Annotated in this window: 39 protein-coding genes, 1 tRNA gene and 3 rRNA genes (2 of these 43 running past the window's edge); 39 read left to right on the plus strand and 4 right to left on the minus strand. The window is 29.9% G+C overall.

What is annotated here, in order from left to right; genetic code table 11:
- From FRIFI_RS02075 to ybaK, 8 genes are all read left to right on the plus strand, one after another.
- A protein-coding gene (locus tag FRIFI_RS02075) for an amidohydrolase (protein WP_092923180.1) crosses the window boundary here: on the plus strand, positions 1-778 show its 3' end. It extends 875 nt beyond the left edge of the window; 778 of the gene's 1653 nt are visible here — the last part of the coding sequence; its start codon lies off the left edge, out of view; its stop codon occupies positions 776-778.
- 367 nt (positions 779-1145) lie between these two features.
- Positions 1146-3119 (plus strand): YgiQ family radical SAM protein, encoded by a 1974-nt coding sequence (locus tag FRIFI_RS02080; RefSeq protein WP_166504867.1) that lies wholly within the window; start codon positions 1146-1148, stop codon positions 3117-3119.
- Positions 3120-3334: 215 nt separating this feature from the next.
- Positions 3335-3721 (plus strand): hypothetical protein, encoded by a 387-nt coding sequence (locus FRIFI_RS02085; RefSeq protein ID WP_166504868.1) that lies wholly within the window; start codon positions 3335-3337, stop codon positions 3719-3721.
- A 292-nt stretch (positions 3722-4013) separates the two neighbouring features.
- On the plus strand, positions 4014-4571 hold the full coding sequence (locus FRIFI_RS02090; protein WP_092923189.1) for an ECF-type riboflavin transporter substrate-binding protein: 558 nt from the start codon (positions 4014-4016) through the stop codon (positions 4569-4571).
- Positions 4572-4590: 19 nt separating this feature from the next.
- On the plus strand, positions 4591-6297 hold the full coding sequence (locus tag FRIFI_RS02095; protein WP_092923192.1) for an ABC transporter ATP-binding protein: 1707 nt from the start codon (positions 4591-4593) through the stop codon (positions 6295-6297).
- Positions 6294-7124, plus strand: a complete 831-nt coding sequence (locus FRIFI_RS02100) for an energy-coupling factor transporter transmembrane component T family protein (protein ID WP_092923195.1) — start codon at positions 6294-6296, stop codon at positions 7122-7124. Before FRIFI_RS02095 ends, FRIFI_RS02100 begins: the two co-directional genes overlap by 4 nt.
- A 169-nt stretch (positions 7125-7293) precedes the next feature.
- Complete coding sequence (locus tag FRIFI_RS02105; RefSeq protein ID WP_092923198.1) at positions 7294-9084, plus strand: aminopeptidase P family protein; 1791 nt, start codon at positions 7294-7296, stop codon at positions 9082-9084.
- A gap of 3 nt (positions 9085-9087) precedes the next feature.
- Positions 9088-9567, plus strand: coding sequence for a Cys-tRNA(Pro) deacylase (gene ybaK, locus FRIFI_RS02110; RefSeq protein ID WP_092923201.1), 480 nt, complete (start codon positions 9088-9090; stop codon positions 9565-9567).
- A 74-nt stretch (positions 9568-9641) separates the two neighbouring features.
- Here the strand turns inward: ybaK and FRIFI_RS02115 are convergent, their stop codons facing one another.
- Positions 9642-9854 carry a DUF378 domain-containing protein gene (locus FRIFI_RS02115; protein WP_092923204.1) on the minus strand — a complete coding sequence of 71 codons (213 nt, stop codon included), beginning with the start codon at positions 9852-9854 and terminating at the stop codon, positions 9642-9644.
- Between the two features lie 172 nt (positions 9855-10026).
- Between FRIFI_RS02115 and FRIFI_RS02120 the strand changes: the two genes are divergently transcribed.
- From FRIFI_RS02120 to FRIFI_RS02130, 3 genes are read left to right on the plus strand one after another with little or no spacing between them, the layout of a single operon-like run.
- Positions 10027-10866 carry a fumarate hydratase gene (locus FRIFI_RS02120; RefSeq protein WP_166504869.1) on the plus strand — a complete coding sequence of 280 codons (840 nt, stop codon included), beginning with the start codon at positions 10027-10029 and terminating at the stop codon, positions 10864-10866.
- A gap of 9 nt (positions 10867-10875) precedes the next feature.
- Positions 10876-11424 (plus strand): Fe-S-containing hydro-lyase, encoded by a 549-nt coding sequence (locus FRIFI_RS02125; protein WP_166504870.1) that lies wholly within the window; start codon positions 10876-10878, stop codon positions 11422-11424.
- 16 nt (positions 11425-11440) lie between these two features.
- Entirely contained in the window at positions 11441-12619 is a 1179-nt protein-coding gene (locus FRIFI_RS02130; protein WP_092923210.1) for an NAD(P)-dependent malic enzyme, read from the plus strand.
- A gap of 45 nt (positions 12620-12664) precedes the next feature.
- Here the strand turns inward: FRIFI_RS02130 and FRIFI_RS02135 are convergent, their stop codons facing one another.
- Entirely contained in the window at positions 12665-13507 is an 843-nt protein-coding gene (locus FRIFI_RS02135; RefSeq protein ID WP_092923214.1) for a CvfB family protein, read from the minus strand.
- A gap of 338 nt (positions 13508-13845) precedes the next feature.
- Between FRIFI_RS02135 and FRIFI_RS15210 the strand changes: the two genes are divergently transcribed.
- From FRIFI_RS15210 to FRIFI_RS02255, 23 genes are all read left to right on the plus strand, one after another.
- The gene (locus FRIFI_RS15210) at positions 13846-14580 is read left to right on the plus strand and encodes a GntR family transcriptional regulator (protein ID WP_092923217.1); all 735 of its coding nucleotides are present in this window, start codon (positions 13846-13848) and stop codon (positions 14578-14580) included.
- Positions 14581-14591: 11 nt separating this feature from the next.
- Positions 14592-15722, plus strand: coding sequence for an N-acetylglucosamine-6-phosphate deacetylase (nagA, locus tag FRIFI_RS02145; RefSeq protein WP_092923220.1), 1131 nt, complete (start codon positions 14592-14594; stop codon positions 15720-15722).
- A gap of 18 nt (positions 15723-15740) precedes the next feature.
- Entirely contained in the window at positions 15741-16490 is a 750-nt protein-coding gene (gene nagB, locus FRIFI_RS02150) for a glucosamine-6-phosphate deaminase (protein ID WP_166504871.1), read from the plus strand.
- 340 nt (positions 16491-16830) lie between these two features.
- The gene (locus tag FRIFI_RS02155) at positions 16831-19665 is read left to right on the plus strand and encodes an immunoglobulin-like domain-containing protein (RefSeq protein WP_166504872.1); all 2835 of its coding nucleotides are present in this window, start codon (positions 16831-16833) and stop codon (positions 19663-19665) included.
- Between the two features lie 375 nt (positions 19666-20040).
- On the plus strand, positions 20041-20580 hold the full coding sequence (locus tag FRIFI_RS02160) for a helix-turn-helix domain-containing protein (RefSeq protein ID WP_092923256.1): 540 nt from the start codon (positions 20041-20043) through the stop codon (positions 20578-20580).
- Between the two features lie 17 nt (positions 20581-20597).
- Complete coding sequence (gene potA, locus FRIFI_RS02165; protein ID WP_166504873.1) at positions 20598-21641, plus strand: spermidine/putrescine ABC transporter ATP-binding protein; 1044 nt, start codon at positions 20598-20600, stop codon at positions 21639-21641.
- A 2-nt stretch (positions 21642-21643) separates the two neighbouring features.
- Positions 21644-22483, plus strand: a complete 840-nt coding sequence (locus FRIFI_RS02170) for an ABC transporter permease (protein ID WP_166504874.1) — start codon at positions 21644-21646, stop codon at positions 22481-22483.
- Between the two features lie 104 nt (positions 22484-22587).
- Positions 22588-23265 carry an ABC transporter permease gene (locus tag FRIFI_RS02175; RefSeq protein ID WP_092923305.1) on the plus strand — a complete coding sequence of 226 codons (678 nt, stop codon included), beginning with the start codon at positions 22588-22590 and terminating at the stop codon, positions 23263-23265.
- Positions 23262-24317 (plus strand): ABC transporter substrate-binding protein, encoded by a 1056-nt coding sequence (locus FRIFI_RS02180; RefSeq protein WP_176579628.1) that lies wholly within the window; start codon positions 23262-23264, stop codon positions 24315-24317. Before FRIFI_RS02175 ends, FRIFI_RS02180 begins: the two co-directional genes overlap by 4 nt.
- A gap of 609 nt (positions 24318-24926) precedes the next feature.
- Positions 24927-26429: ribosomal RNA gene (locus FRIFI_RS02190) — 16S ribosomal RNA — on the plus strand.
- Between the two features lie 204 nt (positions 26430-26633).
- Positions 26634-29536: ribosomal RNA gene (locus tag FRIFI_RS02195) — 23S ribosomal RNA — on the plus strand.
- A 58-nt stretch (positions 29537-29594) separates the two neighbouring features.
- Positions 29595-29668: transfer RNA gene (locus FRIFI_RS02200), tRNA-Gly, on the plus strand.
- An 11-nt stretch (positions 29669-29679) separates the two neighbouring features.
- Positions 29680-29796 (plus strand): 5S ribosomal RNA (rrf, locus tag FRIFI_RS02205).
- The 16S, 23S and 5S rRNA genes sit together here with 1 tRNA gene alongside, the layout of an rRNA operon.
- Positions 29797-29877: 81 nt before the next feature.
- Complete coding sequence (locus FRIFI_RS02210) at positions 29878-30333, plus strand: hypothetical protein (RefSeq protein WP_166504876.1); 456 nt, start codon at positions 29878-29880, stop codon at positions 30331-30333.
- Between the two features lie 160 nt (positions 30334-30493).
- Positions 30494-32386, plus strand: coding sequence for a hypothetical protein (locus FRIFI_RS02215; protein WP_092927382.1), 1893 nt, complete (start codon positions 30494-30496; stop codon positions 32384-32386).
- A complete protein-coding gene (locus FRIFI_RS02220; RefSeq protein ID WP_092927380.1) occupies positions 32379-34601 on the plus strand; it encodes an ATP-dependent helicase in 2223 nt (740 codons plus the stop codon). The genes FRIFI_RS02215 and FRIFI_RS02220 overlap by 8 nt, the downstream gene beginning before the upstream one ends.
- Positions 34594-35373, plus strand: a complete 780-nt coding sequence (locus tag FRIFI_RS02225) for a PD-(D/E)XK nuclease family protein (protein ID WP_092927378.1) — start codon at positions 34594-34596, stop codon at positions 35371-35373. Before FRIFI_RS02220 ends, FRIFI_RS02225 begins: the two co-directional genes overlap by 8 nt.
- Positions 35363-38815: a helicase-exonuclease AddAB subunit AddB gene (gene addB, locus FRIFI_RS02230; RefSeq protein ID WP_166504877.1), complete on the plus strand. Its 3453-nt coding sequence runs from the start codon at positions 35363-35365 to the stop codon at positions 38813-38815. The genes FRIFI_RS02225 and addB overlap by 11 nt, the downstream gene beginning before the upstream one ends.
- Positions 38815-42570 carry a helicase-exonuclease AddAB subunit AddA gene (addA, locus tag FRIFI_RS02235; RefSeq protein WP_166504878.1) on the plus strand — a complete coding sequence of 1252 codons (3756 nt, stop codon included), beginning with the start codon at positions 38815-38817 and terminating at the stop codon, positions 42568-42570. Before addB ends, addA begins: the two co-directional genes overlap by 1 nt.
- 152 nt (positions 42571-42722) lie before the next feature.
- A complete protein-coding gene (alr, locus tag FRIFI_RS02240; RefSeq protein ID WP_166504879.1) occupies positions 42723-43853 on the plus strand; it encodes an alanine racemase in 1131 nt (376 codons plus the stop codon).
- A gap of 11 nt (positions 43854-43864) precedes the next feature.
- On the plus strand, positions 43865-44794 hold the full coding sequence (locus FRIFI_RS02245) for a S66 peptidase family protein (protein ID WP_166504880.1): 930 nt from the start codon (positions 43865-43867) through the stop codon (positions 44792-44794).
- A gap of 112 nt (positions 44795-44906) precedes the next feature.
- Positions 44907-46121 carry a metallophosphoesterase family protein gene (locus FRIFI_RS02250; protein ID WP_166504881.1) on the plus strand — a complete coding sequence of 405 codons (1215 nt, stop codon included), beginning with the start codon at positions 44907-44909 and terminating at the stop codon, positions 46119-46121.
- Positions 46087-49635, plus strand: a complete 3549-nt coding sequence (locus FRIFI_RS02255) for an AAA family ATPase (protein ID WP_242977264.1) — start codon at positions 46087-46089, stop codon at positions 49633-49635. The genes FRIFI_RS02250 and FRIFI_RS02255 overlap by 35 nt, the downstream gene beginning before the upstream one ends.
- Positions 49636-49969: 334 nt before the next feature.
- Here the strand turns inward: FRIFI_RS02255 and FRIFI_RS02260 are convergent, their stop codons facing one another.
- On the minus strand, positions 49970-50185 hold the full coding sequence (locus FRIFI_RS02260; RefSeq protein WP_166504882.1) for a hypothetical protein: 216 nt from the start codon (positions 50183-50185) through the stop codon (positions 49970-49972).
- A 195-nt stretch (positions 50186-50380) separates the two neighbouring features.
- Between FRIFI_RS02260 and FRIFI_RS02265 the strand changes: the two genes are divergently transcribed.
- The 5 genes from FRIFI_RS02265 to FRIFI_RS02285 all read left to right on the plus strand — a co-directional run bounded on the left by FRIFI_RS02265 (position 50381) and on the right by FRIFI_RS02285 (position 57068).
- Complete coding sequence (locus FRIFI_RS02265; protein ID WP_166504883.1) at positions 50381-51634, plus strand: HlyC/CorC family transporter; 1254 nt, start codon at positions 50381-50383, stop codon at positions 51632-51634.
- A 111-nt stretch (positions 51635-51745) separates the two neighbouring features.
- Positions 51746-52798, plus strand: a complete 1053-nt coding sequence (gene ytvI / locus FRIFI_RS02270) for a sporulation integral membrane protein YtvI (RefSeq protein WP_092927360.1) — start codon at positions 51746-51748, stop codon at positions 52796-52798.
- A gap of 77 nt (positions 52799-52875) precedes the next feature.
- On the plus strand, positions 52876-54099 hold the full coding sequence (pepT, locus tag FRIFI_RS02275; protein WP_092927358.1) for a peptidase T: 1224 nt from the start codon (positions 52876-52878) through the stop codon (positions 54097-54099).
- 157 nt (positions 54100-54256) lie between these two features.
- Positions 54257-56806, plus strand: coding sequence for a hypothetical protein (locus FRIFI_RS02280; RefSeq protein WP_166504884.1), 2550 nt, complete (start codon positions 54257-54259; stop codon positions 56804-56806).
- A gap of 55 nt (positions 56807-56861) precedes the next feature.
- Positions 56862-57068 carry a hypothetical protein gene (locus tag FRIFI_RS02285; protein ID WP_141664393.1) on the plus strand — a complete coding sequence of 69 codons (207 nt, stop codon included), beginning with the start codon at positions 56862-56864 and terminating at the stop codon, positions 57066-57068.
- 48 nt (positions 57069-57116) lie between these two features.
- Here the strand turns inward: FRIFI_RS02285 and yfcE are convergent, their stop codons facing one another.
- Positions 57117-57671 carry the 3' portion of a phosphodiesterase gene (gene yfcE / locus FRIFI_RS02290; RefSeq protein WP_092927354.1) on the minus strand. Its footprint extends 6 nt past the window's final position, so 555 of the gene's 561 nt are visible here — the last part of the coding sequence; its start codon lies beyond the right edge, outside the window; its stop codon occupies positions 57117-57119.

Below are 57671 nucleotides of genomic sequence, written 5' to 3' on the forward strand. Positions count from 1 at the left end.
GTTAGATGGATCTCCACAAGGATTTACTGCTTGGTTAAGTAAGCCTTATCACGTTGTGCCAGAAGGTCAACCAGCTGATTACTGTGGATATGGAACTCAAACTGATGAAGTTGTAACTAATTACTTTGTTGATTGTATAAACTTAAATGTACAAGTTCATACTCATGTAAATGGTGATGAGGCTTGTGCTCAATTCTTAAGATGTTACAAAAAAGCTTTAGAAATAACAGGAAGTAAAGCAGATTTAAGACCTGTTATGGTTCACTGTCAAGCATTAAGAGAAGACCAATTAGATGATGTTAAAGAAATAGGTGCAATACCAACATTCTTCAATGATCATGTAAGATTCTGGGGAGATTTACACCATGATCAAGTATTTGGACCAGAAAGAGCTCAAAATATATCTCCAATAGGATGGGCGTTAGAGAAGGGTATAAAGTTTACGCTACACCAAGATCCACCAGTAAAAATGCCAAACCAAATAATAGCTATGCATACAGCTGTTAATAGAACTACAGAATCAGGAAGAGTATTAGGAGCGCATCAAAGAATATCAGTTATGGAAGCTATAAAAGCTGTAACTATAAATGGTGCATATCAATACTTCGAAGAAGATGTAAAAGGTAGTATAGAAGTTGGTAAATTAGCTGACTTAGTTATATTAGATAAAAACCCTCTTGAAGTTGATACTATGGAAATAGAAAACATAAAAGTATTAGAAACTATAAAAGAAGGTAAAACTATATTTGTTAAAGAAGCTGAATTACAAAACGCATAATATAAAAAATAGCGATGAGATATCTCATCGCTATTTTAAATTTTAAGCAAATTAAAAATTTTTTATAGCCTAAAAACTAATAAATAAACATTTTAACTAATACTTTTGTTTGATATTTATATTAAGTGGTTAATAATAATTAAGAGTATCTATTTTGTGTAGTAAAATATAAAATGAGACAGTAAGCATAAATATTTTCCAGGAAATTATATAAAATTACCATACTTATTTTAATTTTGATAAAAATAAACAAATAATGATTAAAAATAAAGTAAATTAATGATATAATTAAATCTTAAGACCTAAAGACAGAAAATGAATTTTTAATATGTTAAAATAGACAAATATAGATTAAGCAGGTGATAAAATGGAAAACAAATTTTTACCTATATGCAAGCAAGATATGATAGATAGAGGATGGGAACAACTAGATTTTGTTATAGTTACAGGAGATGCTTATGTTGACCACCATAGCTTTGGTACAGCTATAATATCTAGAGTATTAGAAAATGCAGGGTATAAAGTAGGAATAATAGCACAACCAGATTGGAAAAGTACTGATGATTTTATGAAGTTAGGAGAACCAAGGCTAGGTTTCTTAGTTAATTCAGGAAACATGGACTCGATGGTTAATCACTATTCAGTAAGTAAAAAGCGTAGAGACAAAGATATGTACTCTCCAGGTGGCAAAATGGGACTTAGACCTGATAGGGCAGTAATAGTTTATTGTAATAAAATTAGAGAAGCTTACAAAGATGCTAACATAGCAATTGGAGGGCTTGAAGCAAGTTTAAGAAGATTTGCCCATTATGATTATTGGGGAGATAAAGTAAGAAAGTCTATACTAATAGATAGTGGTGCAGATTTATTAGTTTATGGTATGAGTGAAAGACAAATAGTAGAAGTAGCTAATGCTTTAAATTATGGATTTGATCCTAAATATATAAGACATATAAATGGAACTTGTTATATAGCAGATAGTAAAGAAGAAATATATGATGATTATGTAGAGATACCATCATATAAAGATGTATGTTCAAGTAAAGAAGAATATGCAAAAGCATTTAAAATTCAATATGATGAGCAAGATCCATATAGAGGAAAAGTTATAATACAAAGACATGGTGATAAGTACTTAGTTCAAAATAAACCAGAACCACCATTAAATAGAGAAGAGCTAGATAAAGTTTATGCACTACCTTATGCTAAAGATTATCATCCTATATACAAAGAAATGGGTGGGATACCTGCTATAGAAGAAGTTAAATTTGGTATAGTAAGTTCAAGAGGTTGCTTTGGAAGCTGTTCATTCTGTGCGATAACATTCCATCAAGGTAGAGCAGTACAAAGTAGAAGCCATGAGTCTATACTAGATGAAGCTAAATATATAACAGAACTTCCAGATTTTAAAGGATATATACATGATGTTGGAGGACCTACAGCAAACTTTAGACATGAAGCATGTAAAAAGCAAATAACTAAAGGGGCGTGTAAGCATAGACAATGTTTACACCCAGATCCATGTAAGAACTTAAAAGTTGACCATACAGATTTCTTAGAATTATTGAGAAAAGTTAGAAATTTACCTAAGGTTAAGAAGGTATTCGTACGTTCAGGAATAAGATATGACTATGTAATGGCTGATAAAAACGATAAGTTCTTTAAAGAGCTTGTTGAACATCATGTTAGTGGGCAATTAAAAGTTGCTCCAGAGCATATAGCAGAAGAAGTTTTAGAACATATGCAAAAGCCAGCAGGAAATACTTATGATAAATTTAGAGAAAAATTCTTTAGATTAAGTGAAAGAGCTGGCAAAAAACAATATATTATACCTTATTTAATGTCGTCTCATCCAGGTTCAACATTAAATTCAGCTATAGAGCTTGCAGAGTACTTAAGAGACATTAAATATCAACCAGAGCAGGTACAAGATTTCTATCCAACTCCAGGGACATTATCAACTACGATGTTCTATACAGGAATAGATCCGTTAACTATGAAACCAGTATATGTTCCTAAGTCTAAACAAGAAAAGGCTATGCAAAGAGCATTACTTCAATATAGTGCTCCAAGAAACTATGATTTAGTGCATGCAGCATTAGTTGAAGCTGGAAGAGAAGATTTAATAGGATTTAATCCAAGATGTTTAATAAAACCAAGAGAAGCTAGAGGGTATTCAAATAGAAGCATGAATTCTAAAAATTCAAATAATAAGGTTTCAAGAGGAAGAAATTCTTCAAGAAATAATGAATCAAAATCTAGAGGTAAAAACGATAGAAATAATCAGTCAAGTAAAAAGTTTTCTAAAAGTTCTAAGCCTATGAAAAAGAAAAGAAGATAAATATATAAAGGATATGACATAAGTTCATATCCTTTTATTATCTTTATAGTATTTTATATAAATTAATGATAAAAGTTTATTGAAATATTGGAAATTTAAATTAATAGCAAAAAATATAAAAAAAAGTCGATTAGTGTAACGAAATTTTATCTAAAACATATTATATTAAAGGACAAGCAAATAAGCTGTCCTAATTAAAAGGAGGTTAATATAATATGTGCAGAAATAATAATTGTGAATATTTCCAAAGAGACGATTTTGAGGATATAAGAGATGAAGTATGTGATATAGAAAGTAGATGCTGTGAAGGATTTGTTAAGGAACAATTTACTATAAGATCAACTGCTACACCTGCTGGAGTAGTTGTTTATGACTCATCTGATCCAGCTACTACACGTGCTACAATAAAGATTAGAAACTTATCAAGAACTGTAAGTATTAGAGTTCAAGCAAGTCCTATTGACATTGTCATAGCACAAAATCAAGAAGCGGTAATTTCAGTAGCTCAATTAAATGCTGTTGTAATTACAGCATTATCAACAACTATGACTGCAAGAGTATTACTATGCTTTGATTTACAATTTGACTCACTTGGAAATTAATGCTGTTATTTATTATCTAATAAAATAAATAAGTTACCTTAAGAATAAAATCAATAATTTCTAAAAGGCAGAGATTTTTCTCTGCCTTTTTTGTTTTTGTTATAAGCATAAAATATATTAATTATTTAATTAAAAGATTAAGTATTTATAAAAAATAACGTAAATAATAAAGGTATAAATATGGTTAAAAAATCGACTAACATTGACATTTTTTTTAGTAAGGGTTATACTAAAATTTGTGTTTAATTTAAATAAATATAAATGTATACATCTAAAATAGAGAGGTATAAGTATGAATAAAAGTAAACTTTCAATAAAAACTATAGTTGCTATAGGAATTGGAGCTGCTGTATTTATGATATTGGGAAGATTTGGTTCTATACCAAGTGGTATACCAAACACTAACATAGAAACAGCATATGCTTATCTAGCGTTAATGGCAGTAATTTATGGTCCTATAGCAGGATTTTTAATAGGGCTTATAGGACATGGATTAAAAGATTTAGTGTTTTATGGAATGCCTTGGTTTAGTTGGGTAATATCATCGGCTATAGTGGGTCTTATAATAGGTATAATGTATAAAAGAATAAAAGTAGATGAAGGAGATTTCTCCATTAAACAAATTATAATTTTTAATATAACTCAAATTGTAGCAAATATAATAGCTTGGTTTGTTGTAGCACCTACTTTAGATATAGTTATATATGCAGAACCTGCAAATAAGGTATACATACAAGGAGCTATAGGTGGAATATCAAACATGGTTACAATAGGTATATTAGGAACATTAATATTAAAAACATACTCTAAAACAAAAATAAAGAGCGGGAGTTTAAGAGTAGAAGAATAATAGGCGAAAGGAGGCATTTATGAAAAAGAAAATAATTGAGTTTAAAGACTTCAATTTTAAATACAGAGTTCAAGCTGAGCCAACATTAAAAAATATAAACTTGACTATTTATGAAGGTGAAAAAGTATTAATAGTAGGACCATCAGGTTCAGGTAAAAGTACTTTAGCACATTGCCTTAATGGGCTAGTACCATTTTTCTATAGTGGAGAGATGAGTGGAGAATTAAGAATAAATAATGAGGATATAAAAAATAAAAATATATTTGAATTATCTAAAGTAGTTGGGACTGTTCTTCAAGATCCAGACAGCCAGTTTATAGGTCTTACAGTAGGAGAAGATATAGCATTTAAACTAGAAAACTATTGTGTAGAGCAAAATGAAATGATAGATAGAGTTAACAAAGCTGCTAAGTTAGTTGATATAGATAAGGAATTAGAAGCATCACCATACAAATTATCTGGGGGTCAAAAACAAAGAGTAACTTTAGCTGGAGTAACAGTAGATGAAGTTAAAGTATTACTATTTGATGAGCCTTTAGCAAGCTTAGATCCTGCGACAGGGAAAAGTGCTATGGAACTTATAGATAGTATACAACAAAAAGAAAATAAAACAATGGTAATAATAGAGCATAGATTAGAAGATGTTCTTCATTGTAAAGTAGATAGAATAGTAGTTATGGACAAAGGATGTATAGTAGCAGATACTACTCCAAATGAACTCTTATCAACTAACATCTTAGAAGAAGTTGGGGTAAGAGAGCCTTTATATATAACTGCTTTAAAATACTCAGGTTGTGAGATAAGTAAAGACTTAAAACCTGAAAGTATAAATACATTAGATATAGAAAAGTGTAAAGATAAAGTCAATGACTGGTATGAGAATACTAAAAAAGAAGAATCTAAAACTAAAAACGACTATATATTAGAACTAGATAACATAAACTTCTCATATTCTCCTGAAAAACAAATACTTAAAGATGTATCTTTTAAGATAAGAAAAGGTGATATAGCAAGTATAGTAGGTAAAAATGGTGCAGGTAAATCTACTATATCAAAATTAATATGTGGTTTTTACAAACCTACTAGTGGAAGAATATTATTTGATGGGAAAGATATAAAAGATGAATCTATAAAAGAGCGTTCGGAAAAAATAGGATTTGTTATGCAAAATCCTAATCAAATGATATCTAAGACTATGGTATTTGATGAAGTAGCTTTTGGTTTAAAGATAAGAGGATATAATAAAGAAGAAATAAAAGAAAAAGTAGAAAATGTACTTAAAACTTGTGGACTTTATGGGTACAGAAATTGGCCCATATCAGCACTTAGTTTTGGTCAAAAGAAAAGAGTTACAATAGCATCTATATTAGTATTAAATCCAGAGGTAATAATACTAGATGAGCCTACAGCAGGACAAGACTTCAAGCATTATACAGAAATAATGGAATTTTTAGTAGAGTTAAATAAAAAGGGTGTTACTATAATTATGGTAACTCATGATATGCATCTTATGCTAGAATATACAAGTAATGTAGTAGTTTTATCAAATGGTCAAAAAATAGGTGATGATAAATCAACTAAGATATTAACAAATAAAGAGATAATAGAAAAAGCAAATTTAAAAGAAACATCACTACAAGAACTAGCTATAAAATGTAAAATAAAAGATTCTGTAGAATTTGTAAATAGATTTATTGATTATGATAGGAGGGTTAGAAACATATGAATACAGAAATGTTGTCATATATAAAGAAAGACTCACCTATTCATAGGTTAACTGGAGCTACAAAGTTAATATGTTTTTTACTTTGGACAATAGCGGCAATGATAACATATGATACAAGAGTTTTACTTGGACTTTTTATTGTTGGAATAGTAGTATTTAAAATGTCAAAAATTGAATTTAAAGAAGTATCTTTTGTGCTTTATTTTATATTATTTTTCTTACTACTAAACGCACTTTTAATATTTATATTTGCTCCATATCAAGGTGTAGAAATATATGGAAGTAGGACGGATTTACTTCACTTAATAGGCCCATATACAATAACAAAAGAACAACTATTTTATGAGTTAAATGTAGTATTGAAATACTTTGCAACAATACCTATGGCGCTTTTATTTATACTTACAACGGATCCAAGTGAATTTGCAGCATCATTAAATAAGCTTGGTGTAAGTTATAAAGCTGCATATACAGTATCAATCGCTCTTAGATATATACCAGATGTTCAAAGGGACTATAAGGATATATCTTTTGCTCAGCAAGCAAGAGGAATTGATTTATCAAAAAAAGAAAAGTTATCTAAAAGAATAAAAAATTCGGCAGCAATACTTATGCCCTTGATATTCTCTAGTTTAGAAAGAATAGATAAAATAAGTTTAGCTATGGAGCTAAGAGCTTTTGGAAATAACAAAAAACGTACTTGGTTTAATAGAAGAAAATTTGAAAAAAGAGATTATATATCTATACTAGTGTTAATAATAATTTTATTAATATCTATAGTTATGATTAAGGTCGATGGTTCGAGATTTTATAATCCTTTTATATAATATAAAATTGCCAGATATATACTATTTAAAATCCATAGATGATAGCCTATATGAAATTTCATATAGGCTATTTTATATTTGATAAATTATAATATAAATTAATTAGTTAAAATTACTAAATAGTGTTAAAATAGTACATAAGATAATCAAAATTGAAAGGAGTAAGACTATGATAAAAGAAAGAATCAATAAATTAAGAGCGTTAATGAACGACAAAGGGATATATGCTTACCTAATACCATCTTCAGATTATCACCAAAGTGAATATGTAGGTGATTACTTTAAATCAAGAGAATATATATCAGGATTTACAGGTTCAGCAGGTACAATAGTAATTACTCAAGATGAAGCAGGTTTATGGACAGATGGAAGATATTTCATACAAGCTGAAAATGAACTTAAAAATAGTACTATAAAGTTATTTAAAATGGGAGAAGAAGGTGTCCCTACTATAGAAAAATATCTAATAGATAATATGAAAAAAGATTCAAAACTAGGTTTTGATGGTAAAGTAGTATGTGCAAAAGAAGGAAAAAATTTAAAAGATAAATTAGAATTTAAAAATATTGATATAGAATATAACTATGATTTAGTAGGTCAAATATGGGAAAATAGAACGGAATTACCAAAGGAAAAAGCTTTTTTATTAGATGTTAAATACACAGGAGAAAGTTTTTCAGAAAGATTAAAAAGAGTAAGAAATGCTATGAAAGAAAAAGAAGCAAGTGTGCATATCATAACAACATTAGATGATATAGCGTGGTTATTTAATATAAGAGGTGGAGATATAAAACACAATCCAGTAGTATTATCTTATACAGTTATAACTTTAGATGAAGTTTATTTATTTATAGATGAAGACAAATTAGATGAAACTATAAAAAATGAATTAAATAAAGAGAAAGTACAAGTTAAACCATACGACTCTATATATGAATTTGTTAAAACTATAGATGAAAAAGAAGTTGTGTTACTTGATTCAAATAAAGTAAATTATGCTATTTATAACAATATATCAAAATCTATTAGAAAGATAGATACACAAAATCCTACTATTATGTTTAAAGCAATAAAAAATGAAATAGAGCTAAAGAATATAAGAAATAGCCATATAAAAGATGGTGTAGCTTTCACTAAATTTATGTATTGGCTTAAAACTAATGTAGATAAAGAAGAAATAACTGAAATAAGTGCGGCTCAAAAACTAGAAGACTTAAGAAGAGAACAAGATAAATTTATAGAACCAAGTTTTAATACTATAGCTGCATATAGAGAACATGCTGCTATGATGCATTATAGCGCATCAGAAGAAAGCAACTATAAACTAGAACCAAGAGATTTATTCTTAATAGATTCAGGTGGGCAATATTATGATGGTACTACAGATATAACAAGAACTATAGCATTAGGTGAAATAACAAGAGATGCTAAGACTCATTTTACAAATGTGGTTAGAGGTATGATTAGATTATCTAAAGCTAAATTTTTATATGGATGCAGAGGGTATAATCTTGACATATTAGCTAGAGGTCCACTTTGGAATTTAGGAATAGATTATAAATGTGGAACAGGTCATGGTATAGGATTTGTACTAAATGTTCATGAAGCTCCAAATGGATTTAGATGGAGAGTAGTACCAGAAAGAGATGATAGTTGTGTGCTTGAAGAAGGTATGGTAACTACTAATGAACCAGGGGTATATATAGAAGGTTCTCATGGTATAAGAATAGAAAATGAAGTAGTTACAAGAAAAGCTGAGAAAAATGAATATGGTCAATTCATGGACTTTGAGGTTATAACTTTTGCGCCAATTGATTTAGATGCAGTAGATGCAAGTTTAATGTTAGAAGATGAAAAGAAATACTTAAACAATTATCACAAAGAAGTATTTGATAAAATATCACCATTCTTAAGTAAAGATGAGTGTGAGTGGTTAAGAAATTATACAAGGGAGATATAATAAGTGAGTAAGGTAAAAACTAATGTATGTAGAATACTAGACTCTAAAAAAATAAAATATAATATGTACTCTTATGAATTCAAAAAAGGAGAACATGTAGATGGAGTTGAAGTAGCTCAGAAGATAGGTAAAGATGTTAGCATAGTATATAAAACATTAGTAGCTATATCTCAAAGTAAAAACATATATGTATATGTTATACCTGTAAATGAACATTTAGACTTAAAAAAAGCAGCAAAAGTAGCTAACGAAAAAAGTATAGAGATGATTAATGTAAATGATATAAATAAGTTTACTGGATATATAAGGGGGGGATGTTCACCTATAGGTATGAAAAAACTTTATAAAACTTTTGTAAATGAAAGTGCAAAAGAACTTGATAACATTATAGTTAGCGCTGGTAAAATAGGTTACCAAGTAGAGATTTCACCAAAAGATTTAAAAGATATAATTAATTTAGAGTTTAGAGATATTATAAAATAAAAAAGAGGGTAAATACCCTCTTTTTTATTTTATATAAAAAATTATGTTTTTATAAAGTTAGGTAAATATAAATTTTACATCATAGCCATAAAGTAATCTATTGCTATATAAATCCCTGAAAGTCCTACTAAGCCGTATACTATTTTGCTTAAAGTATTTATATTACCAAATCTTCCTCCACCAGCACAAATTGCTGCAACTAAATCAAAATTAGCGATACTTACTAGACCCCAATTTATAGCACCAATAATAACTAGTATAAGAGCTATATCATATAACATATCCATAGTTATACCTCCAAAAAAATTATTTGTATATTATATGATTAACAAATAATTACATTTTATACATAATATTAAAATAATTAAAATATAAGCAATATATTGTTAAAATTTGTAAAAAATGATAAAGTCTAATTGTGTTACGAATATTAAAAATAAAAATGGGGTGTATGTTCGAGTGAGAGAAATTAAATCTCATAAAATTACAGAAGTAGTAAAAAAAATGTGTATAGACGCTAACATAAATTTAGGAGAGGATGTTGTATGCGCTATACATAATAATTTAGAAAAAGAGGAAAGTGAATTAGGGAAGAATATATTACATGTACTTTTAGAAAACATACAAGTAGCAAATGAAAAAAAAATACCAATCTGTCAAGATACTGGTATGGCAGTGTTTTTTGTAAAAGTAGGTCAAGAAGTATTAGTAAGAGGAAGTACAATAGAAGTTGCTATAAACGAAGGTGTTAGACAAGGATATGAAGAAGGATACCTTAGAAAATCTGTAGTAGATCCTATAAATAGAATTAACACGAAAGATAATACTCCAGCTATAATACACTATGAAATGGTAAAGGGAGATAAGATAGAGATAGAATTTGCTCCTAAAGGTTTTGGTAGTGAAAATATGAGTAAAATGAAGATGCTAAAACCATCTGATGGGGTAAAGGGGATAAAAGAATTTATAATAAATACAGTATCAGAAGCTGGTCCTAATCCATGTCCACCTATAGTTGTAGGTGTTGGTGTAGGTGGTACTATAGATAAGTGTGCTCAAATATCAAAAAAAGCTTTACTTAGAAACATTGGAGAACATAGTAAAGATAGATTTATAGCAGAATTAGAGAGGGAATTATTAGCAGAAATCAATAAATTGGGAATAGGACCACAAGGTTTAGGTGGAAATACGACAGCTCTTTCTGTAAATATAGAAACATTTCCAACTCATATAGCAGGTCTTCCTGTTGTAGTAAATATAAACTGTCATGCTTCAAGACACAAAAAAGTTATAATATAGGGGTGGTTTATGATTAAATTAAATATGTCGTTATCCAACGAAGAAATAATCAAGTTGAGATGTGGAGATGTAGTAAGTTTAAGTGGAACTATATATACTGCAAGGGATGCTGCTCATAAAAGACTTATTGAAACTATAGAAAGAAAAGAAAAAATGCCTTTTGATATATGCGGACAGGCTATATATTATGTTGGACCAACTCCAAATAAGCCAAATGAGGTGATAGGTTCAGCAGGGCCAACTACAAGTTATAGAATGGATGACTTAACTATTCCTCTATTAGAAAGGGGTCTTAAGGTTATGATTGGAAAAGGCAAAAGAAGTGAAGCTGTAATAGAAGGTATCAAAAAACATAAGGCTGTATACTTTGCGGCGATAGGTGGTGCAGGTGCTTATATATCAAATTCTATAAAATCTTGTGAAGTTATAGCTTATGATGATTTAGGTGCAGAGGCAATAAGAAGATTAGAAATAGAAGATTTGCAATTAATTGTAGCTATAGATAGTTATGGTGAAAATATATACGAAAAAGGTAGGAGACTTTATTGTAAAAGATAAAACACGGAGGTAGAATATGTCTAAAGATTATGCACAATTAGCTTTAAAAATGCACGAAGAAAACAAAGGGAAAATAAGTGTAGTAAGTAAGGTAAAAGTAGAGAATAGAGATGAATTAGCAGTAGCATACACTCCAGGTGTTGCCAGACCTTGTCAAGAAATACATAAAAATAAAGATGATGTTTATAGATATACATCAAAAGGGAATATTGTTGCGGTAGTTAGTGATGGAAGTGCTGTTTTAGGACTTGGGAATATAGGTGCAGAAGCATCTATACCTGTTATGGAGGGAAAAGCAATATTATTTAAAGAGTTTGCGAATGTAGATTCATTCCCTATATGTCTTAAAACAAATGATGTAGATGAAATAGTAAATACCGTAAAATTAATGGAGCCAGTATTTGGAGGAATAAACTTAGAGGATATAAGTTCTCCTAGATGTTTTGAAATAGAATCTAGATTAAAAAAAGAAATGGATATACCTGTATTTCATGATGATCAACATGGTACGGCTATAGTTGTTGCATCAGCTATAATAAACTATTCAAAATTATCTGGTAAAAATATCGAGGATTTAGAAATAGTAATAAACGGACCGGGAGCTGCAGGATTAGCTATAGGAAAGATACTATTAAGTATGAAGGTTAAGAATGTAATATTCTGTAATGAATATGGTGCTATAAATGAAGAAATGGACAATCTAAACTGGGCACAGAAAGATATGTTAGATATAACGAACATTAGAAATGAAAGAGGAACTTTAAAAGAAGTAATAAAAGGTAAAGACGTGTTTATAGGTGTATCTGCGCCAAACTTATTAGATAGAGAAGATATAAAAACTATGGCAGATAAGTCTATGGTTTTAGCTATGGCAAATCCAATACCTGAAATAATGCCAGATGAAGCTAAAGCAGGAGGGGCTCTTGTAGTTGGAACAGGAAGGTCAGATTTTCCTAATCAAGTAAATAATGTATTGGCATTTCCAGGTGTATTTAGAGGGGCATTAGATGTTAGGGCTAGTGATATAAACGAAGAAATGAAAATTGCGGCAGCTTATGCAATAGCAAATACAATAGGAAAAGAAGAAATATCTTCAGAAAATATAATACCAGATCCGTTCAATAAAGATGTTACTAATAATGTAGCAAATGCTGTTAAAAAAGCTGCTATAAAAACTAAAGTTAATAGAATCTAATAAAAAATGGAGTTTACAATTAAGTAAACTCCATTTTTTATATTTTTATTTTAAATATGTTCCATTTTCATTTTGATATATATAATCTTTTTTCATTAGTACTCCAAGAGCACGTTTAAAGTTTTTCTTACTGCTTTTAAATTCTTTTGATATATCTTCTGGAGAACTTTTATCATTAAAATTCATATGACCATCATTACTCTTTAAATAATCTATTATTTGAGACTCAAGAGAATCTAGTTCATTTTTTCTTTCTTGTCTAGGAGTAAGTCCTAACTTTCCATCTTCATAAATCTTTATAACTCTTAGATTTTCAAGTTTATCTCCATGTTTTAAATCTGTAAAGTATTCATTAGCAAGTATAACTGCAGCATATTTATTATCTACACATACCATAGCGCTATTATTAGTTTGGAATCCATAAACTATACCAGAAACTGTATCTCCTATATTATAACTGTGGTCTGTTGTTAATAAACTATCTATATCTGTCGTAGCAGCAAGCCTACCTGTTTTATCAAGATATATATTGAATAAATATCTATTCCCCTTTTCTAAATCGTAAGTTTTAGCTTTAAAAGGAACTAATATATCTTTTGGAAGTCCAATATCTATAAAGCTACCTATTTTAGTGTGAGCAACAACTTTTAAGTAGCATATTTCATCTACTTTACCTTTAGGAGGTATAAGTGTAGCTGTACGTCTACCTTCTGAATCTATATAGATAAATGCATTTACTACATCTCCAAGTTCTATTTTGTTATGTCCTATAAATCTTTTATGAAGTAAAATATCATCCTTTGAATTAGATGTTTTTCCATCTAAAAAATAACCAAAGCTTGTTTCTCTCTTAACTTCAAGTTTATTGAAATCACCTATTTTTATCAAGTTTTATCATCTCCTTAAATTTTGATTTAATATATACGATTAAAATAATTAAATACTATGCTTTTATTAAAATTAAAATATGTAAGTTTAATAGTGTATCTTAATATAATACCATAGAAAGCACACATGTTAAACAAAATATTACATATAACATATAAAGAACATGATGCAAAAACATTATTTTTATCGTATAATGAATTATTTAAAATTTGTCATTGTATATACTTAAAAATATTTTATGCAAATTTTAAATAAACTATTGAATAGATAGATAGAAATAAAGTACAATTGGTATATACCAAAATAAATATTACAACATAAAAAGAGTGGTGAAAAATATGGAAATAGTAGATAAAAATATTACCACTCCACTTCACATACAATTAAGTTCTATAATTAGAAAAATGATAGAAGATGGAGAATTAAAAGAAGGAGACGCTATAATACCTGAAAGAGAGCTTTGTTCTAGACAAAATGTAAGTCGCATGACTGTCAATAAGGCGATTATGGGTCTTGTAAGTGAAGGAATATTATATAGAGTACAAGGTAAAGGTACATTTGTTGCTAAGGAAAAGAAAAAATATGAGTTCTCAAATGTAAAAGGATTTACAGATGTAATGAAAGAAAAGGGTATAAACATAAGGACTGATATACTATCTTTTGAAATGGAAGTACCAAGTGACTTAATAAAAAATAAATTAAACATAAAAGATGAAAAGACTAATGTATATAAGGTAGTTAGACTAAGGTATACAGATGGAGAGCCATTTGGTATAGAAACTGTCTATCTGTCGGAGCAAATGTGCAAAGGTTTTACTAAAGGGATGTTAGATAATAATTCGTTATATAAAATGCTAAGTGAAAACTATAACTATAAGATAACAAAAGCTAGGCAGACTATGGAGCCAGTGATTTTATCAGAAGAAGAATCTAATATATTAGATACAGAAGAAGGATCATTAGCACTTAAGCTTCAAAGAAATTCATATAATACTGAAGGTAAGCCAATAGAATATACAATATCTATATTTAGAAGTGATAAGTATCAATATGAGTTAATATTAAGTGAGTAGGGGTGATAAGTATGAAATGTATAGTTAATGGAAAAATAGTTTTAGAAAATCAAATATTAGAAAATAAAGTACTAGTATTTAATGAGAAGATAATCAATATAGTTAATGAAGCACCAAAAGATTGTGAAATAATAGATGCCAATGGAAATTATGTATGTCCTGGATTAATAGATATACATATACATGGCAACATGGGAAAAGATACAATGGATGGCACTGATGATGCTATTTGTACGATAGCTAAATCCATAGCAAGACATGGTGTAAGTTCATTTTTACCAACAACAATGACTATGGATGAAAAGAGTATAACAAATGCCATAGACACTATAAAGAAATATATGGATAAAGATACTAAAGGGGCCCAAATTATAGGGACTCATTTGGAAGGGCCATTTATAAATAAAGATTATAAAGGAGCTCAAAATGAAAAATTTATAGTTGCTCCAACTTATGAATTTATAGAAAAATACAAGGATGTAATAAAGATAATAACTTATGCGCCAGAAAAAGATGTAGATATGGAATTTACAAAAAAAATTAAAGCTAACACAGACATAGTTTTATCAATAGGTCATAGTAAAGCTACGTATGATGAAGCAAAAGAAGCTATAAATATGGGAGCGAGTAATATAACACATACATTTAATGGAATGAGCGGACTAAATCATAGAAATCCTGGGGTTGTTGGAGCTGCTCTTACAACTAATGTATATTGTGAGGTAATAGCTGATGAGATACATATAATGAAGGATTTATTCCAATTTATCTTGAATAATAAAGGTGAAGATAAGATAATTCTTATAACGGATTCAATAGAAGCTGGTGGATTAGAAGATGGAGAATATTCTTTAGGTGGTCAAAAGGTCATTGTTAAAAGTAATCAAGCAAGGTTAGAAAGTGGAAGTTTGGCAGGAAGTGTTATGCCTCTTAATAAGATGGTTTACAATTTTATGAATAATACTAATTTAGATATGAGAAAAGTTATAAAATTAGCATCAATAAACCCTGCCAAATCAATAGGCATAGATAACAAAAAGGGTAGTATAGAAATAGGAAAGGATGCAGATATAGCTATATTTGATAAGGATATAAACTGTCATATGACTATAAACTGTGGAAAAGTAATATACAAAAAATAGATGAGGGGATAATTTATCATGAGAATATTAGTATGTAAAGATTACAATGAAATGAGTAAAAAAGCTGCACAAATGATAGCGAGTCAATTAACACTAAAGCCAGATTCTGTTTTAGGATTAGCTACAGGAAGTACTCCAATAGGAATGTATAAAGAATTAGTAAGTATGTATGAAGAAGGTCTTATAGACTTTTCTGAAGTTAAAACATTTAATTTAGATGAATACTTTGAACTTCCAAAATCTAATGAGCAAAGTTATGACTATTTTATGAGAGAAAATTTATTTAATCATATAAATATAAAAGAAGAAAATATACATATACCAAATGGTATGACTGATAATATAGAAAAAGAATGCAAAAACTATGATGAGGCTATTAAGGAAGCTGGAGGAGTAGATATACAAGTGTTAGGTATAGGTCACAATGCCCATATAGGATTTAATGAACCTACAATAAACTTTGAAAGAGGAACTCATCTAGTTAATTTAAAGGAAAGTACAATAGAAGCTAATGCAAGATTTTTTGATAGCATAGATGAGGTACCTAAAAAGGCTATAACTATGGGGACTGGTTCAATATTTAAGTCTAAAAAAATAATGCTTTTAGCATCAGGGGAAGGAAAAGCAGAAGCTATATACAATACAGTTTACGGAAAAGTTTTACCAGAAGTACCAGCATCAATATTACAATTTCATAATGATATAGTATTAATCTTAGATAAAGACTCAGCAAGTAAGTTAGATCCAAAAGATTATAAGTTAGTATAAAAAATAACACCTCATATGAGGTGTTATTTTTTATTAATTAAAATTATATTTTAAGTATTTATATTTCATTAAATGGTATAAAAAATTGTACAACTGGGTTTTAGATGATTATTTAACCAATAGAGAAATTTTTTAAACCTATACTAATTTTCATATGAATTTAAGTATTATAAATCTATATATGAATATTAGGTATCAATAATTTTATTTTTTGAAATTTGATTTTAAAAAGTTTTTAGGGGTAAGAATGGTAAGTAGCAATAATTTCCATTATTTTATAATGTTCTATTTAATAAAACTTTTATTTGAATCTTAATTAAATAAAGGGGGGAAAAATCTAATGAGCAAAAAAAATAATATTAAAAAGACATTTGTATTAGTAATTACAACAACAGTAACTATACAATCAATGATGGTAAATGTACTAGCAGATGAAATAGAGTCTAGTAATAAAGATACAACTGGAATTGGTTTGAATAAAGAAGAACATTTAGATCCAATTTCTATAGATAAAAAAAATGAGCCATCTACAGAAATTTCTAACACAGAAAGTATAGATACTAAAAATGAAATTAAAGATAATAATTTAAAAATTGAAAATAAACCTATAGTAAATAGCGATGCTAAATCTGTAGATGAAAAGGTTAAAGAAAGTAAAATAATTGATATTAAAGATATAAATTTAAAAAGAGCAATAAATAAACAGTTAAGAAAGAAAGATTTGGATGCAGATATAAGTAAGTCTGAATTAGAGTCATTAAAAAGATTAACTGTAATTGATTCAAAAATATCAGATTTAGAAGGACTGCAATATTGTGTGAATTTGACTTACTTATACTTAGATGGAGATCAAATAAATGATATAAGTCCTATAAAAAACTTATCTAAATTAACTATTTTGCACTTAACCAATAATCAAATAAGTGATATAAGTCCTATATCAAAATTAACTAATTTAGTTACTTTGAACTTAGCTAGAAATCAAATAAGTGATATAAGTCCTGTATTAAATTTAACTAATTTAGCTGATTTGGATTTAGCTAATAATCGAATAAGTGATATAAGTTATGTATCAAATTTAACTAAATTAACTAATTTATCTACTTTTGACTTAACTAATAACCAAATAAGCGATATAAGTCCTATATCAAATCTAACTAATTTAGTTACGTTGCGCTTAACTGAAAATCAAATAAGTGATATAAGCCCTTTATCAAAATTAACTAATTTAAATTATTTATATTTAAATCACAATCAAATAAGTGATATAGCTCCTTTGTCAAACTTAACTAAATTACATGGCTTGCATTTGTCTTACAATCACATAAGTGATATAAGTTCTATAGGAGGATTGACTAAATTAGCAGGATTATATTTAAGTGATAATGAGATAAATGACATAAACTCTTTAGAAAATTTGACTAATTTAGATTTTTTAAATTTAAATAATAATCAAATAAGTGATATAACTCCTTTATCAAATTTAACTAAATTAACTATCTTGCACTTAGCTAATAACCAAATAAGTGATATAAACATCTTAGAGAGATTATCTAAGTTAATTATTTTAGATTTAGCAGATAATAAGATAAGTGATATAAGTCCTATAGCTAATCTAAATAAACTGATTTTTTTAAAATTAAACAATGATCAAATAAGCAATATAACTCCTTTAGCTAGTTTGAACCATTTAAATTACTTACAATTAGATAACCAAAATATAAAATTAAAATCAAAAAAAGTAAAGCAATTGGGGTCAATAGAAATTGATGACATAATAGTAGATGAAAAAGGAAATAAAATAGAACCATCAAATATTTCTGAAAATGGATTATATAATAAAGATACTAACAAAATCTTATGGAAAGATATAAATGTTAATAGTGAAAATTACTCTTTTTCAAAGAATGTAAATATTGGTAAATGTAATGCTGAATTTTCAGGTAATGTAATTCAACCAATCGAACTTATAGTAAATAAAGCACCAACGATAAATGCAGAGAATAAAACAATAAAGGTTGGAGAAAAGTTTAATCCATTAACAGGAGTAACTGCTAATGATAAAGAAGATGGAAATATTACTGACAAAATTAAAGTAGTGGAAGATACAGTTAACACAAATAAGGTAGGTACTTACACAGTTAAATATGAAGTAACAGATAATGAAGGAGCAACAGCTACTAAAACAATTACAGTCACAGTAAAAAGTAATGATAAACCAGTAATAACTGGAGTTGATAATATAAGTATAAGAGAAGGAACGGAATTTGATCCAATGGCTGGAGTAACTGCTACAGATACTGAAGATGGTAATATAACTAAAGATATTAAAATAACAGGAAATGTAGATGTTAATAAGCCAGGTAAATATGAATTAATATATACGGTAACAGACAGTGATAGAAATACTACTACTGTAAAAAGAGTGATTATAGTTAATCCTAAAATGGTAGAAATAAATGCAGTGCCAACGATAAATGCAGAGAACAGGATAATAAATGTTGGAGAAAAGTTTAATCCATTAACAGGGGTAACTGCTAATGATAAAGAGGATGGCAATATTACTGATAAAATTAAAGTAGTGGAAGATACAGTTAACACAAATAAGATAGGTACTTACACAGTTAAATATGAAGTAACAGATAGTAAAGGAGCGACAGCTACTAAGACAATTACAGTTACAGTAAAAAGTAATGATAAACCAGTAATAACTGGAGCTGATAATGTAAGTATAAGAGAAGGAACGGAATTTGATCCAATGGCTGGAGTAACTGCTACAGATACTGAGGATGGTAATATAACTAAGGATATTAAGATAACAGGAAATGTAGATGTCAATAAGCCAGGTAAATATGAATTAATATATACGGTAACAGACAGTGATGGAAATACTACTACTGTAAAAAGGATAGTTACCGTTTTACTAGATTCTATTAAAAATGATACAAATAACAATCAGACTGAAAATAAATCAGAGTCAAATGAAAGTAGTGTAAGCTCAAATAGTATTGTAAGCGCGAATAAACCAAGTAGTTTACATCAACCTAATAAAATCGAGATAAACGATAATTTTAATCCTCAAACAGGAGATACAGGTAGTTTAGGATATATTGCTTTAGTACTAGTAGCATTATTAGGACTAGTTGTAAATAAAATAAAAAAAAATAAGGCTTAGTTAAGCCTTATTTTTTTTTATTTTAACCTAAATTATTTATGCGATTTTATTTTACATTAGTATAGGGTTTACAAATTTAAGGAAAATAGATGATATATATACTTTAAGAAAAATAAAAAATATAAAAGAGTTAAAATTTTTTAGATTATAAAAGTGAGTTAGAGATACTAAACTTTATGAATATTAATATAAACAAATGTAGAGGTATTTTACATATAAAACCAGTAAAATACTTGATTTATATGTAATGCTTTAAAAATGAAAAAATTAAAAAAACTATTGAATTATATATAGAAGTTTTATATAATAAACTTTGATGTTTAGGTATTTTAAACAATATGTTTACTAAAAATATGAAAATTAGGAGGTGGAAAGATGGATATAGGTGAGAAAATAAAGAGAATGAGAATTGAAAAGCAATTGACTCAAGAAGAATTAGCTAATAGATGTGAATTATCAAAAGGATTTATATCTCAATTAGAAAATAATTTAACTTCACCATCCATAGCTACACTTATAGATATATTAGAAATATTAGGAACAAACTTGAGAGAATTTTTTAATGAAATAGATGATGAAAGAATTTGTTTTACAAAGGATGATATGTTTGAGACAGAAGATGAAGATCTTAAATATACATTTAAATGGTTAGTTCCAAATTCACAAAAAAATGAAATGGAGCCTGTAATAGTAACTCTAGAACCAGGCGGTAGGTATAAGGAAGAAAAGCCACATGAAGGTGAAGAGTTTGGCTATGTTCTTTCAGGAGCCATATACCTTCATATAGGAGATAAATATAATAAAGTAAGAAAAGGAGAGAGTTTTTACTTTAAGCCAAGAGCTAATCACTACATATCAAATGCAGGAAAAACTACTGCAAAAGTGATTTGGGTATCAACTCCTCCATCATTCTAGGAAAGAGGTGTTAATAATTGAGTGAAAATATAATTGAATTAAGAAATCTATCAAAACAATATGATGATTTAAAAGTTTTGGATGATTTATCTTTAGATATAAAGAAAAATGAATTTTTAACGTTACTAGGTCCAAGTGGATGTGGTAAGACTACAACGCTTAAAATAATAGCAGGGTTTGAGCAGGCAGATGAAGGTAGTGTATTATTTGAAGGAAAAGAGATTAATGAAATACCTCCATACCAAAGACCTGTAAATACAGTTTTCCAAAAATATGCATTGTTTCCTCATATGAATGTATATGAAAATATAGCATTTGGACTTAAGATAAAGAAAATGCCTAAAGATAAAATAGATGAAAAAGTAAAAGAAATGTTAAAATTAGTGGCATTAGAAGGAAAAGAAAATAGAAAGGTTGATTCACTAAGTGGAGGGCAACAACAAAGAATTGCTATTGCTAGAGCATTAGTAAATGAACCTAAATTATTATTATTAGATGAACCTTTAGGGGCGTTAGATTTAAAGCTAAGACAAGAGATGCAAATAGAATTAAAGAGAATGCAAAAGAAGTTGGGAATAACTTTTATATTTGTAACTCATGACCAAGAAGAAGCTCTTAGTATGTCAGATACTATAGTTGTAATGAACAAAGGTAAGATACAACAAATGGGAACACCAGAAGATATATATAATGAACCTAAAAATTCATTTGTTGCAAGATTTATAGGAGAAAGTAATATATTTGATGGAATTATGTTAGAAGATTATAAAGTTGAATTTTGCGGTAAAGTATTTGAATGCGTAGACAAAGGGTTTGAAAAAAATGAAAATATAGAAGTAGTAATAAGACCAGAAGATATAAAAATGGTAAATCCAGAGGATTCAATGTTAAAAGGGACAGTTACATCTAGTATATTTAAGGGTGTTCATTATGAAATAGAAGTTAAAGAAAATGATAGAAAATGGATTCTTCATAATACTAAAAATGCACAAGTTGGATCAGAATTAGGAATGGATATATATCCAGAAGATATCCATATAATGAGAAAAGAGCAAAATTAATTATGAAAAATAAAAAATCTATACTAGCATATCCATATATAGTATGGAGTGCAATATTTATTGTAATCCCTTTAATACTAGTATTTGTTTTTAGTTTTACTATAGAAACAGATAATGGTCGAGTGTTTTCTTTAGCTAACTACAAAGAATTGATGGACCCTATTTATTTTAAAGTATTTTTTAGATCGATAACATTAGCTGGAATATCTACAATTATATGTCTTTTAGTAGGATACCCAGTAGCATATTTAATATCAAAAGCAAATGTAAATAGAAGAGGAACATTAATATTATTATTTATACTTCCTATGTGGATGAACTTTTTATTAAGAACTTATGCATGGGTTGCTATACTTGGTAAAAATGGACTTTTAAACTATTTATTAGGAATATTTGGAATAGAACCTGTTAGCATATTATATACTAATGTAGCAATATTACTTGGAATGGTTTATAATTTCTTACCATTTATGGTTTTACCTATATATACATCTTTATCTAAGATGGATAATGATTTAATAAATGCTGCAAGAGATTTAGGAGCAAATAGTTTACAAGTATTTACCAAAGTGATATTCCCATTAAGTTTGCCAGGCGTAGTTTCTGGAATAACAATGGTATTTATGCCATCTGTAACAACATTTGCTATATCAAGATTACTTGGTGGTGGTAAATTTATGTTAATAGGTGATTTAATAGAACAACAATTTACTGTTGTAGGAGATTGGAACTTTGGTTCAGCAGTCTCTATATTTATGATGATAGTAATACTTATATCAATGGCAGTAATGTCTAAAGTTGATGATGAATCAGATAAAGAAGGCGGTGGGTTATTATTTTAAAGTTAAAGAAAGTAATATCTAATGTATATTTGTTTTTGGTATTCTTATTCTTATATGCACCAATATTTGCACTAGTTGTATTTTCATTTAATGATTCTAAATCAATGGCTCACTGGAGTGGATTTACGTTTAAGTGGTACCAAAGATTAATACATGATGAGAATATAATGAGTGCACTATACTACACTATAATAGTTGCTTTAATTTCATCTATAATAGCAACTATAGTAGGAACTATAAGTGCAATAGGAATACAAAAGATGAGAACAAGAGGAAGAAAGGTAATGTTAAATGTAAACTATCTTCCTATGCTAAACCCAGATATAGTAACAGCAGTAGCTCTAATGAGTTTATTTGCTTTTTTAAACATAGAGTTTGGTTTTACAACTATGTTATTAGCTCATATAATGTTTAGTATACCATATGTAATATTGTCGGTTCTTCCTAAGGTTAGGTCGATGCCACAAAACATAGAAGAAGCAGCAATGGACCTAGGTGCTACACCTATGTATGCACTTAGGAAAGTAATACTTCCTCAAATAAAACCAGGAATAATATCAGGATTTTTAATTGCATTTACGATGTCAATAGATGACTTTATAATTAGTTTCTTTAATACAGGAAATGGAGTTAGTAATCTTTCTATAGAAATATATGGTATGGCAAGAAGAGGTATAAAACCAGAAATAAATGCTTTATCTACTATAATGTTTACAGTAGTATTAATATTGCTTTTAATATCAAATAAAAAACAATCTATAGTAGCAGGGAGTGACAAATAGTGAAAATAAGAAAAAAGATAATATCGCTTTTAACTATAGGTATAATAAGTTCAGTAGCATTAACTGGATGTAAAAGTTCTACAGATTCTACAAAAGTACTTAATGTATACAATGTTGGGGATTATATAGACGAAGATCTTATAGCTAAGTTTGAAAAAGAAACTGGAATAGATGTATTATATGAGACTTATGATACAAATGAGATGATGTATCAGAAAGTTAAAAGTGGAAGTACTAATTATGACTTAGTTTTCCCTTCAGATTATATGGTTGAGAAAATGAGAAATGAGGACTTACTTCAAAAGATAGACTTTAAAAATATACCAAATATGAAATATATAGATAAGAGTTTTTTAAATCCAGTATATGATCCAGATAATGAGTACAGCGTACCATATATGTGGGGAACATTTGGAATATTATATAATAAGAAAATGGTAAAAGAGCCTGTTGATAGCTGGGACATATTATGGGATCCAAAATATAAAGGAAACATAATGATGTTTGACTCAGTTAGGGATACTATGGCAATAGCATTAAAAAAACTTGGATACAGTATGAATACTACAAATCCAAAAGAAATAGAAGAAGCAAAAGAACTTCTTATGAAGCAAAAAGATTTAGTTTTAGCATATGTTAATGATGAAGGTAAAGATAGATTATTAGGCGAAGAAGTTGCTATGGGAATAATTTATTCTGGAGATGCAGTTACCTTAATGGAACAAAATCCTAACTTAGCTTATGTAATACCAAAAGAGGGAACTAATAAATGGGTAGATGCTATGTGCATACCCAAAACAGCACAAAATAAGAAAGAAGCTGAAATGTTTATTAACTTTTTATTAGAACCTGAAAATGCTAAGCAAAATGCTGAATATATTGGATATTCTATACCTAATACGGGAGCAATAGAGCTATTAGATGAACAAACAACTGAAAATCCAGTTGCATATCCACCTAAAAAGTTACTGGATAAATGCGAGACATTTATAGATTTAGATGACAAAATAAAATTATATGATAGAGCTTGGATTGAGTTAAAATCAAAGTAAAAGAGTAGAGTATTCTACTCTTTTTTTTGAAAAGAAATTATACTTTATGTTAATTTATAAATAGATAAAACTTAATACATAATTCTTATTGTTTATATATAAAAATAGTTTCTTTTGTAGTTTGTTTTATAAACTCTTCCAGAACTTTATTTATTATATCTCTTGATTCATAGAAGGCTTTATGCCCATCTTCTTCTAAATGAACTAAATAAGAGTTTTAAAGTCTTGATACTCCATATCCATTGTATCTAGATATATACCTAATGCATATAGCACCACCCATTGAATGTCCTATTAAAGTAATATAATTTGATTATAGTATTATATTATTAATTTAAAGAGACATATGTTAACTTAAAAACAAGAAGAGAGGTATGAGATTTATATAAATAAAAAAATAATAAAAACTATTGACTATATACGTTCAAGGTGGTATAGTTATACTTGTCCTTAAGAAAAGGGCAAAACAAAAAAGTAAGCGCCAATATAGTCGCTTAAAATGAACTTTGAAAATTAAACAGTAGGTTAATTTATATAACTGATTCTTAAAAGAATCGAAAACAAACCAAGCCAGATATTCAGATAATGATAGTCTGAGCAGGAAAACTTATATTTGAGAGTTTGATCCTGGCTCAGGATGAACGCTGGCGGCGTGCCTAACACATGCAAGTCGAGCGATTCTCTTCGGAGAAGAGCGGCGGACGGGTGAGTAACGCGTGGGTAACCTGCCCTGTACACACGGATAACATACCGAAAGGTATGCTAATACGAGATAATATGTTTTTATCGCATGGTAAAAACATCAAAGTTTTTGCGGTACAGGATGGACCCGCGTCTGATTAGCTAGTTGGTAAGATAACGGCTTACCAAGGCGACGATCAGTAGCCGACCTGAGAGGGTGATCGGCCACATTGGAACTGAGACACGGTCCAAACTCCTACGGGAGGCAGCAGTGGGGAATATTGCACAATGGGCGAAAGCCTGATGCAGCAACGCCGCGTGAGCGATGAAGGCCTTCGGGTCGTAAAGCTCTGTCCTCAAGGAAGATAATGACGGTACTTGAGGAGGAAGCCCCGGCTAACTACGTGCCAGCAGCCGCGGTAATACGTAGGGGGCTAGCGTTATCCGGAATTACTGGGCGTAAAGGGTGCGTAGGCGGTCTTTCAAGTCAGGAGTGAAAGGCTACGGCTCAACCGTAGTAAGCTCTTGAAACTGTAAGACTTGAGTGCAGGAGAGGAGAGTAGAATTCCTAGTGTAGCGGTGAAATGCGTAGATATTAGGAGGAATACCAGTTGCGAAGGCGGCTCTCTGGACTGTAACTGACGCTGAGGCACGAAAGCGTGGGGAGCAAACAGGATTAGATACCCTGGTAGTCCACGCCGTAAACGATGAGTACTAGCTGTCGGAGGTTACCCCCTTCGGTGGCGCAGCTAACGCATTAAGTACTCCGCCTGGGAAGTACGCTCGCAAGAGTGAAACTCAAAGGAATTGACGGGGACCCGCACAAGTAGCGGAGCATGTGGTTTAATTCGAAGCAACGCGAAGAACCTTACCTAAGCTTGACATCCTTTTGACCGATGCCTAATCGCATCTTTCCCTTCGGGGACAGAAGTGACAGGTGGTGCATGGTTGTCGTCAGCTCGTGTCGTGAGATGTTGGGTTAAGTCCCGCAACGAGCGCAACCCTTGCCTTTAGTTGCCAGCATTAAGTTGGGCACTCTAGAGGGACTGCCAGGGATAACCTGGAGGAAGGTGGGGATGACGTCAAATCATCATGCCCCTTATGCTTAGGGCTACACACGTGCTACAATGGGTGGTACAGAGGGCAGCCAAACCGTGAGGTGGAGCTAATCCCTTAAAGCCATTCTCAGTTCGGATTGTAGGCTGAAACTCGCCTACATGAAGCTGGAGTTACTAGTAATCGCAGATCAGAATGCTGCGGTGAATGCGTTCCCGGGTCTTGTACACACCGCCCGTCACACCACGGAAGTTGGGGGCGCCCGAAGCCGGATAGCTAACCTTTTGGAAGCGTCCGTCGAAGGTGAAATCAATAACTGGGGTGAAGTCGTAACAAGGTAGCCGTATCGGAAGGTGCGGCTGGATCACCTCCTTTCTAAGGAGAATTACCTACTGTTTAATTTTGAGAGTTCATTAGAACCTCAAAATTAGTACTTTAAGCAACAGAATAAATTGAGTGAATACGAAATTTGTTTGTTGGCGACGTACTTTAGTACTTTGAAAACTGTATAACATTTAGTGATATGACATCATTTTTTATAAATAGACAAGAAAAGTCTTTAAAATAACTTTAATAACTGGTCAAGTTATTAAGGGTGCAGGGCGGATGCCTTGGCACTAGGAGCCGATGAAGGACGTGATAAGCTGCGATAAGCTTCGGGGAGTTGCACGTAAACTTTGATCCGAAGATTTCCGAATGAGGAAACTCACTTAGAGTAATGTCTAAGTATCGTTAAGTGAATACATAGCTTAGCGAGGGGAACCCGGGGAACTGAAACATCTAAGTACCTGGAGGAAGAGAAAGAAAAATCGATTCCGTAAGTAGCGGCGAGCGAACGCGGAACAGGCCAAACCAACAAAGTTTTCTTTGTTGGGGTTGCGGACATATCATCAACGAAGAGGCTATTGTAGACGAAGAGAGTTGGAAAGCTCCGCTATAAAGTGTAACAGCCACGTAGTCAAAACGAGAAGACTTCAGATATGATCCAGAGTACCACGGGACACGTGAAACCCTGTGGGAAGCAGGAGGGACCATCCTCCAAGCCTAAATACTACCTAGTGACCGATAGCGCATAGTACCGTGAGGGAAAGGTGAAAAGAACCCCGGGAGGGGAGTGAAATAGAACCTGAAACCCTGCACTTACAAGCTGTGGGAGCACATTTCTTGTGTGACCGCGTACTTTTTGTAGAACGGGCCAACGAGTTACGTTAAGTAGCAAGGTTAAGCACTTAAGGTGTGGAGCCGTAGCGAAAGCGAGTCTTAAATGGGCGATTTAAGTTACTTGACGTAGACCCGAAACCGGGCGACCTATCCATGAGCAGGTTGAAGCGAAAGTAAAATTTCGTGGAGGACCGAACCCACGAGCGTTGAAAAGCTCGGGGATGACTTGTGGATAGCGGTGAAATTCCAATCGAGCCCGGAGATAGCTGGTTCTCCCCGAAATAGCTTTAGGGCTAGCCTTGAGCTTAGAGAAACGGAGGTAGAGCACTGAATGTCCTAGGGGGTATTGCACTTACCGAAGACTATCAAACTCCGAATGCCGTCTTCTTTTGCTCAGGAGTCAGACTGTGGGTGATAAGATTCATAGTCAAGAGGGCAACAGCCCAGATCGTCAGCTAAGGTCCCTAAATGTACGTTAAGTGGTAAAGGATGTGGGATTGCACAGACAACCAGGATGTTGGCTTAGAAGCAGCCACTCATTTAAAGAGTGCGTAATAGCTCACTGGTCGAGTGATCCTGCGCCGAAAATTTCCGGGGCTAAAACGTACTACCGAAGCTACGGCATCATTTATGATGGGTAGGGGAGCTTCGTATGCAGGCTGAAGCATGACCGTAAGGACATGTGGACAGTATACGAGTGAGAATGTTGGCATGAGTAGCGAGACGTGGGTGAGAATCCCACGGGCCGTAAACCCAAGGTTTCCAGGGGAAGGTTCGTCCGCCCTGGGTTAGTCGGGACCTAAGCCGAGGCCGAAAGGCGTAGGTGATGGACAACAGGTTGATATTCCTGTACCACCAATAACCGTTTGAGGAATGGGATGACACAGTAGGATAAGCTAACCACACTGTTGGTTATGTGTGGCTAAGTACTGAGGCAGTCAAGATAGGCAAATCCGTCTTGATAATGCTAGGGTACGATGGGGAGCCCTTTTGGGCGAAGTAGCTGATTTCACACTGTCGAGAAAAGTCTCTACCGAGGTTAAAGGTGCCCGTACCGTAAACCGACACAGGTGGGTGAGGAGAGTATCCTAAGGCCAGCGAGAGAACTATTGTTAAGGAACTCGGCAAAATGACCCCGTAACTTAGGGATAAGGGGTGCCATCCTTTGGATGGCCGCAGAGAATAGGCCCAAGCGACTGTTTACCAAAAACACAGGTTTCTGCTAAGTCGCAAGACGATGTATAGGAGCTGACGCCTGCCCGGTGCTGGAAGGTTAAGGGGATCTGTTAGGAGCAATCCGAAGCAGTGAACTTAAGCCCCAGTAAACGGCGGCCGTAACTATAACGGTCCTAAGGTAGCGAAATTCCTTGTCGGGTAAGTTCCGACCCGCACGAAAGGCGTAACGATTTGGGCACTGTCTCAACAATAGACTCGGTGAAATTGTAATCCCGGTGAAGATGCCGGGTACCTGCGACAGGACGGAAAGACCCCATGGAGCTTTACTGTAGCTTGACGTTGGGTCTTGGTACTACATGTACAGGATAGGTGGGAGACTATGAAGCATGGACGCCAGTCTGTGTGGAGTCATCCTTGGGATACCACCCTTGTAGTACTGGGATCCTAACCAGAGGCCTTGAATCAGGTCTTGGGACACCGTCAGGTGGGCAGTTTGACTGGGGCGGTCGCCTCCCAAAAAGTAACGGAGGCGCTCAAAGGTTTCCTCAGCACGGTCGGAAATCGTGCGAAGAGTGTAAAGGCAAAAGGAAGCTTGATTGCAAGACATACAGGTCGAGCAAGGACGAAAGTCGGACTTAGTGATCCGGTGGTTCCGCATGGAAGGGCCATCGCTCAACGGATAAAAGCTACCCTGGGGATAACAGGCTTATCTCCCCCAAGAGTCCACATCGACGGGGAGGTTTGGCACCTCGATGTCGGCTCATCACATCCTGGGGCTGTAGTAGGTCCCAAGGGTTGGGCTGTTCGCCCATTAAAGTGGTACGCGAGCTGGGTTCAGAACGTCGTGAGACAGTTCGGTCCCTATCCGTCGCAGGCGTAGGAAATTTGAGGAGACCTGTCCTTAGTACGAGAGGACCGGGATGGACGTACCTCTGGTGTACCAGTTGTTCTGCCAAGGGCATGGCTGGGTAGCTATGTACGGAATGGATAAGCGCTGAAAGCATCTAAGCGCGAAGCCAACTTCAAGATAAGATTTCCCACCGTAAGGGTAAGACCCCAGGAAGACTACCTGGTTGATAGGTCGAAGGTGTAAGTGCAGTAATGTATTTAGCTTATCGATACTAATAGGTCGAGGACTTGACCTCATTTAAATGATGAATCTAAATGGTATACAGTTTTGAAAGTACTAATAAAATTTAATATGCGGGTGTAGCTCAATGGTAGAGTTCCGGCCTTCCAAGCCGGCTGTGAGGGTTCGATCCCCTTCACCCGCTCCAAATAAAGATTATGTGGTTATTATAGCAAAGAGGATACACCTGTTCCCATACCGAACACAGAAGTTAAGCTCTTTAGCGCTGATGGTACTTGGGGGGCGACCTCCTGGGAGAGTAAGACGTAGCCACGTAATCTTTTTTGTTGTATTTGAAATTATTCACATTTTAACTTCATTTTATATATAATAAAATAAAGTATATGGGGTGAGTATGTGAAAAATACATTTGACCTGGGAGAAAAACTATTTTTTAATACTTTAATTATATGTATAATATCATTTATATACTTTAAGATAATTGAGATTGAATCGAGTAACTTAATCATAGAAATTTTATTTGCATTATTCTTTTTTCTTATAAATTTTTATTATGGATATAAATATAGCTTGAAACTTAAAGAATCTTTAATAGTGGGATCAATGGGAGCAGGTTTAGGAATTTTTTTATCATTTTTTTCTTTATGTGCACATTTTTTAATAGAAGGTAGTAATAGCTCTATATTGTTTTCAGTATTATACTTATCTCCAATTCAGTCTATTTCAAATTATTTGAGTGGATACAACAGTATAGTAAATATATTTATAATTATAATTATAAATATATTTTTAGTTGTTATTGGTGGACAATTAAGAAATATTACAAATAAATTTTTAAATAATTTTAAATAGATTATATTTAAAAAATAAAAGAAGCGGCTATTTGGTTGCTTCTTTTATTTTTAGGATTAAAAAAATAGTATGTAGCTTTAAGTAAACATTTTAATGGAGGAATTAAAAATCTCTAATATGATATAATTAAAATACAAAATAGTTTAAAGAAAGGGTTTATATGAGGTACATATATAGAAATTTAAATAATAAAGATAAAGAGAGCAAAATAGTTAGTTTATATAATGAAATATTAAAAAAATGTAAAAATAAATCTTCGAAAATAATGATTCTAGTTCCTAATAATCTAACTAAATTAAAATATGAGAAGAAGATTAATATAGATTATTGTGAAAAACTAAATATAACATCATATACTAATTTTATTAAAGGAGAGCTCATAAAATTTTGGCCAATAGTGTTAGAAAATAATAATGAGATAAAAGAACATCACATAAGACCTAAATTTATAAATAATACTTTGACAGACTATATAATAGGGGAAAAGGTAAAAATTAAAAGAGAAAAAGAAGGATACTTTGAAGATATTATAAGTACTAATAAATCTATAACTTCAAGTATAAGTACTAATATAAATAAGGCTACATTAAGTAAATTAGAATTTGAGAATATAGGAGAAAAAATTTATTTGTCTAAGAAAAATAAAGATAATATAAATAAATTTTCTTATAGTGAAATGAACGAAATAATAATGGATTACACTAGCATGTTATTAAATAAAGGTATGTTAGATAATTCACTGAGTGTATATGTATATAATAAATATCTTTTAAAAAATGATTTATACAAAGAATATTTAAGAAAAAAAATAAAATATTTAATTGTAGAAAGTTTAGAAAGTGTATCTGTAGCAGAAATCGAATTTATAAAAGAGATACAAGAAAATGCTATAGATTCATATACATTTTTTAATGAAAAAAGAGATTTTTCAGTTTTTAATAATATAGATATTAAGTTTATAGAAGGATATATAGAAAATGAATATGAAGAAGAAAAGCTTAACAAAAAAGGAGAGGTTTCTATAGATGATATATGTTCTTTACCAGTAAGTGTTGAACTAAATGAATCTAGTCAGCTATATAGCGAGATGATAGAAGTAGTTTTAAAGAAAATTAAAGAGTTAATACTATCAGGAGTAAAAGCACAAGATATAGCTATAATTTCTCCTATAAACAATACAATATTAGACTTTCAAATGACTAATAAATTGAAAATTAATAATATCGATATATTTAGCACTAAAAAAGATAAAAAGTTAATAGATTATCCTTATGCTAATGCACTTATAGTGGCTCTTAGCATTTTTAATGGTAGCCAAAATTCCATAAGAGAAGAAGACTATATAAATTTTATAGAAACTATATTAGATGTCAATAAGATACAAGCATTAAAAATATATAAAAATAAGTATGAAGAAGAAAAATTTAAAGAAATATTAAATTATATAGAAGATAAAAGGAATGAGAAACTTAAAATAGGTGAGTTTCTAATTAAATTTTATATAGATAAAATGCTAAATCTTAAGTTTGGAAAAGAAAATATTCATATTTGTAAAAAGATAATATATGAATGTGAGACATTTACAGAAAACATAGAGTTATTGAATATAAATGAGGATAAAGAAAAGTTATTTATAAAAGCACTTAAAACTACAATAAATGACTATTATCAATCTTCAGAATTAGAAGATTTGAGTAATATAGATAAAGTATTATTAACCACTCCATATACATATATATCATCAAGAGTAAATAGACCAATACATATATGGCTAGATGTAGGTAGCAATGGGTGGAATATGAAGATAGAAAAGGATATAAGTAATTTGATAGTTCTTAGAAAATCTTTTGAAGAAGGTAGAATATATACAGATAAAATGGAAGAAGATTATAAGAAGTATTATTTATACAATACTATATATAATTTACTAATTAATACTAAAGAAGTATATGCATATAAAAGTGAATACACAGTAAATGGGTATATACAAGAAAGTATATTATATAGCATACTACTTAAGATGTTAGATAAGGGGGAAAACTCTTATGAATAATATAAATTATAGACAAGATCAATTACCAATAATAGCCTATGAAGGTGGAACTATGGCGGTACCAGCAGTACCAGGAGCCGGAAAAACTTTTATAGTTACCAATTTAGTAGCAAAGTTACTAAGTGAAAAAAAACATGATAAATCTAAAATACTAATATTAACTTATATGAATAGTGCAGTAAATAACTTCAAAGGAAGAATAAAAGCAATATTAAAAGAGAATGACATAAAAGAAGAAAATTCTTATGAAGTTATGACAATACATAGTTTAGCTGTAAAAATAATAAAAGAAAAACCAGAAGTAGTTATGTTGAGTGAAGAATTTAACATAGCAGATGATTTACAAAAAACTATAATACTAAATGAATGCATAAATAATTTTAAGATAAATGGTGGGGAAAGGGCATTTAGATGGTTCCTAAAAGAGCAAAAGGATGATAAATGGAATGATATAATGCTTGAAGCTTGGGAGAGAGGATTTTTTGACTTAGTAGTAAATGCAATAAGTGACTTAAAATATAAGGAATTATCACCACAAGAGCTAGAGGGGATATTATCTAATGGGCATAGAGGAATATTAAAATTAATACTTCCTATATATAAAGAATATGATAAAAAATTAAAACAAAATGGCCTACTTGATTATGATGATATATTAATTCTTGCATATAAAGCATTAAATTTTGATGAGAATTTAAGAATAAAATTTCAGAATAGATATAAGTACATATTTGAAGATGAATGCCAAGATTCCAATGAGATACAGGGTAAAATTATAAAAATGATATGTAGAGATAATGAAAATTTAGTTAGAGTTGGGGATATAAACCAAAGTATAACTGGAACTTTTTCATCATCAGACCCTAAATTCTTTAAGGAGTTTATATCTCAGGCAGATAGTTGCTATAGAATGGACATGTCTAATAGAAGTTCAAAGGATATATTAGATTTAGCAAATAAACTAGTAAAGTATGTAACAAAGGAATTTAGGCAAGAGGAATGTAGAGATGCTTTAGAGGATATGGAAATAAAAACTGTTCCAAGTGGTATGGGATATAAGGAAAATCCTAAACCAGATATATACAGTATAAATGTTAAAAAATATGAGACATGGAATGATGAGTTGACAAAAACCGTAGCATACACAAAAGGAATAAAAAGAAAGTATCCGGATAAAAGTATAGGAATATTGGTACCTTTTAATGATCATATAACGCAAATTGCTAAGATTCTGATTGATGAAAATATGGAGTTTGAAGAGTTAGGACCTAATTCTCTAAATAAAAGAAAGATCATAAACAAACTGTCATATATAATAGACTTTATAATAAATTGTGATGATATAAATAAACTAATAAATGCCTTAGATAAAGTATTTGTAAAAACAGATAATGAAAAAGGGAAGGAAGATTTACTAGATGTATTAAAAAAATATAGCACAGAAGAGATAATATACAATGAAGAAATAACAAATAATATAATAATAGATACAAATACAGAGTTATACCAAACATTTATACAAGGAATAAATATTCTTAAAAGTATATTAGAATATCCTATAACAAGATTAGATGTGCTTTTATTATTTATAGGGGATGAACTTAATTTAGGGAAAGAAGATAGAGCAATAATAGATTATCTGGCATTTTATATAAAATTTTTAAGCTTAGATAACCCAGATATAAGTTTAATAGATGTATATAACCTTTTAATAGATAGTAAAAATAAGGTATTTAATCATATAATAGAAGTGGTATATGAAATGAATGGATATGAGCCACAACCAGGAAGTATAACTATATGTAACTATCATAAATCAAAAGGTTTAGAGTGGGATTGTGTTTTTATGTTAGGGCTTACAGAGTTTAATTTCCCTGATAATACAAATCAAAAGTTTCAAAGTGATAAATGGTATTTAAAAGATAAGTACAAAAACCCAGTGGCTATTGTAAAAAGTGAAATTGAATGTATATTAACTGGTGATATACCTACTAATTATATATATAAGAGTAAAATAGATTTAATAAATGAAAAGATAAGACTATTATATGTTGGAATTACTAGAGCTAAAGAAATGTTAATATTATCAACAAGTCTTTATAAAGATAAGAATGATGTAGGAAAAAGAAATAAAGAACAAAAGCCTTCTTTATATATAAATGAACTTGAGAAGTATATAAATATGAGAAAAAAGGAGGTAAATATAAATGAATAGTTGTCTAAAAAACTTTAGATACAGCCAAAATTCTATAAATACGTATAAATCATGTCCATTAAAATTTAAGTATAAGTACATTGATAGAATTAATTGGAAATACGATGATATAGAACATAGAGAGTACTACGAAAGTTTGAAAACAGGTACAGATTTTCACTTATTATGTGAAAGATATTTTAGTAATATACCTTTAGGAATAAATTCTAGTACCAATACAGATTTTCAAAGATGGATGGATAAAGTAAAAAAACTAGTTCCAATCAAGGAAGGTTATTTATACTTACCAGAGTATGAAGTAATGTTTAATTTAGATGGAAATATAATACAAGCTAAGTATGATTTAATAATAATCAAAGATAATAAAATTGAAATATGGGATTGGAAAACAGAAAATAAAAAATTTAATTATAAAAATGTAGAAAGTAGAATACAAACTATTGTATATATGCTTTTAGCAAAAGAAGTAATTCCCAATTTATTAGATAAAGATATAGATACACAAAATATAAGTATGAAATACTATCAACCAGAGTTTGATGATAATTGTGTATCTATATCTTATAATAATGAAAAACATAAACAAAATAAAAATAAGGTGTTATCATATATAGATTATATAAAAAACACCAACTATAACAAAGAAGACAAAGAATATAAATATGAGTTAGTAAAAAACAAAAAACACTGCAAATACTGTGAATTTAATAAATTATGTAATAATGAGGAAGTAGACAGAAGTGTTTTTGAGGAGGATATTTATGAGTGTTAAGTTTGTATTAGGTAGAGGCGGAAGTGGTAAATCGACCTATATACTAGATGAGATAAAAAATAGAGTTAAAGATAATGAAATAACACCTGTAATACTTTTAGTTCCAGAACAATATACATTTGAAATGGAAAAAAGAATGAGTAAGCTCTTCTTAGGAGAAGAAAAAGACAAGTTTTTAAGGTCTAGGGTATTAAGTTTTAAAACTATGAGTAGCATAGTTTTTTCTTACGTTGGAGGATTAACTGATGTTAACATAAATTCTAGTGGCAATGCTATGATGACTTATAAAGCAATAGAAAGTGTAAGTAAAGAATTAAATATATTTTCTAAATCATCATCTCAATCAGGATTTGTAAGTTCTATAAGTGAGATAATATCTGAGTTAAAACAGTATAACATAAGTTATGAGATGTTAGAAAATATATCTGGCGAAGTAGAAAGTGAAACTTTAAGTTTAAAATTAAAAGATATAAGTAGGATATATAAAGAATTCGAAGAAAAACTACATGAAAATTATATAGACACTCAAGACATGCTAAAATCATTAGCAGAAAAATTACCAGTATGTGATTATTTTAAGGATGCATATATTTATATAGATGAATTTACTGGATTTACACCTAATCAGTATAGGGTATTAAGTAGTTTATTTAAGCAGGCTAAGGAAGTATGTATATCTTTAACAGTGGATAACCCAGGTAATATTTCATACAATAAAACAGATGCTTTTTCTAGAACAAAGTTTACATATCAAAAGCTAATAAAATTATGTAACGAAGAGGGAGTAAAGTTGCTTCCTGATATAAAGCTAAATAATAATATTATACCAAGACTTAAAGATAGCAAAGAACTTCAGCACTTAGAAAGGTACTATAACTCGTATCCATATAAAGTGTATGAAGAGTCAACTAATAATATAAAGATAAAAGAATTTAGCAACTTATACTCTGAAGTTGAAGAAATAGCAAAGGAAATAGTACATTTAGTTAGAGATAAAGGGGTTAGATATAGAGATATAACTATAGCTACAAGAGACTTAAATAAATATGACTTTTTAGTAAGCTCTGTATTTAATGAATATAAAATACCTAATTTTATAGATAAAAAAAGAGAAGCTAAAACAAATCCAATAATAGTACTTATAATATCTATATTAGAAATGAAAAGTAAAAGATATAATTATGAGACTATGTTTAGATACTTAAAAAGTGGACTTGTAGGGATATCTAACGAAGAAATTAGTATGTTAGAAAATTATGTATTAGCAAATGGTATAAAAGGTAAAAAATGGTTTGAGGATAAATGGGAGTATAGAATAAATCACAATATTTCTTCAGAAGAAAAAGAAGAGGAAATAGAAATACGAGAAAAGGTTAATGAAATAAAGGAAAGAGTCTTAACTCCAATAATACATCTACAAGATAAATTAAAAGGTAAGAATAATGCAAAAGACATATGTAAGTATATATATGAATTCTTGTTAGAAATAAATATGCCAACAACTATAGAAAATTTAATAATGAAATTTAAAGGTAAAGGAGAATTAGATATAGCTAATCAATATTCTCAGGTTTGGAACATAGTTGTAGATATATTTGACCAAATTGTTGAGATAATGGGAGATGAAAAAATATCTTTAGATAAATTTATAAAATTAATAAGTCTAGGATTTGATGAATATGAACTTGGATTAGTTCCTCCAAGTATAGATCAAGTACTTGTAAGTAGTGTGGATAAAATGAAAAATCCAAATACAAAGTATCTATATTTAATAGGGACTACAGATGGTACATTCCCATTAATAGCAAAGGATAATGGGCTTTTAAATGATAGTGACAGAGAAAACTTAGGGCAAAAAGGTGTAGAGGTTGATATAGATAGTAAAACTAAAACATTTGAAGAACAATTTTTAGTTTATAAAGCACTTACATCAAGTAGCCAAAATCTAATAGTTACCTATCCTATAGCAGACCATGAAGGAAAAACTATAAGACCATCAGTAATAGTATCAAGACTTAAAAAGCTATTTCCTAATATAGATAGTAAAAGTTATTTATTAGAAGAAGAAGCTAAAACAGATGAAGATATCTTAAATAGAATAACTGTAAAATCTCCAACTTTTAATGAACTTATAAAAGAGATAAAAGAGTTTGACGATGGAAAAGATATAAATAATTTATGGTTAGATGTATATAGATACTATGCAAGTGATAGTGAATACAAAAATATAACTAATAAGGTTATAAGTGGACTTACATATACTAATCAAGTTCAAAAAGTAGAAGAAGAAAAAATAAGAACACTATATGATAAAAATTTAAGTGTATCTAGGTTAGAAAAGTATGCAGAGTGTCCATTTGCTTACTTTATACAGTATGGTCTTAAAGCTAAAGAAAGAAAAGAATATTCTTTTACAGAACCAGATTTAGGGAATTTTATACATAAAATATTAGATAATTTCTCAAAACAGTTAGTAAAAGATAATCTACATTGGGCAGATATAGATATAAACTATATAACAGAAAAAGTAGAAAAAATAGTTGAAGAAATAGTAGGTAAGATACCTGGATACATACTAGAGAGTTCTCAAAGATATAAGTATCTTACTCTTAGATTACAAAATATGCTTATATCAGCTATAAGTATAATAAGTGAACAAATAAAAATTGGTTCATTTGAGCCTACAGATTATGAAGTGAATTTTGGAACTAAAGGTAAGTATCCACCTATAAAAATAGTTTTACAAAATGGAGAAGAAATAAAACTAAGAGGACAAATAGATAGAATAGATGAATTTGAGAACGAAGAAGGTAAATATATACGAATAGTTGATTACAAATCTGGTAAAAAGGATTTAAGCTTAACAGATGTATATTATGGGCTTCAATTACAACTATTAGTTTATCTAGATGCAATATTAGAAAGTGGGAAATCTAAGGGACAGAATATAAATCCAGCAGCGATTCTTTATTCCAGAATAGATGACCCAATAGCAAAATTTGATGAAGATAAAGAAGAAGAAACTATAAGAGAAGAAATACTTAAAGAGTTAAAAATGCAAGGTTTACTTATAAAAGATTCTAATATAATCAAAGAAATGGATAAGACACTAGCAAATGGAGAAAGAACAACATCTTTAGTTATACCTGCAAACTTTAACAAAGATGGTACTTTAGGTAGATATACAAAAGGTGTTACTAATGAAGAATTTGAGGTTATTAGAAAATATGTAAAGGACTTGATAAAATATTTATGCGAAGATATGTTAAGTGGAAATATAAGTATATCTCCATATAAACATAAAGATAGAAATTCTTGTATATACTGCAATTACTCAGCTATTTGCCAGTTTGATACAACATTAAAAGATAATAAATATAAAATAATAAATAAAAAGAGTAATGACGAGATAATAAACACAATGAGAGGAGGAGTTAAGTAATGAGTTCTCCTAAATGGACAAAAGAGCAACAAGCAGTTATAGATAGTAGAGATTGTAATTTATTAGTAGCAGCAGCAGCAGGTTCGGGAAAAACTGCTGTACTAGTTGAACGTATAATTCAAATGATAACTGATAAAGAAAATCCTATAGATATAGATAAGTTACTAATAGTTACGTTTACTAATGCAGCTGCATCTGAGATGAGAGAGAGAATAGGTGATGCGATAGGTAAGGCATTAGACAAAGATCCAGAAAATAAGCATTTACAAAATCAGTTAGTGCTTTTAAATAAAGCTAGTATAACAACAATACATTCATTCTGTTTAGAAGTTATAAAGTCTAACTTCCATAAAATAAACTTAGACCCTAACTTTAGGATAGGTGACACAACAGAGTGTGCACTATTAAAGCAAGAGGCCATAGAAGAAGTATTCGAACGACTTTATATAGATAGAGATGAAGGATTTTTAAATTTAGTAGAAAGTTATGCAGAGAGAAGAGGAGATAATAATCTTCAAAATATAATACTAGGTGTATATAACTTTGCCATGGCATCACCAGATCCTAAAGAGTGGTTAGAATTTTCAGCAGAACAATTTAATATAGATGGTGAATTTGATTTCTCAACATCTATATGGGCAAAAGCTATACTAGATACAGTAAAGATAGAGATAAGTGGTATGGAAACTAGTATGAAAAAGGCCTTAGAAGAGTTAGAAGGTATTGTTGAGTTAGAAACATACACAGAAAAATTTAAAACAGATTACAGTAGTATAAAAAGAATATTAGATGCTTGCAACTTATCATGGGATGAAGCTTATAGTAGCATATCAAATATAAAATTTGAAAACTACGTAAAAGGTGTGAAAAGGCTTGGAAAAGATACCCCAAGTTATATAAAAGACATAAAAAGTAAGGCTGATGATATAAGAAAAAAAGTTAAAAAGTCAGTAGAAAGCATAAAAGATTCAACCTTTAATAGAGAAAAAGAAGACATAAATTATGAGATAAAGTACATTTATAAAGTAGCAAAATCTATATCAGATATAGTCATACAATTTGAAGATGCTTATGACAATAAAAAAAGAGAAAAGGGAATAATAGACTTTAATGATATAGAACATTTTGCGTTAAATATATTAGTTCAAAAAGATGATAAAGGTGAAAATATACCTTCAGATATAGCACTTTCCTATAGGGAAAAGTTCTATGAAATATTTATAGATGAATACCAAGATAGTAACTTTGTGCAAGAGGTACTTCTTTCAAATATAGCAAAAATTAAAACCCCAAATAGATTTATGGTTGGGGATGTAAAACAAAGTATATATAGATTTAGACAAGCAAAACCAGAAATATTCTTACAAAAGTATGCTGACTATGATACAGAAAAAGGTTCACTATATAGAAAAATAATGCTTTATAAAAACTTTAGAAGTAGGGAAGAAGTTGTAGATAGTGCAAATTATATATTTGAGAATGTAATGAGCGAAAATATAGGTGAAATAAATTATACAGAAGAAGAACGATTAAACTTAGGTGCTATATTTAAAGAAAATACTAATGAAGATGTAGTAGTAGGAGGTCCTACAGAAATACATTTAATGGAGAAAGCATCTAGAAAGGATGATTCTGAGACTAAAGAAAATGAAAGTTCAGAAGAAGAGGAAGAAATAGATAATATACAACTTGAGGCTAGAATGGTTGGAAATATAATAAAAGGCTTAATGTCACCAAATGAAGAGGGAAAAATTCAAATGGTTTATGACAAAAAGCTAGATGATTATAGGCCTGTACAGTTTAAAGATATAGTTATCTTACTAAGAGCTACATCAGCTTGGGCTCCAGTATTTGCAGATGAACTTATGAATATGGATATACCAACTTATGCAGATATAGGGGTAGGGTATTTTGACACTATAGAAATAAAAACTATAATGAGTTTACTTCAAATTATTGATAATCCTATGCAAGATATACCTCTGCTTGCAGTGCTAAAATCACCTATATGTGGACTTACACCAGAAGAACTTATAGACATAAGAGTAGAAGAACATAATAAAAGTTTTTATGAAGCTTTAGAGGAATATAGTAATCATGAAGATGAAAAGGCATTAAAGTGTATTGAATTTATAGAAAAACTAAAAGACTATAAGGAAAAATCCCTATATATGAGCACAGACGAATTTTTATGGTATCTGTACACTAACACAGGATATTATGCATACGTAGGTGCTTTACCTGGAGGATCTCAAAGACAAGCAAACTTAAAGATATTATTTGAAAGGGCAAAGCAATTTGAAGAAACAAGTTTTAAAGGTATATTTAGTTTTATAAATTTTGTAGCTAAGCTTAAAAAATCAAATACTGATATGGGAAGTGCTAAAACTCTTGGGGAAAATGCAGACGTTGTAAGAATAATGAGTATACATAAAAGTAAGGGGCTAGAGTTCCCTGTTGTAATATGTTCTGGTATGGGGAAAAACTTCAATACTCAAGATTTTAAAAATGATATATTATATCATCATGAACTAGGATACGGTCCTCAAATAGTAGATTATGAAAGAAAAATATCTTATCCAAGTATAGCTAAAGAGGCATTAAAAAGTAAAATTAATGTAGAAAATTTATCTGAGGAAATGAGGGTACTTTACGTAGCATTTACAAGACCTAAAGAAAAGCTTATAATAACAGGTTCAACGAGAAACATTGAGAAATCTTTACAAACATGGGCAAATGGAGTAGAGGGAAATAAAGCAATATCACAGTATAAGGTACTAAAAGGTAAAAGTTACTTAGATTGGATAATGCCATCAGTATTAAAGCATAAAGATTTAGAAGAATTAAGAGACTTTGCTAATATAGATATAGAATATATAGACAATCATAATTCAAAGTGGGTATCTAATATATGGTATAAAGAAGATGTCACTTTAACTCAAAATGAAGAAGAGGAAGAAAAGAGCATAAGAGAGATAATAGACAGTCTAGATGTAGAAAATCCTGATACAGAGTATTTTAGTATAATAAAAGAAAAATTAGATTTTAAATATCCCTATGAAGCATGTGTAACAAAACCTGCGAGTATATCTGTAACTGAAATCAAAAAAATACAAAATGCTCATGAAGAAGATTTTTCTCAAGAAGTATTTAGTAATCAAATAACTCTCAAAAAACCTATATTTATGCAAGAGGAAGAAGATATAGAAAAGATAACTGGTGCAGAGAGGGGTACTATAGTTCATTTAGTTATGCAGATAATAGACTTTAATAAGATATATACTATTGATGATATAAAAGAGCAAATAAGTAGGTTTATTAAAAAGGGAATAATAACTGAAAAGCAGTCTAGAGTAGTTAATCCATTTAAGATATATAAATTCTTTAAATCTCATATAGGACAAAGAATGTTAAAGTCATCATTTATTAAAAGAGAACAGGCCATATATGCTCAAATCAAACTTAAAGATGTGTATATATATGAAGATTTAGCAACTGAAGGAAATGTACAAGACTTTGATGAAGAAAGCATAATGCTAAGGGGTATAATTGATGCATACTTTGAAGAAGATGATAAGATTGTTATAGTTGACTATAAAACTGATTTTGTAAATGACGAAAATAAAAATGAAGTAATAAATAGGTACAAAAAACAATTAGATTTATATTCTGAAGTGGTAGAAAAATTAACAGGAAAAGAAGTCAAAGAGAGGTACATATATCTATTCGGAATAGATGAAGATGTTAGTATATAAATAAAAACTTAATATAATTAAACTTTAAATATAAAAAATGAAGGTACTAAGCTAAGTATCTTCATTTTTTATATTTATAACTAGTGATAATAAAAGAATAATTAACATAGTATGAAAATAAGCGAGTGAAATTTTCATAAGGAAGTGATACTTTGAGCTTGTTAAGACCAACTTATGTACAGATAAATCTAGATAATATAAAACATAATTTGCAGGAAATAAAAAAATATACCAAAAATAGTACTAAAATAGGCGCAGTATTAAAGTCAAATGCATATGGGCATGGTTCTATAGAAATAGCTAAACTATTATGTAGAGAAGGTATTGATTACTTATGTGTAGCAACACTTAGTGAAGCTCTAGAATTTAGAAGAGAAAACATTAAATCTCCTATTTTAGTTATGGGATATATTCCAAATGAATATATAGAATTAGCAGTTGAAAATAATATAACTATAACTGTAATTAAAGAAGAGCAAGGAAAAATTATAAACAACATATGTAGTAAAATTAACAAAATAGGAAAAGTTCATATAAAGTTAGATACAGGATTTAATAGATTAGGACTTAAGGTAAATCAAAATACATTTCAAGAAATATATAGTTTATTATTATTAAAGAATTTATATATTGAGGGTATTTTTTCACATCTAGCACTTAGAGATGAAAAATCAGATTATATTCAATTTAATATATTTAAAAAGACTATAAATGAATTAGAAAAAATTAAGACGATACCTATAAAGCATATTTGTGATAGTATAGGGTTTGTTTCATATAAGGATTTTCATATGGATATGGTGAGGATAGGTGCAAGTATATATGGATACAACAATAGAGATTCTTCCTTACAGCTAAAGCCTGCTATAACATTCAAGTCAAAGATAATTCAGGTTAAAGAGGTTAGAGGCGGTGAGGCTATAGGATATGATTATTCGTATGTAGCAAATAAAAATATTAAAATAGGAATTATACCTTGTGGATATGGAGATGGGATACCAAGAAGTTTATCAAATAAAGGGTATGTAGATATAAATAATAAAAGATGTAACATAATAGGTAAAATATGTATGGATCACCTTGTAATAGACATTAGTTATTTAGATAAATGTGATTACGATGCAGATGTAGTATTTTATGGAGAAAATGGTCCTACACTTTTAGAAATAGCAAATTTGATAGATACAAATAGAAATGAACTATTAAGCTTAATATCTAGAAGGGTAGATAGAGTATATATTGAGAATGGAGAAATTAAAAAAATTTTAAACTATATATACTAAGGGGGAAAATTATGATATTTCCAGAAAAACTAAAAAAAGGAGATACAATTGGAGTTATAGCACCAGCAAGTCCATCTAAATCTAAAACAAAAAAATTACTAACTTATGAATTAGAAAAAATAGAGCAAGAATTAAATAAATTAGGGTATAAAGTCAAATTTGGAAAGACTTGTTACCTAAGATATAAGGGGTATTTAGCAGGTGAAGATGAGTTTAGAGTAAAGGACATAGAAAATATGTTTTTAGATAAAGACGTAAATGGTATACTTTGTCTAAGAGGCGGATATGGAACACTTAGAATAATTGATAAAATAAACTACAACATTATAAAAGAGAATCCTAAGGTATTTATAGGGTATTCTGATATAACAGCACTTCATATAGCCTTTAATCAAATAGCGAACTTAGTTACCTACCATGGAATTATGGGATTAAATTTTTTACACTATGATAAATATACTTTTGATTCCTTCTCAAATATATTATCAATGGAAGATGAAATTATTATAAAAAATCCAGAAGACGAAGAATTACACACTTTAGTACAAGGAAAAGCTAATGGGATTACAGTAGGAGGAAATCTAGCTGTAATAATTAGCACCCTTGGAACAAGATATGAAATTGATACAAAAAATAAAATTTTATTTATTGAAGAAATAGGAGAAAATATGTATAAGATAGATAGAATGCTTACACAATTAGAACTTAGCAATAAGTTAAATGACTGTTGTGGGATAATATTTGGAGACTTTAAAAAGTGTAGAAAAGATAATGAAGATGATTATGATTTATATGAATTATTATTTGAAAAGATTAAAAAATATAATAAACCATGCTTATGTAATCTAAAAGTAGGTCATTGTACATCATCAAATAGTATTTTACTAGGGGGAAATTGCTGCTTAGATGCTACGAACAAATCTATAAAATTTGTAAAATAATAATATCTATTAATAAAAATAACATAAAAGGAAGATGTTTAGACATCTTCCTTTTATGTTATAATCAAACTATTAAAATATATAAATAAATCATATTATTTAGGAGGATAAAATGAGATTTATTCATACATCAGATTGGCATCTAGGAAAAAGCTTAGAAGGTCACTCAAGATTAGAAGAACAAACCAAATTCTGTGAAGAATTTATACAGATAGTGGATGATAATAATATAGATATGGTTATAATAGCAGGAGATATATATGACACATCAAATCCACCTGCACAAGCTGAAAAATTATTCTATAAAACAATATCAAGATTATCAGACAATGGAAAAAGATGTGTATTAATAATAAGCGGTAACCATGATAATCCGGAAAGACTACAAGCATCAAGCCCTCTTGCACATGAGCAGGGGATAATAATACTTGGAAATCCTCTAAGTAAAACAGAAGTATCAAAGTATAAAAACTTTGAGATATTAGAAGCGAAAGAGGGATGTATAAAACTTAATATAAATAATGAGAGGGTTGTTGTTATAACGCTGCCATATCCAAGTGAAAAGAGGCTTAATGAAGTAATACTTCAAAATGATGAAGACAAAGAAAGACAAATAACATATTCTCAAAGAGTTGGTGAGTTATTTAAAGAATTAGAAGAAAACTTTGAAGATGATTCAATAAATTTAGCTGTATCTCACCTTTTTGTTGTCGGTGGAGAAGAAACAGAATCTGAAAGACCAATACAACTTGGAGGAAGTTTATTAGTAGAGAAAAAAGACTTACCTCAAAAGGCTGATTATATAGCTTTAGGGCATTTACATAAAATGCAAAAATCTTCACAAAGGTTAAATGCATACTACTCAGGATCTCCTATACAATATAGCAAAGATGAAAGATCATATACTAAAGGATGCTATATAGTTGATATAAATAAAGACAAAGAAATAACAGTAGAAAAAAAATACTTTAAAAACTATAAACCTATAGAGGTATTTAAATGCAATGGAATCGAAGATGCATTAGAAGTGTGCGAAAAAAATAAAGACAGAGATATATGGTCTTATTTTGAAATAAAAACAGATGAAGTTATATCACAGTCTAACATAAAAAAAATGAAAGATACATTAAAAGATATAATAGAAATAAAACCAATAATAGCATCAAAAGAATATAATGAAGAAATAGACGTAAAAGAAAAATCTATGGGAGAATTATTCAAGGAATTCTATGAATTTAGTAGAGGAGTAGAACCTAAAGGAGAGCTTATGGATTTATTCTTAGATATAATAAATGAAGAAGGTGAAGCTAAAGATGAGACCTATTAGATTAGAGTTAAGTGGTTTAAATAGTTATATAGATAAATCAGTTATAGATTTTGAAAAACTAACTGATAGAGGTTTATTTGGGATTTTTGGTAAAACTGGAAGTGGTAAGTCAACTATATTAGATGCAATGACAATAGCTATGTATGGAAGTATACCTAGAAATACTAAAGAATTTATAAATAGTAGCTCCGATAAAGCAATAATATCTTATGAATTTGAAATCGGAAGTAAAAACGCAAAGAGAAGGTATAAAGTAGATAGAACTATAGTTAGAACTAATACAGGTACTAAAACTTCATATGCAAGATTAATAGAGATGTATGAGGATGAAAGTGAAAAAGTATTAGCAGACAAAGTTGGAGAAGTAAATAATAAAATCGCTGAAATTGTAGGATTAACAGCTAATGATTTTATGAGATCAGTAGTACTTCCACAAGGTAAGTTTAATGATTTCTTAAAGCTAGCAGGTGCGGATAGAAGGGACATGCTAGAGAGAATATTTAATCTTGAAAAATACGGAAGAGGATTAATAGATAAAGTTAAGAAAAGAAAAAACGTACAACAACAAGCTTTAAGAGATATAAATTCTAAGCTAAGTCAATATGATACTGTAAGTGAAGAAGTATATAATCAAGTACAAAAAGAGTTAGAAGAATTAAGATCATTAGAAATTAGTAAAAATAAAGATTTTGAAATAAACCAAAATAAATATAAAGAAGTTGAAGAAATATATGAAAAACAAGTAAAGTTAGAAAACTACAAGAAAAGAAAGCATGAATTAGATTTAAAGCAAGAAGATATATCAAAAAAAGGAAGACAACTTGAAGATGCATTAAATGCAGATAAGATTAATCCGTACATAAATGCTGTATTGGAGCTTGAGAAAAGGGTTAATGAAGATAGCCTAGAAAGTCAAAATTTAGAAAAGAAACTAGAATTGTTAAATAAAGAACTACTTATAACTAAAGCAAATTATGAGGAAGCATATAAAAATAAAAATGAAAATATGCCAAGGCTATCTGAAGATAGAATCAAACTTCAAAATGCAATAGAATTAGAAGCGGAGTTAGTTGGTTTAGATTCTGAATTAAAAGATATAAAAGGCAAGGGTATAGGTTTAAATCAAGAAAAAGAGATACTTATAAAATTAAAAGAGGATTTAGAAAGCAAGAAAGAGATAGTAATAAATAACTTAAAAAGCTTAGAAGAGAAAATAAGTGAAATAAAGATAAGTGCTGATCTAAAACAGAAAATATTTTTAGCCTATGAGTATGAAAAAGAATATAATAAGCTTTCAGAAAGTAAGACTGTTAAAAATAATAGATTGAATGAAATAAATAAAAATCTAGATGAGATAAACTTAAAGTTAAGATATATTCAAAGGGATAAAGATTCTGTATTGAAAAAACTAACTGAATTAGAAAAACATTATGAAATTTTAATTAAAAAATCTCCAGGAACTAATGAAGAGATAGTTAATAAGACTGAATATATAGCAAACTTAAGAGTAAAAGCAGAATCTATCAAAGAAAATGAAATTAAAAAAGAAAATTTACATAATAACTTAAATAAAATACTAGAAAATAGACATCAGGTAGAAAGAGAATTACATACTTTAAATGATAAATTAGAGGTTAATCATACAAATATAACTTATCTAGATAAAGAATTAGAAAATCTAAAGTATTTAAATTTAGCAACAGAACTTAGAAAAGAATTAAAGGAAAATTCTCCATGTCCAGTATGTGGATCTAGAAATCATGAGCATGTAGATGATACAAACTATAATGAAAATATAGAGTTTACTAAGTCAAAAATAGAAAAATTAAAAGAAGATGAGTCTAATATAAAAGTAAAAATTGAAGAACTCAACAGAAAAAATAGCGAGTGTATATCAGTAGAAAAAATAATATTAAAGGAATTAGAAGAGGTAAAATCTAAAATAGGAGACTTAAGTTCTAATGAACTAATAAAGAAGGTAGAAGAAGAGTCTAAAAGGCTAGAGATATTAAAAATTAATCTACAAAATTGGAATAAGGATAAAGAGGAAAATGAAAGTAGTATAAATAAGGCTAGAGAAGAAAAAAACAAAATTGAAAAAGATGAACTAATACTACAAGAGAGTATAAACTCTTATAAGAAAAATGTAATCGAATTAAAAGAAGAACTAACAGCAATTGAAGAAAACTATAAAACAACAAAAGAAAACTATTTAACACTAAAAGCAATAACTAAAATACAAGATTTAGAAGTAAAAGTAGAAGAGATAAATAATAATGAAAAAGCATTAGAAGATTTAAATAATGAATACTTAAAAATATCTAAGTCAAAAGAAGCAATGGAAAAAGATATAGTAAATTATCAAAATAACCTACATAAAATAGAGTTAGATTTAATTCAAGCTAGAGAAATTTATTCTGAAAAGAAAAAAGTGAGAGATGGAAAATACAATGAAATAATAGCAACAACAAAAGGTGAATCTTCAAAATTATTGTTAGAGAATCTAGAAAATAATATAAATAAGCTTATATCTCAAGAGGAAATGATAAAAAATAAATTAGAAGCTCAAAGGTTGGAATTTGAAAAAACTACATCTGACAAATCAAATATAGATGGAAGATTAAAGATAGCAAAAGAACAGTATAAAATACAAACAGATACTTTAAATAAATCATTAGAGGAGTATAAATTTGAAAGTATATATGCTGTAAAAAGATCATTATTAGATAAAGAATACTTAAGAAAACTACATGATGAGATAACACAATATGAAGAAGAGCAAAAAGTATTAGGTATAAAGATAAATGATCTAGTTAAATCAATAGGTGATAGAAAAATAAATGAAAAGGACTTTAATGAATTAAAAGATAGTATTGATAACTTAAAAATAGAAATTAGTAGAATATCCCAAGATATAGGATCAAAGCAAACTATACTAAGTACCCTAAAAGAATCTTTAGACAAGATAAAAGATTTAAATAAAGAGTTAAAGGCAGTTCAACATAAAGTGGATTTATTAGATGATCTAGATAAGATTGTTCAAGGAAATAGATTTGTTGAGTATGTTGCTACTAATCAATTAAAGTATATAGCGCTTGAAGCATCTAATAGATTAGAGTCTATAACTAAAGGTAGATATGCATTAGAAATAGATTCAACATTAAACTTTGTAATGAGAGACAACTTTAATGGTGGGCAAAGAAGAAGTGTAGATACTTTATCTGGAGGAGAAACATTCTTAACATCACTATCATTAGCATTAGCATTATCATCTCAAATACAATTAAAGGGAAGTGCTCCCCTTGAATTTTTCTTCTTAGATGAAGGATTTGGATCTTTAGATAGTGAACTACTAGAAACTGTTATAGAATCACTGGAAAGACTACATCATGATAAACTTAGTGTTGGAATTATAACTCACGTTGAAGAGTTAAAAAATAGAGTTCCAATTAAGTTAATAGTATCTCCTAGTGAAGTTGGACAAGGATCTAAAGTAAAAATAGAATATAGTTAAAAAAAATTGGTGACTACAGGGGGAGTATGTAGTCACCATATAAATATATATACTTATTAGGGGGAGAGATATATAATTTCCGCTCTCATTTATAAGTATTGGCAAATTTTAAATTTATATTCAAAAAAAATAAAAAATAACCACCTAACCAGGGGGGGATTAGGTGGTTTAAAGAATATTTGGGGGAAAGAATTTTTTTTATATCCGATCACTAAATTAGAATATTAACAGGAGTTTTGATATTTATAGTGTAAGAGAAACTCTTTTAATTTCTCTTACACTATAGTATATGCAAAAATATTAAAATGTGACATAAAAGTATAAAAATATGTAATTAATTTAAATATTTGTCTAAATTTAGCAAAGATTTAAACTCATCGAAACTAATCTTATCAATAAATGAACCTAATCTATGTTTTCCTTGTGCATTATTTTCATAAACGTTAACTATTTCAGCAACTAGTTCTAATGCATTTTCTTCAGTTAAATTCATTAAAACCTTGTCTCTAAGTCTAGGCATAGCACCATCTTTTTCTAGTAAATCTTTCATTTTACCTCCTTTTTAAATTTAATACTATTATAAGGGGATAAAAAAAATTATAATGCAAATGTATTTTAATAGTATTGGAAATGATAGATAATATAGATTATATCTAAATTAATAAATTTCCAAATAAGGGTAAGTATGTTATAATATATTAACATATAAACAGAAATTTAAAAGAAATTAGGAGTGTGGTTTAGGTTGGAATCGACCGGTATATTGATTCAGATTATTGTATTAGTGATATTACTTATAGGATCAGGATTTTTCTCAGCATCTGAGACTGCATTAATGTCACTTAGCAAAATAAGAATAAGACATATGAAAGAAGAAGGGGTTAAGGGCGCAAAGCTAGTAAGTAACTTAATAGAAGAGCCAAATAAGTTATTAAGTTCTATATTAATAGGAAATAACGTTGTTAATATAGCAGCAACTTCTATATCAACATCACTATTTATTACATTACTTAAAGGGCCGGAAGCAGTACCATTGGCAACTGCTGTTATGACTGTGTTAGTATTAATATTTGGAGAAATAACTCCAAAAACTATAGCAGCAAATAGTTCAGAAAAAGTGGCTATATTTGTTTCTAAGCCAATAAAGGCAATAATATTTATATTAACTCCAGTAGTATGGGTACTTAATATAGTAACAAATTTAATATTTAAGTTATTTGGAATAAAAACAAAAGGGAATGAACCATATATAACAGAAGAAGAATTAAAAACTATGGTTAATGTAGGGCATGAAGAAGGTGTCCTAGAAATAGAAGAAAGAGAAATCATAAACAATGTATTTCAGTTTGGGGATATGCAAGCTAAAGAAGCTATGGTACAAAGATTAGATATTATAGCTATAGATGTTGAAGATTCATATGAAGAAATAATACAGCAATTTAAAGAAGAGAAATTAAGTAGAATGCCAGTATACAATGAATCTATAGATGACATCATAGGTGTACTTAATATAAAGGATATCATATTCTTAAGTGATGAAGAGATAGCAAATTTTGATATAAGGTTGTATGTAAGGGAAGCGTTCTTTACATATGAATTTAAGAAAATCACTCAACTTTTAGAAGAGATGAAAAAAGAAAAAATACAAATGGCTATAGTTGTTGATGAGTATGGAGGAACTGCAGGTATAATAACTGTAGAAGACTTAGTAGAAGTAATCGTTGGAGATATAGATGACGAGTACGATGAAGAAGATGAAGATATAATAGTAGTTAAAGAAGATGAATATATCGTAGATGGGGGACTTAAAATAAGTGATGTCAACGAACTTATTGGAGTTAGATTAGAGTCTGAAGAATTTGATTCTATAGGAGGCTACATCATAGGTTATTTAAGAAGACTTCCAGAAGAAAATGAAGTTATAGAAGTAGATAACATAAGATTCTGTATAGAAAGTTTAGATAAAAATAGAATAAAGAAAATAAGAATATACACATAAAACACTACAATATTGTAGTGTTTTTTGTTTTATTTGAAATTTATATAAATTAATTTTAATAGTAAAGATATTTGTTAATAATTAATAATATATTATAAGGGAAGTGATTAGATGAATGTAATAGATAATAGATTCATAAAAGTATTAAAGAAAAACATGATATTTATATTACTATATACAACAGTATTTATTTTGATTTATAAGACATTTCATTATATATCACCATTTTTAGTAGGAGGTATTATTGCATTTTTGATAAACCCTATATCAGAAAAATTAAGGTATAAGTTTAATATAAATAAAGGTGTATCAACTTTAGTATTAAGTTTTATTGCAGTTATAATATTTGTAGTATTAGCTGGATTATTAATAATGGCGGGAATAGATAGTTTATTAGAATTCGTAAATAATACTGTAAATAATTATGATTACATAAGTGATTTTATTTCAAATATAGCAATTAAACTAAATTTATATTTAGAGCAACTTGAGAACATACCAAACATAAATATAGAGTTTTTAATGCAAAAATATAGCACCAATATAGTAAGTATAGCAAAACAATTATTAGAAAGTTTCGTAAATTTTTTAGGATCAATTCCATATATATCTATATTCATTATAACCTTATTCATATCTACATATTTTATAGCAAAAGATATAGATAAAATAGAATATAGTTTTTACAATATGTTCTCTGAACCAACAAAGACTAAGGTTAAGAATATAAAAAGAGAAATAATAAAATCAATATTAGGATATATAAAAGCTTATGCCATATTAATGGGAATAACTTTCATAGTAACTTGGCTAAGCCTTAGAGTATTTGATATACCATATTCTATGACGTTAGGTATTATAGCTGGTTTGTTGGATTTAATACCTTTTTTAGGGATAGTAGTAATATATTTACCTTTTATAGTTTATTACTGTATAGTAAAAAACTATCTTATAGCAATAACTCTTATAGTTGTATTTGCGCTACTATCATTGTTAAGACAGGTTTTAGAGCCTAAATTAGTATCCACCAATATAGGTATTAGTCCATTAGCTACATTAGCAGCCATATTCATAGGTATACAAGTAAAAGGAATAATTGGAATAGTATTTTTTTTAGGTCTTACAATAATGCATCAAATATTAAAAAAGGTAGATATACTTTAGTAAGTTTTTGTAATATAATAGAAATATAAGGGATATATTACTTAACAATTATTAGACCAAAGAAAGAAGGTATAACCATGAAAAATAAAGTAGTAGAAAGATTCTTAAAGTATGTGACATTTGATACAACTGCAGATCCTAAGAATGCAAATTGTCCATCTAGCGAAGGACAAAGAGTTTTTGCAAACTACTTAGTAGAAGAACTAAAATCATTAGGATTAGAAGATGCTAATGTTGATAAAAATAGTTACGTTATGGCAACTTTAAAAGGAAATACAGAAGGTGTTGATACAATAGGATTTATATCTCACTTAGATACAGCTCCTGATATAACTGGGAAAAACGTTAAACCAAGAATAATAGAAAATTATGATGGAAAAGATATAGTACTAAATAGAGAATTAAATGTAGTTACAAAAGTATCTGATTACCCAGAATTAAAAGGCCTAGTTGGAGAAGACTTAATAGTTACAGATGGTACTACACTACTTGGTGCAGATGATAAAGCTGGTATAGCAGAAATAATAACAGCGATAGAATATTTAGTAAATAACCCTGAAATAAAGCATGGAGATATAAAAGTAGGATTTACTCCTGATGAAGAAGTAGGAAGAGGAGCAGATCTATTTGATGTTGAAAAATTTGGTGCAAAATATGCATATACAATAGATGGCGGTATAGAAGGTGAACTTCAATATGAAAACTTCAATGCTGCTGGAGCTACAATATCTATACAAGGAAGAAACGTACATCCAGGTGCATCAAAAAATAAAATGGTAAATGCATTACATATAGCAGCTGAGATATCTGAAATGTTCCCAGCTAGCGAAAGACCAGAGACTACAGAAGGATATGAAGGATTCTACCACTTAAATGATTTAAATGGTAATGTAGAAAATGCTAGTATGGTTTATATAATAAGAGATCATGATAAAGAAAAGTTTGAAGCTAGAAAAGCTCACATGCAAGATGTAGTAAATAAATTAAACGAAAAATATGATGGAAGAATAACATTAGACTTAAAAGACCAATACTTTAACATGAAAGAAAAAGTAGAACCTGTTAAGTTTATAGTTGATATAGCAGAAGAAGCTATGAATGAAGTTGGAATAACTCCTAAAATAGTACCAGTTAGAGGTGGTACAGATGGGGCTAGATTATCATTTATGGGTCTTCCTTGTCCAAATATATTTACAGGTGGTTTAAACTTCCATGGAAAGAACGAATGTATACCAGTAGGATCTATGGAGAAATGTGTAAATCTTATAGTTAAAATAGCAGAAAAATATGCTCAAAAATAAATAAAATAACAAAAGGCTATCTCTTATTTAAGAGATAGCCTTTTATTATTTTATAAGTTTATTTGTATAAATATGTAACAATTCCGTATAAAAAGAATATATTTTTAGTAAGTAGAAAATAATCTACTAACCTAAAAATACAAGGAGAGGAATTGTAATGCCAAAAAATAAAATAGATATAGATAGAGAAAAAAGAAGAAGAAATAGGGAAGAAAGAAGAAGAAATAGAGAAATAAGAAGAGGAATGCGTGAGTGCGAAGATTCATGCGTAAATGAAGATCCAAATGAAGATATAAATTTAGATCCAGATCCACAAGTTGATATAAATGTAACAGCGGATGCAAATGCAGATGCAACGTCAGAATCAACATCAGAATCTAATGCAGAATCAACAGCAGATGTAGATGCAAATGCAGATTTAGACACAACAGTAGATGCAGCAGTAGACGCAAATGCGGACCTAGATGCGAATGCAGATTTAGATACAACGGTAGACGCAGCAGTAGACGCAAATGCGGACCTAGATGCGAATGCAGATTTAGATACAACAGTAGACGCAAATGCAGACCTAGATGCGAATGCAGATTTAGATACAACAGTAGACGCAAATGCAGACCTAGATGCGAATGCAGATTTAGATACAACAGTAGACGCAAATGCAGATTTAGATACAACAGCAGATGTAGATGCAAATGCAGACTTAGATGCGAACGCAGATTTAGATACAACAGCAGATGTAGATGCAAATGCGGACCTAGATGCGAATGCAGATTTAGATACAACGGTAGACGCAAATGCAGACCTAGATGCGAATGCAGATTTAGATACAACGGTAGACGCAAATGCAGACTTAGATGCAACATCTGATTCAACATCAGACTCAGATGCAACAGCAGATGCAGATGCAACATCTGATTCAACATCAGACTCAGATGCAACAGCGGATGCAGATGCGACATCTGACTCAACATCAACATCAGATTCAGATGCAACAGCAGATGCAGACTCAACAGCGGATGCAGATGCAACATCTGATTCAACATCAGACTCAGATGCAACAGCGGATGCAGATGCGACATCTGATTCAACATCAGACGCAGATGCAACAGCGGATGCGGACTCAACAGCAGATGCAGATGCAACATCTGATTCAACATCAGACTCAGATGCAACAGCGGATGCAGACTCAACAGCAGATGCAGACGCAACATCTGATTCAACATCAGACTCAGACTCAACAGCAGACGCAGATGCAACATCTGATTCAACATCAGACTCAGATTCAACATCTGATGCAAGTTCAGACGCTGATGCAACAGCGGATGCAGACGCAACATCTGATTCAACATCAGACTCAGATGCAACAGCAGATGCGGACTCAACAGCAGATGCAGATGCAACATCTGATTCAACATCAGACTCAGATGCAACAGCAGATGCAGACGCAACATCTGATGCAGACGCAACATCTGATTCAACATCAGACTCAGATGCAACAGCGGATGCAGACGCAACATCTGATGCAGACGCAACATCTGATTCAACATCAGACTCAGATGCAACAGCGGATGCAGACTCAACAGCAGATGCAGACGCAACATCTGATTCAACATCAGACTCAGATGCAACAGCAGATGCAGACGCAACATCTGATTCAACATCAGACGCAGATGCAACAGCGGATGCGGACTCAACAGCAGATGCAGATGCAACATCTGATTCAACATCAGACTCAGATGCAACAGCGGATGCAGACTCAACAGCAGATGCAGACGCAACATCTGATTCAACATCAGACTCAGACTCAACAGCAGACGCAGATGCAACATCTGATTCAACATCAGACTCAGATTCAACATCTGATGCAAGTTCAGACGCTGATGCAACAGCGGATGCAGACGCAACATCTGATTCAACATCAGACTCAGATGCAACAGCAGATGCGGACTCAACAGCAGATGCAGATGCAACATCTGATTCAACATCAGACTCAGATGCAACAGCAGATGCAGACGCAACATCTGATGCAGACGCAACATCTGATTCAACATCAGACTCAGATGCAACAGCGGATGCAGACGCAACATCTGATGCAGACGCAACATCTGATTCAACATCAGACTCAGATGCAACAGCGGATGCAGACTCAACAGCAGATGCAGACGCAACATCTGATTCAACATCAGACTCAGATGCAACAGCAGATGCAGACTCAACAGCAGACGCAGATGCAACATCTGATTCAACATCAGACTCAGATGCAACAGCAGATGCGGATTCAACATCAGACTCAGATGCAACAGCAGATGCGGACTCAACAGCAGATGCAGACGCAACATCTGATTCAACATCAGACTCAGACTCAACAGCAGACGCAGATGCAACATCTGATTCAACATCAGACTCAGATTCAACATCTGATGCAAGTTCAGACGCAGATGCAACATCTGATTCAACATCAGACTCAGACTCAACAGCAGATGCAAGTGCAGATGTAGATTCAACATCAGAATCTAGTGCAAACAATCAATCAAATGCAAACAACAATATAGGACCAATAACTGTTCATACACCTATAAATATATATGTTACTTGTGGATGTTGTGGAAAAAAACATAAATTTGAACATGACGAAATAAATTGCAATAATAACAATTGCGATGATGATAATTGTGATAATGATAATAACAATAACAATTGTTGTTAGGACTAGCAAGAAAATAGGAAAATATAATTATTAAAAAATAAGGAGTATATGGGATATGAATTTTAGAAAAAAAATGCAGAGTAGTAAAAGCTCGCATGATAGCAAACACGATAGTAAACATGATAGCAAACATGATAGCAAACACGATAGCCAGCATGACAACAAACACGATAGCAAACATGATAGTAAGAGTGAACCAATAAAAAATAGTAAAAAAGTGAGCGATTCTAAAACGGTTAAAAAAAGTGGAAACGATGAATAAAAAGTAGATATATATAAATAGAGGAGAGGCTAAAATAACCTCTCCCTTTTAATTTATATGTATTACGTCACCGCTATTTATATCTAGTAAGTTAAATTCCATATCAACTTCATCATCACTTTGATTTATATCTATGATAGCGACTGAATGAGTGCCATCTTTAGGAATTGATGTACTTCCAGGATTTAATACTATTAAATTTTCATCTATATAAAGTTCTTTAACATGAGTATGACCAAGAATAAGTATATCTCCACCCATATTTTTAGCATCTTGTATAGTATCTTCTTTAGACTTAGTATATCCATGAGTCATTATTATTCTAGTTTCACCAAATTGATTCATAACATACGGACTTTGGATAGGATGATTTATAACCATTTGATCAACGTCAGCGTCACAATTTCCCCTAGCGATAATTATATTATTAAGTTCATTAATTTTGGCTATTACTCCTTTTGGATTATAACCTTCTGGAATATCATTTCTAGGTCCATGGTACAGAACATCACCACCATGTAAAATCACATCACACTCAGATAATGCATCTAGTGCCTTTTCAAAATAAAGTAAACTTCCATGAGTATCGCTCATTACACCTAT

This window comes from Romboutsia hominis (assembly GCF_900002575.1).
Classification (GTDB): domain Bacteria; phylum Bacillota; class Clostridia; order Peptostreptococcales; family Peptostreptococcaceae; genus Romboutsia_C; species Romboutsia_C hominis.

Excerpts from the sequence above, each read along its gene's own strand:
- FRIFI_RS02080 (WP_166504867.1), top strand. The coding sequence starts at position 1,146 with ATGGAAAACAAATTTTTACCTATATGCAAGCAAGATATGATAGATAGA.
- FRIFI_RS02085 (WP_166504868.1), top strand. The coding sequence starts at position 3,335 with ATGTGCAGAAATAATAATTGTGAATATTTCCAAAGAGACGATTTTGAG.
- FRIFI_RS02090 (WP_092923189.1), top strand. The coding sequence starts at position 4,014 with ATGAATAAAAGTAAACTTTCAATAAAAACTATAGTTGCTATAGGAATT.
- FRIFI_RS02095 (WP_092923192.1), top strand. The coding sequence starts at position 4,591 with ATGAAAAAGAAAATAATTGAGTTTAAAGACTTCAATTTTAAATACAGA.
- FRIFI_RS02100 (WP_092923195.1), top strand. The coding sequence starts at position 6,294 with ATGAATACAGAAATGTTGTCATATATAAAGAAAGACTCACCTATTCAT.
- FRIFI_RS02105 (WP_092923198.1), top strand. The coding sequence starts at position 7,294 with ATGATAAAAGAAAGAATCAATAAATTAAGAGCGTTAATGAACGACAAA.
- FRIFI_RS02115 (WP_092923204.1), bottom strand. The coding sequence starts at position 9,854 with ATGGATATGTTATATGATATAGCTCTTATACTAGTTATTATTGGTGCT.
- FRIFI_RS02125 (WP_166504870.1), top strand. The coding sequence starts at position 10,876 with ATGATTAAATTAAATATGTCGTTATCCAACGAAGAAATAATCAAGTTG.
- FRIFI_RS02130 (WP_092923210.1), top strand. The coding sequence starts at position 11,441 with ATGTCTAAAGATTATGCACAATTAGCTTTAAAAATGCACGAAGAAAAC.
- FRIFI_RS15210 (WP_092923217.1), top strand. The coding sequence starts at position 13,846 with ATGGAAATAGTAGATAAAAATATTACCACTCCACTTCACATACAATTA.
- nagA (WP_092923220.1), top strand. The coding sequence starts at position 14,592 with ATGAAATGTATAGTTAATGGAAAAATAGTTTTAGAAAATCAAATATTA.
- nagB (WP_166504871.1), top strand. The coding sequence starts at position 15,741 with ATGAGAATATTAGTATGTAAAGATTACAATGAAATGAGTAAAAAAGCT.
- FRIFI_RS02155 (WP_166504872.1), top strand. The coding sequence starts at position 16,831 with ATGAGCAAAAAAAATAATATTAAAAAGACATTTGTATTAGTAATTACA.
- FRIFI_RS02160 (WP_092923256.1), top strand. The coding sequence starts at position 20,041 with ATGGATATAGGTGAGAAAATAAAGAGAATGAGAATTGAAAAGCAATTG.
- FRIFI_RS02170 (WP_166504874.1), top strand. The coding sequence starts at position 21,644 with ATGAAAAATAAAAAATCTATACTAGCATATCCATATATAGTATGGAGT.
- FRIFI_RS02175 (WP_092923305.1), top strand. The coding sequence starts at position 22,588 with ATGGCTCACTGGAGTGGATTTACGTTTAAGTGGTACCAAAGATTAATA.
- FRIFI_RS02215 (WP_092927382.1), top strand. The coding sequence starts at position 30,494 with ATGAGGTACATATATAGAAATTTAAATAATAAAGATAAAGAGAGCAAA.
- FRIFI_RS02220 (WP_092927380.1), top strand. The coding sequence starts at position 32,379 with ATGAATAATATAAATTATAGACAAGATCAATTACCAATAATAGCCTAT.
- FRIFI_RS02225 (WP_092927378.1), top strand. The coding sequence starts at position 34,594 with ATGAATAGTTGTCTAAAAAACTTTAGATACAGCCAAAATTCTATAAAT.
- addB (WP_166504877.1), top strand. The coding sequence starts at position 35,363 with ATGAGTGTTAAGTTTGTATTAGGTAGAGGCGGAAGTGGTAAATCGACC.
- addA (WP_166504878.1), top strand. The coding sequence starts at position 38,815 with ATGAGTTCTCCTAAATGGACAAAAGAGCAACAAGCAGTTATAGATAGT.
- FRIFI_RS02245 (WP_166504880.1), top strand. The coding sequence starts at position 43,865 with ATGATATTTCCAGAAAAACTAAAAAAAGGAGATACAATTGGAGTTATA.
- FRIFI_RS02250 (WP_166504881.1), top strand. The coding sequence starts at position 44,907 with ATGAGATTTATTCATACATCAGATTGGCATCTAGGAAAAAGCTTAGAA.
- FRIFI_RS02255 (WP_242977264.1), top strand. The coding sequence starts at position 46,087 with ATGAAGAAGGTGAAGCTAAAGATGAGACCTATTAGATTAGAGTTAAGT.
- FRIFI_RS02260 (WP_166504882.1), bottom strand. The coding sequence starts at position 50,185 with ATGAAAGATTTACTAGAAAAAGATGGTGCTATGCCTAGACTTAGAGAC.
- ytvI (WP_092927360.1), top strand. The coding sequence starts at position 51,746 with ATGAATGTAATAGATAATAGATTCATAAAAGTATTAAAGAAAAACATG.
- pepT (WP_092927358.1), top strand. The coding sequence starts at position 52,876 with ATGAAAAATAAAGTAGTAGAAAGATTCTTAAAGTATGTGACATTTGAT.
- FRIFI_RS02280 (WP_166504884.1), top strand. The coding sequence starts at position 54,257 with ATGCCAAAAAATAAAATAGATATAGATAGAGAAAAAAGAAGAAGAAAT.
- FRIFI_RS02285 (WP_141664393.1), top strand. The coding sequence starts at position 56,862 with ATGAATTTTAGAAAAAAAATGCAGAGTAGTAAAAGCTCGCATGATAGC.